This window comes from Pseudomonas fluorescens group sp. PF-1 (assembly GCF_054481335.1).
Window position 1 is genome coordinate 2,013,654 of sequence record NZ_JBTMNG010000001.1, and the last position, 57,671, is coordinate 2,071,324.

48 protein-coding genes and 5 pseudogenes (2 of these 53 cut by a window edge) are annotated in these 57,671 nt (G+C 56.1%); 27 read left to right on the forward strand and 26 right to left on the reverse strand.

Translation table 11 applies throughout. The features are described 5' to 3' along the window. The 3 genes from radC to ACX3YD_RS09650 all read right to left on the reverse strand — a co-directional run. Positions 1-356: the 5' portion of a RadC family protein gene (gene radC, locus ACX3YD_RS09640; RefSeq protein WP_458959781.1), read on the reverse strand. The gene continues 139 nt to the left of window position 1, outside the view; the window shows 356 of its 495 coding nt (coding positions 1-356); the start codon lies at positions 354-356; the stop codon falls past the left edge of the window. Positions 357-454: 98 nt separating this feature from the next. Further along, a complete protein-coding gene (locus ACX3YD_RS09645) occupies positions 455-712 on the reverse strand; it encodes a hypothetical protein (RefSeq protein ID WP_151141610.1) in 258 nt (85 codons plus the stop codon). Between the two features lie 71 nt (positions 713-783). After that, complete coding sequence (locus tag ACX3YD_RS09650) at positions 784-1,365, reverse strand: STY4534 family ICE replication protein (protein WP_458959782.1); 582 nt, start codon at positions 1,363-1,365, stop codon at positions 784-786. 119 nt (positions 1,366-1,484) lie between these two features. On the opposite strand from ACX3YD_RS09650, the gene ACX3YD_RS09655 reads away from it, so the two are divergent. Next, a complete protein-coding gene (locus ACX3YD_RS09655; RefSeq protein WP_458959783.1) occupies positions 1,485-1,616 on the forward strand; it encodes a hypothetical protein in 132 nt (43 codons plus the stop codon). Positions 1,617-2,306: 690 nt separating this feature from the next. On the opposite strand, the gene ACX3YD_RS09660 is transcribed toward ACX3YD_RS09655, so the two are convergent. The 14 genes from ACX3YD_RS09660 to ACX3YD_RS09725 form a co-directional block, all read right to left on the reverse strand. Then, on the reverse strand, positions 2,307-4,274 hold the full coding sequence (locus tag ACX3YD_RS09660) for a DNA topoisomerase III (protein ID WP_458959784.1): 1,968 nt from the start codon (positions 4,272-4,274) through the stop codon (positions 2,307-2,309). Positions 4,275-4,453: 179 nt separating this feature from the next. Further along, the gene (locus tag ACX3YD_RS09665; protein ID WP_458959785.1) at positions 4,454-4,921 is read right to left on the reverse strand and encodes a single-stranded DNA-binding protein; all 468 of its coding nucleotides are present in this window, start codon (positions 4,919-4,921) and stop codon (positions 4,454-4,456) included. Continuing rightward, a complete protein-coding gene (locus tag ACX3YD_RS09670) occupies positions 4,918-5,436 on the reverse strand; it encodes a DUF3158 family protein (RefSeq protein ID WP_458959786.1) in 519 nt (172 codons plus the stop codon). Before ACX3YD_RS09670 ends, ACX3YD_RS09665 begins: the two co-directional genes overlap by 4 nt. After that, on the reverse strand, positions 5,433-6,188 hold the full coding sequence (locus tag ACX3YD_RS09675) for a PFL_4669 family integrating conjugative element protein (protein WP_458959787.1): 756 nt from the start codon (positions 6,186-6,188) through the stop codon (positions 5,433-5,435). Before ACX3YD_RS09675 ends, ACX3YD_RS09670 begins: the two co-directional genes overlap by 4 nt. Positions 6,189-6,448: 260 nt before the next feature. Continuing rightward, complete coding sequence (locus ACX3YD_RS09680) at positions 6,449-7,663, reverse strand: STY4528 family pathogenicity island replication protein (RefSeq protein ID WP_458959788.1); 1,215 nt, start codon at positions 7,661-7,663, stop codon at positions 6,449-6,451. Next, positions 7,660-8,208, reverse strand: coding sequence for a DUF2857 domain-containing protein (locus tag ACX3YD_RS09685; RefSeq protein WP_458959789.1), 549 nt, complete (start codon positions 8,206-8,208; stop codon positions 7,660-7,662). Before ACX3YD_RS09685 ends, ACX3YD_RS09680 begins: the two co-directional genes overlap by 4 nt. After that, a complete protein-coding gene (locus ACX3YD_RS09690; protein WP_458959790.1) occupies positions 8,205-9,824 on the reverse strand; it encodes a ParB family protein in 1,620 nt (539 codons plus the stop codon). The genes ACX3YD_RS09685 and ACX3YD_RS09690 overlap by 4 nt, the downstream gene beginning before the upstream one ends. A 10-nt stretch (positions 9,825-9,834) precedes the next feature. After that, positions 9,835-10,050, reverse strand: a complete 216-nt coding sequence (locus tag ACX3YD_RS09695; RefSeq protein ID WP_151141652.1) for a hypothetical protein — start codon at positions 10,048-10,050, stop codon at positions 9,835-9,837. Beyond that, entirely contained in the window at positions 10,050-11,396 is a 1,347-nt protein-coding gene (dnaB, locus tag ACX3YD_RS09700) for a replicative DNA helicase (RefSeq protein ID WP_458960400.1), read from the reverse strand. Before dnaB ends, ACX3YD_RS09695 begins: the two co-directional genes overlap by 1 nt. Beyond that, the gene (locus tag ACX3YD_RS09705) at positions 11,396-12,238 is read right to left on the reverse strand and encodes a ParA family protein (protein WP_458959791.1); all 843 of its coding nucleotides are present in this window, start codon (positions 12,236-12,238) and stop codon (positions 11,396-11,398) included. The genes dnaB and ACX3YD_RS09705 overlap by 1 nt, the downstream gene beginning before the upstream one ends. Before the next feature lie 2 nt (positions 12,239-12,240). Then, positions 12,241-12,474, reverse strand: a complete 234-nt coding sequence (locus ACX3YD_RS09710; protein WP_458959792.1) for an AlpA family transcriptional regulator — start codon at positions 12,472-12,474, stop codon at positions 12,241-12,243. A gap of 117 nt (positions 12,475-12,591) precedes the next feature. After that, positions 12,592-13,299, reverse strand: coding sequence for a hypothetical protein (locus ACX3YD_RS09715; RefSeq protein ID WP_458959793.1), 708 nt, complete (start codon positions 13,297-13,299; stop codon positions 12,592-12,594). 324 nt (positions 13,300-13,623) lie between these two features. After that, positions 13,624-13,920, reverse strand: a complete 297-nt coding sequence (locus tag ACX3YD_RS09720) for a transposase (protein ID WP_458959794.1) — start codon at positions 13,918-13,920, stop codon at positions 13,624-13,626. 885 nt (positions 13,921-14,805) lie between these two features. Continuing rightward, entirely contained in the window at positions 14,806-15,741 is a 936-nt protein-coding gene (locus tag ACX3YD_RS09725; RefSeq protein WP_458959795.1) for a LysR substrate-binding domain-containing protein, read from the reverse strand. A 445-nt stretch (positions 15,742-16,186) separates the two neighbouring features. On the opposite strand from ACX3YD_RS09725, the gene ACX3YD_RS09730 reads away from it, so the two are divergent. The 11 genes and pseudogenes from ACX3YD_RS09730 (at position 16,187) to ACX3YD_RS09780 (ending at position 26,919) form a co-directional block, all read left to right on the forward strand. Continuing rightward, positions 16,187-16,957 carry an ABC transporter substrate-binding protein gene (locus ACX3YD_RS09730; RefSeq protein WP_458959796.1) on the forward strand — a complete coding sequence of 257 codons (771 nt, stop codon included), beginning with the start codon at positions 16,187-16,189 and terminating at the stop codon, positions 16,955-16,957. Between the two features lie 136 nt (positions 16,958-17,093). Then, on the forward strand, positions 17,094-17,783 hold the full coding sequence (locus tag ACX3YD_RS09735) for an ABC transporter permease (protein WP_458959797.1): 690 nt from the start codon (positions 17,094-17,096) through the stop codon (positions 17,781-17,783). Continuing rightward, the gene (locus tag ACX3YD_RS09740) at positions 17,780-18,493 is read left to right on the forward strand and encodes an ABC transporter permease (RefSeq protein ID WP_458959798.1); all 714 of its coding nucleotides are present in this window, start codon (positions 17,780-17,782) and stop codon (positions 18,491-18,493) included. Before ACX3YD_RS09735 ends, ACX3YD_RS09740 begins: the two co-directional genes overlap by 4 nt. Positions 18,494-18,519: 26 nt before the next feature. Beyond that, the gene (locus ACX3YD_RS09745) at positions 18,520-19,287 is read left to right on the forward strand and encodes an ABC transporter ATP-binding protein (RefSeq protein WP_151141673.1); all 768 of its coding nucleotides are present in this window, start codon (positions 18,520-18,522) and stop codon (positions 19,285-19,287) included. Positions 19,288-19,361: 74 nt separating this feature from the next. Then, positions 19,362-20,483 (forward strand): DUF2817 domain-containing protein, encoded by a 1,122-nt coding sequence (locus ACX3YD_RS09750; protein WP_458959799.1) that lies wholly within the window; start codon positions 19,362-19,364, stop codon positions 20,481-20,483. Between the two features lie 261 nt (positions 20,484-20,744). Continuing rightward, positions 20,745-21,815: an aromatic ring-hydroxylating dioxygenase subunit alpha gene (locus tag ACX3YD_RS09755; protein WP_321144357.1), complete on the forward strand. Its 1,071-nt coding sequence runs from the start codon at positions 20,745-20,747 to the stop codon at positions 21,813-21,815. A 1-nt stretch (position 21,816) separates the two neighbouring features. Next, a complete protein-coding gene (locus tag ACX3YD_RS09760) occupies positions 21,817-22,956 on the forward strand; it encodes an FAD-binding oxidoreductase (protein WP_458959800.1) in 1,140 nt (379 codons plus the stop codon). Positions 22,957-23,014: 58 nt separating this feature from the next. Beyond that, entirely contained in the window at positions 23,015-24,133 is a 1,119-nt protein-coding gene (locus tag ACX3YD_RS09765; RefSeq protein WP_458959801.1) for an S-(hydroxymethyl)glutathione dehydrogenase/class III alcohol dehydrogenase, read from the forward strand. A gap of 92 nt (positions 24,134-24,225) precedes the next feature. Further along, the gene (locus tag ACX3YD_RS09770; protein ID WP_045062361.1) at positions 24,226-24,609 is read left to right on the forward strand and encodes a VOC family protein; all 384 of its coding nucleotides are present in this window, start codon (positions 24,226-24,228) and stop codon (positions 24,607-24,609) included. Between the two features lie 420 nt (positions 24,610-25,029). Beyond that, positions 25,030-26,061, forward strand: a pseudogene (locus ACX3YD_RS09775) (HAMP domain-containing protein); the annotation flags it as partial. Positions 26,062-26,154: 93 nt separating this feature from the next. Then, on the forward strand, positions 26,155-26,919 hold the full coding sequence (locus ACX3YD_RS09780) for a methyl-accepting chemotaxis protein (protein WP_458960401.1): 765 nt from the start codon (positions 26,155-26,157) through the stop codon (positions 26,917-26,919). A gap of 344 nt (positions 26,920-27,263) precedes the next feature. Here ACX3YD_RS09780 and ACX3YD_RS09785 read toward each other — a convergent pair. Further along, positions 27,264-27,413: pseudogene (locus ACX3YD_RS09785) on the reverse strand (IS5/IS1182 family transposase); the annotation flags it as partial. A gap of 88 nt (positions 27,414-27,501) precedes the next feature. On the opposite strand from ACX3YD_RS09785, the pseudogene ACX3YD_RS09790 reads away from it, so the two are divergent. Both ACX3YD_RS09790 and ACX3YD_RS09795 read left to right on the forward strand, forming a co-directional pair. After that, positions 27,502-27,798: pseudogene (locus ACX3YD_RS09790) on the forward strand (IS110 family transposase); the annotation flags it as partial. A gap of 391 nt (positions 27,799-28,189) precedes the next feature. After that, a protein-coding gene (locus ACX3YD_RS09795) for an IS5 family transposase (protein WP_458959802.1) occupies positions 28,190-29,169 on the forward strand; the annotation gives its coding sequence in 2 pieces (ribosomal slippage) (positions 28,190-29,021 and positions 29,021-29,169; 981 coding nt in all). Between the two features lie 319 nt (positions 29,170-29,488). Here the strand turns inward: ACX3YD_RS09795 and hutG are convergent. The 5 genes from hutG to hutU all read right to left on the reverse strand — a co-directional run bounded on the left by hutG (position 29,489) and on the right by hutU (position 36,453). After that, complete coding sequence (gene hutG / locus ACX3YD_RS09800; RefSeq protein WP_458959803.1) at positions 29,489-30,292, reverse strand: N-formylglutamate deformylase; 804 nt, start codon at positions 30,290-30,292, stop codon at positions 29,489-29,491. 10 nt (positions 30,293-30,302) lie between these two features. Beyond that, positions 30,303-31,508, reverse strand: coding sequence for an imidazolonepropionase (gene hutI / locus ACX3YD_RS09805; RefSeq protein WP_458959804.1), 1,206 nt, complete (start codon positions 31,506-31,508; stop codon positions 30,303-30,305). After that, on the reverse strand, positions 31,505-32,935 hold the full coding sequence (locus ACX3YD_RS09810) for an amino acid permease (RefSeq protein ID WP_458959805.1): 1,431 nt from the start codon (positions 32,933-32,935) through the stop codon (positions 31,505-31,507). Before ACX3YD_RS09810 ends, hutI begins: the two co-directional genes overlap by 4 nt. Positions 32,936-33,056: 121 nt before the next feature. Then, entirely contained in the window at positions 33,057-34,595 is a 1,539-nt protein-coding gene (hutH, locus tag ACX3YD_RS09815) for a histidine ammonia-lyase (protein WP_458959806.1), read from the reverse strand. Between the two features lie 184 nt (positions 34,596-34,779). Next, positions 34,780-36,453 (reverse strand): urocanate hydratase, encoded by a 1,674-nt coding sequence (hutU, locus tag ACX3YD_RS09820; RefSeq protein ID WP_458959807.1) that lies wholly within the window; start codon positions 36,451-36,453, stop codon positions 34,780-34,782. Between the two features lie 225 nt (positions 36,454-36,678). Here hutU and ACX3YD_RS09825 point away from each other — a divergent pair. Together ACX3YD_RS09825 and ACX3YD_RS09830 are read left to right on the forward strand one after the other, a co-directional pair. Further along, positions 36,679-38,216: pseudogene (locus ACX3YD_RS09825) on the forward strand (IS3 family transposase). A 147-nt stretch (positions 38,217-38,363) separates the two neighbouring features. Next, positions 38,364-38,597 (forward strand): diguanylate cyclase domain-containing protein, encoded by a 234-nt coding sequence (locus tag ACX3YD_RS09830; protein WP_458959808.1) that lies wholly within the window; start codon positions 38,364-38,366, stop codon positions 38,595-38,597. Positions 38,598-38,758: 161 nt separating this feature from the next. On the opposite strand, the gene ACX3YD_RS09835 is transcribed toward ACX3YD_RS09830, so the two are convergent. Beyond that, the gene (locus ACX3YD_RS09835; protein ID WP_458959809.1) at positions 38,759-39,556 is read right to left on the reverse strand and encodes a substrate-binding periplasmic protein; all 798 of its coding nucleotides are present in this window, start codon (positions 39,554-39,556) and stop codon (positions 38,759-38,761) included. 514 nt (positions 39,557-40,070) lie between these two features. Further along, positions 40,071-40,823, reverse strand: a complete 753-nt coding sequence (hutC, locus tag ACX3YD_RS09840; RefSeq protein ID WP_458959810.1) for a histidine utilization repressor — start codon at positions 40,821-40,823, stop codon at positions 40,071-40,073. Positions 40,824-40,917: 94 nt separating this feature from the next. On the opposite strand from hutC, the gene ACX3YD_RS09845 reads away from it, so the two are divergent. The 3 genes and pseudogenes from ACX3YD_RS09845 (at position 40,918) to ACX3YD_RS09855 (ending at position 44,221) form a co-directional block, all read left to right on the forward strand. Beyond that, a complete protein-coding gene (locus ACX3YD_RS09845) occupies positions 40,918-42,282 on the forward strand; it encodes a formimidoylglutamate deiminase (RefSeq protein ID WP_458959811.1) in 1,365 nt (454 codons plus the stop codon). Between the two features lie 201 nt (positions 42,283-42,483). After that, positions 42,484-43,233 (forward strand): annotated as a pseudogene (locus ACX3YD_RS09850) (L-serine ammonia-lyase); the annotation flags it as partial. 25 nt (positions 43,234-43,258) lie between these two features. Then, positions 43,259-44,221, forward strand: coding sequence for a GlxA family transcriptional regulator (locus ACX3YD_RS09855; RefSeq protein WP_458959812.1), 963 nt, complete (start codon positions 43,259-43,261; stop codon positions 44,219-44,221). Between the two features lie 624 nt (positions 44,222-44,845). Here the strand turns inward: ACX3YD_RS09855 and ACX3YD_RS09860 are convergent. After that, positions 44,846-45,760, reverse strand: a complete 915-nt coding sequence (locus ACX3YD_RS09860) for a LysR substrate-binding domain-containing protein (protein WP_458959813.1) — start codon at positions 45,758-45,760, stop codon at positions 44,846-44,848. 104 nt (positions 45,761-45,864) lie between these two features. On the opposite strand from ACX3YD_RS09860, the gene ACX3YD_RS09865 reads away from it, so the two are divergent. The 8 genes from ACX3YD_RS09865 to ACX3YD_RS09900 all read left to right on the forward strand — a co-directional run. Next, positions 45,865-46,950: a tartrate dehydrogenase gene (locus ACX3YD_RS09865; protein WP_458959814.1), complete on the forward strand. Its 1,086-nt coding sequence runs from the start codon at positions 45,865-45,867 to the stop codon at positions 46,948-46,950. A 234-nt stretch (positions 46,951-47,184) separates the two neighbouring features. Continuing rightward, a complete protein-coding gene (locus tag ACX3YD_RS09870) occupies positions 47,185-48,795 on the forward strand; it encodes a BCCT family transporter (protein ID WP_458959815.1) in 1,611 nt (536 codons plus the stop codon). A gap of 142 nt (positions 48,796-48,937) precedes the next feature. Next, the gene (locus ACX3YD_RS09875; RefSeq protein ID WP_458959816.1) at positions 48,938-50,056 is read left to right on the forward strand and encodes an aromatic ring-hydroxylating oxygenase subunit alpha; all 1,119 of its coding nucleotides are present in this window, start codon (positions 48,938-48,940) and stop codon (positions 50,054-50,056) included. Positions 50,057-50,110: 54 nt separating this feature from the next. Next, positions 50,111-51,559 carry an NAD-dependent succinate-semialdehyde dehydrogenase gene (locus ACX3YD_RS09880; protein WP_458959817.1) on the forward strand — a complete coding sequence of 483 codons (1,449 nt, stop codon included), beginning with the start codon at positions 50,111-50,113 and terminating at the stop codon, positions 51,557-51,559. Between the two features lie 66 nt (positions 51,560-51,625). Next, on the forward strand, positions 51,626-52,597 hold the full coding sequence (locus ACX3YD_RS09885) for a PDR/VanB family oxidoreductase (RefSeq protein WP_458959818.1): 972 nt from the start codon (positions 51,626-51,628) through the stop codon (positions 52,595-52,597). A gap of 132 nt (positions 52,598-52,729) precedes the next feature. Next, the gene (locus ACX3YD_RS09890; protein ID WP_458959819.1) at positions 52,730-53,815 is read left to right on the forward strand and encodes a PAS domain S-box protein; all 1,086 of its coding nucleotides are present in this window, start codon (positions 52,730-52,732) and stop codon (positions 53,813-53,815) included. 1,517 nt (positions 53,816-55,332) lie between these two features. Next, positions 55,333-56,724: an MFS transporter gene (locus ACX3YD_RS09895; protein WP_458959820.1), complete on the forward strand. Its 1,392-nt coding sequence runs from the start codon at positions 55,333-55,335 to the stop codon at positions 56,722-56,724. Positions 56,725-57,349: 625 nt separating this feature from the next. Further along, positions 57,350-57,671, forward strand: partial view of a LysR substrate-binding domain-containing protein gene (locus ACX3YD_RS09900; RefSeq protein WP_458959821.1) — the start only. It continues 557 nt past the right edge of the window; only the first 322 of its 879 coding nucleotides appear in the window; the start codon lies at positions 57,350-57,352; its stop codon lies beyond the right edge, outside the window.

A 57,671-nucleotide genomic window follows, 5' to 3' on the forward strand; every position in this document is an offset into this window, starting at 1 on the left:
CAACCTGAGGGGTGGTTGTGAACCAAAATGGCAGCGCCCGCGTTATGCGCCAGAGAGCGCTTAACGACCTGTCGCGGATAAACGCTGGCGCCGTCGATGCTGCCGTAAAACAGAATTTCGAACGCCAGCACCCGGTGCTTAGCATCTAGAAAAATCACACCGAAAACTTCATGCTCTTGTTGCGCAAGCTGCAGTTTGAGATAGGCCGCCACGGCGTCAGGTGAGGCCAGGTCGGGGCCGCGGGAGAACAGCCGACGATCCAAAATAAGCAGGGCTTTGTCGATCACTCGGTTTTCCTGGGCGATACGATCGGCCTCGAAATCCATGTTTTCAATCAGCATGAGTTGGGTTCCCATGGTAGTGCCTCCGATGGAGTCATTAGGGGGATGCACCCCAGGGGAGTGGTCTCCCCAGTTGGGTATGAAATGGCGGGCGTTAGCCGATGTTGCGTCGTTTACAGCCGAGTGAATTGGTGGCGTTGACCCGATTGGGGCGAACCACAACCATCACAGGGCAACGAGGAAAAGGTTTTGATTCCCCAGCCGGCCTCGGCGTCGAAGTCAGCACTGATGGGCATCAAGTGCATCAGTCCAGATTGGATAGCAGCGAGACGTTTCTCGACTTCATCCGGTGTGTCGTAGAGCGATAATGCGCTGTAGTCCTCGTAAGCGGCAGCGAACAGGCAGTCGTCGCAAAGCCAGAAGGATTCCATGGTGGTTCTCCTGTGCTGAGTGAGGTACAGGCGCTCGACGGAGCGCCTGGGTGAGGAACATCGCGGACTGTTCAGATGGACTGAACCGTGTGGGTAGCGTCACGGCTAGCGGTGTATGGAGAGGGTTGAGTTTCAGGTTCGAGCTGAGCCTCTGTTGGGATTGCGCTCTCCTCAGACTTGGTCTCCGCCGACGCTGGAGAGGACTCATAATTTGGCGCGTGCTCCGCAGGGGCTGGTGCTTCCTGCCTGGCGGGCGCTTTGTACTCGAGCGAGCCGTTGACCTTGATCCAGTCGATGAAAAGCAAACGACCTTTCAGGCTTGCGCCTGGCTGGCCTTGTCTCTCACCTTTCTCGTAGAGAAACGGATCGATCCACAGATCACCGATACGAAACGACAGCAAAACCTTTTTCTCGGCTTTGACGGCGTCCATATAGAGACGAATCAAGCGTTCAGCTTCGCCGCCAGCGACTTTGCAATCGAAGCGGGTGTATTCCACCGCATCGGTGGAACCGTGTAGAGCGGCTATATCGCAAGCCATGAATGGTTGGCCGCGGCGGACTTGTACTTCACGAACACGGTTGAGGTAGCCAATACCGACGGTGTGCAGATTGAAGTAGGTGATGGCTTCTTGGGGTTGGTTGGCGTGGGCCATGATGGTTTCTCCTGTTACATGGGAAAACGGCGACACACACTCCCTGGACGGGGAAGTGCGCCCCCGTCAGGGTGGGTAACGTAAAAGTCAGCAACGAACGACCCGTCAGCGGCAAGCCGATGACGAGCAGGATGCTGCACCTGGGGAATAGCGGTACGGTCGAAGAGCGTCCGCGGGAAAAGTCCGAGGACCTGGGGGAGTGGGCATTCATCACCGCTGAAACGGTAACCGTGCGAGCCTCCGAACGCTGATCGCACTTGGGTCAACCACCACGAACGTGGCGTAGCCTTAAAGGTTCTGGCTACCTGGGCTGGGCCGTCAACGACAGCGAACCACACCCTTTCTATAAACCTGGCAACGTCGCGCGTCAAGGCGCTGCAAGCCGATTGTTGACACCTGGAATACAGTGGCAATTAGAGGACTGAATAAAGTGAAGAGGGGCCCGGCGCGGGCCAGGCGAGGAAGAGAAAAACCACCTTTGACGGTCTTGCGCAGTCGAACGGCTCCTCGCAAAGCTTGATTCACTGCGTCATGATTCGCCAACCGACCCTTATCGTGGCCTGGGTCGGAACCTACTGGCACGCATCCGCGCACAAAGGGTGCCCAGTATTTCCCCGATGGGCGCCGGGGCTGAATATGAGCGTCGAAGCGGATGACCGCTATTGCCTGGCAGAGGCAACAGGGGGCATCCGCCACCACGATCAGGTCGAGCATGTAGTGGGGAAATTGTTCCACTGAGAAGAAGGCCCCGAACTCTGAGAGTCCGACCGAGCTACCCGGAGCTTATCGGTCTTGGGTCGCCATTGGCGATGCACCGAAACTACTACAGCAGAGACGCCGCGCCAGCGTCAAGTCTGAGCTCAACGCCTAGGTACTGCCGAGCAGGGCGGTCAATTGTTCCACCCTTTTCCCAAGAGAAATCCAGGTGTTTAGGCGACGCATCACTGGCGATGCGTCTCTTTTTTGAGGGGCAAAGTCCCCTTGCATGCCGGGTACCGGGAACACGACCAGAACAGGCCCGACTTTCCTTTACGCTGAAGCATCGTGTTGTTGCAAACTGGACACGTCGGACCGGCTGCGACAGACACCGCCAAGCTGAGCGTCCCACAGTGTTCGATCAATTGCGCAATCCAGCTTGCCTGCTTGGCGACGAACGCCTCGAGGGTCAGACGTCCTGCTTCGATTTCGTCCAGAGCCTGTTCCCAGATCGCGGTCATCCCCGGATCGGCGACTGTGGCCGGTACCGCCTCGATCAGGGTATGGGCCGCTGCCGAAGCCTTTAGGGCGCGTTTGTTCTTCAGTAAATAACCACGGTCGATCAAACCCTTGATGATGCTGGCGCGGGTGGCTTCGGTGCCGATGCCGGTGGTATCCCGCAGTTTCTGTTTCAGGCGGGAATCGCTGACCAGTTTGGCCACGTTTTTCATGGCCTTGATCAGCTCGCCTTCGGTGAGGGGTTTGGGGGCGGTGGTGCGCCGGGCCTTGAGTTCGACGTCGCTCACGGTGCATTGCGTACCTTGTTGTACGGCGGGGAGTAGCTGGGACTTTTGGCTCGGTTCATCGTCTTCGGCGCTGTCGTCGAGCAAACCTTTCCAGCCCTGGGCCAGGATCTGTTTGCCCACCGCAGTTAACCGCTGTCCACCGCACTCCAGTTCGGCCTGGGTCCGATCAAACTCATGATGCGGCAGAAATTGCGCCAGGTAATGGCTTCGGATCAGTTCGTAGACTTGGCGCTCGGGTTCGGACATCCGTGCCAGGTTCGCAGGCTCGGTGGTGGGGATGATGCCGTGGTGCGCGGTGACCTTGGCATCGTTCCAGGCCCGTGAGCGCAACGAGCGATCAAGCCTGCCGAACGCGCTTTGCAAGGCAGGATCGGTGGTGAGCAGGGCCTTGAGCACTGCAGGTACCTCGTCGAACATATTCTCGGGCAAAAAGCGGCAATCGCTGCGCGGATAGGTGGTGGCTTTATGGGTTTCATACAGGGCCTGGGCGATATTCAGGACTTCCTGAACACCGAACCCCAGTTTGCGCGAGCAGACTTCCTGCAGCGTGCTCAGGTCGAAGGGCAGGGGTGGTGCTTCGCGGCAATGCTCAGTCTGCAACGAGAGCACTGTGGCGATCTTGCCGCCAGTGATCGCTCGGAGCGCCTGACGGGCAAGTGCCTGCTGCAGGCAACGACCGGCGTCATCTCGTCCCGAGCTGGGTGGTAACCACGACGCGATGAAACGCTGACCCATCGAGGACAGGTGCACCTCCACGTCCCAATAGGGCACCGGGACAAAACTGGCAATCGCACGATCCCGATCGACCACCAAGCGCAGGGTCGGGGTCTGCACCCGTCCCACCGACAGCACCCCGTCGTAACCCCCACGCCGACCGAGGAGGGTAAACAGCCGACTCAGGTTCATGCCGATTAGCCAGTCGGCGCGGCTGCGGGCGAGGGCTGCATGGTAGAGCGGAAAGGTCTCCTCGCCGGACTTCAGTGCGGCCAGGGCTTTGCGAATCGATGCCTCGTTGAGTGCGGACAACCAGAGGCGCTGAAGGGGCCCTCGATAGTGGCAGAGCTCCAATAATTCACGGGCAATCATCTCACCTTCGCGGTCGGCGTCGGTGGCGATGACGACGCTGGAGGCTTCGCTGAGCAAGCGCTTGATGACCTTGAACTGTGCGGTGGTCTTGGGTTTGATCTCGACTTTCCATTGTTTGGGAATGATGGGTAGCTGATCCAGCGACCAGTTCTTGTACTGCTCGCCATAGGCTTCGGGCGGAGCGGCCTCGAGCAGGTGGCCGATGCACCAGGTAACGGTGGAGTCGGTGCCAAGCAGGCAACCATCATCGCGCCGGGTGGCGCCCAGCACTTTGGCAATGTCTCGACCTTGAGAGGGTTTTTCGCAGAGGAATAGACGCATAACACTGCTCCGGATGGGGTCCAGAGCAGCGTCGAGGGAAACCGCAGGGGTGGGCTATGAGAAACCTGAATGCCAGGCTCTCCACATTTGTCATGCCGGGAAGCCTAGCACTGAAGGGCGAACGTCAGGCTCACCAGAGGCGCACCTTGTAGGCCGGTCGCCCTTCGCTTTTGGGTTGATTACGCCTTGCGCTTCCTGGATTTTGCGGCTGCTGAAGAGCCCTGGCTGTTCGCCCGGGTTGTACTGTGTTCCCCGCGTTTCTCAGGACCCGCCTGTTCACTGGAACGCTCCCGCATGACCACGCTTTGCACGCGGTGCGGCAGGATGCCAACGCGGCGGGCCTCGATCTTGAAGGTCACCCGCGCATTGTCCTCGCTGTCCTCCCACTCGTCCTTGACCGTGCGGCCCTCCACCAGAATGCGCATGCCTTTTTGGTACAGCGTGCTCCAGTGTTCGGCGTCGCGGTGCCAGAGCTCTACTGGCGCCCAGTACCCTCCACGGTCTTCATAGTTGCCCTCGCGCGGCACGGGGTTGTCGAAATACACATTCAGCCGTAGCAAACGGCGCGGCTCGTCATGGCCGGAAGTGAATTCCTGGAACTCTGGCGCACTGCCGATGTTGCCTTCGCCGACAAAAAACGTACTCATGGTGATACCTCCACTATGGTGGTGAACTGGCGCAAAACCTGCTCGGCACTGGCCATTTTGATCGCGCAGGTGCTGGCCTGGCGAAACAGCGAATGCATCACGCTCATCTGCAGGTTCAGAGCAATGCGCTCGCATTCGAATCGGTACAGCCCTTCGCGCATGGCCGGCGACAGGGCGGGATTGGCCACTTGCTGCTCCCAGACCGCCACGCCCATGCGGGCGAAGTCACGGGTACGCCAGCGCAGGAAGGCGCTGCCGGCACCGGTGTTTTGCAGCACCAGACGCGTATCCAGCAGCGAGTAAGGTGGTCGTCCGGCCTGCTGCATGACGGCCTCCATCAATCGGCATAACTGCGCCTCGATGTCCCTCGCCACCTGCGCCAGGTGTACAAACTCCCCCTTACCCTTAAAAGGTTTTAAAAGGCCTTTTAGGGAGGCTGCGTGTTCGAGCTGTCGATAGGCATCCGCTGTCAGCACGTCGCAGGGGATCGATTGCGTCGGGTTGATGGGGCTCATGCTTGATCCTCCGGCTCAGGTAGGATCGCTGGCGGATCTTCCTCGTTGCCTACCAGGGCTTCGGTGTGAGCCATGGGCGCAGCACCACCGCGGATGATCGGCGGTGCAAACTGCGAGCGCCGCAGGCCTTCGAGAACGTCTTGTGGTGGCAAACCGAACTTGTCGATGGCCTCATGGGCCCGGGCGTTGTTCGCCGCCATGTCATCCCGGGTGACGGCGGCATGTCGATAGTGCTGCGCCAGGCCAAAGAGGCTGCGCAGCAGATGGGCACCGTCGTCGATCCAGGCTTCCATGTCGACGCGCCCGATCAGCGCGGTGTGATGGGCGAGTAAGGTGCGGCGCACCAAGGTGTCGTAGTCGGTCAACAGGTAAACCGCCAGAAAGCCCAACTGACTGCCGATGTACAGCGGCACGGTCACCGGATGGATGTTGAGGTTGTCGCCCATGTCGATCTGGGTCGGGAGGTCCTGCTTGACCCGATCCAGTTGCTGGATGAGTTGCAGCATTCCGGCCTTGGCCTGCAGCAATTTTTCTTCGAGTTGCAACATGGCCCAGTCGGCGTAGGGATCGTCGTGGACCGAGGCCTGTTTGATCAGGTTGGTGACGCTGATATAGCCGGCCATGCCCATGATCGGGTGCACGCCTTCGCGGGCCGTCCGGCCTTGCCAGATGCGCGCGGCGTGGTGAGTATGCAGGGTCAGGGTGATGCTGCTGCGCAATGAGCCCAGGTTGAGTTGGTAGTGATCGGCCACGGTGTTGTCCTCGCAGGTGCTTGGGCGAGAACATTGCGGCGGAGGATCTGCAAGAGCAGCCCAAAAGCTGAACCCGGTCTGTTCGGTTTGCCGAGGTTGGAAGGATGTCGCTGATCGCTCCCTGGCGTGATGCCCGGGGCATCAAATCCACTGAGGTCCACGACCAGTCCGGAGACCTATGGACCCCTGAGGCGGTTGTTTTCCTCGAGTGAAAGAGAGGCTGGCAGTTATTAGACTTGATGCCACTGGCATCAAATCTACTAACTGCCAGGGCGTTTCGCGGGGAGCTGACGCAACTCATCCAGGCAGGCTTGCACCAAGGGTGATAGCGGCTCGCCCGGCTTTTTGGATCGTGGTGGTGGTGGTGGTGGTGGTGGTGGTGCAGTTGAGCCTGAGCTGACGACGGGTGACGCTGCGGCCTGCCCGGCCCAGGGATGGAATTCACCGCGTAGCGCACGCTGGATCAGGCCCATCAGGTACGCGGTGGGTTTGCGGATGCCACCGGCCGCGCAGCGGGCCCCCGCCTCGTTTAATACCGCCTGGCGATCACCGGGCTCCAGTTTGTTCAGCGCAATGAACGCGGCCTGTTGCTCCTCAGGGCGCAGATGCAATTCAGCAGGCCACTGCAAACTCGGCTTTTCCATACCGGAGTTCACGTGCAGTACAGTACTAATACGTTCTTTAAATACAGTACAGGCAGCGTTCGGATTCCGAACGCTGCCGTGAATGCGGGGTTCTAGACCGAGTTCGGACTCCGAACTAGGGGTTGCACGAATCCGAACGGCGGCCATTTCACCTAGTTCGGATTCGTGCAGGGGGGCATCGGCCGCGGGTGTCGCCAAGGCGTGCTCGGCTAAACGTTCACCCAAGACATCCAGCCGGGTGGGCAGCCGTCGCTGATCAATATCGGTATCTCGCTGTATCTCCTCCAGAACGTGTTGCGCAACGATGCGAACGTTCTTGGCGGCGTGATCGAGGCAATGCCCGATCAGTTCTAAATAGTCCGGATCCAGTTCCATGGCTTCGGCAGGAGTCAGCGGCTCGTCATGCAGCACATACAGCGACCCTTGCAGGCGCCCACTGGTTGGGTTGCGTCCGCGCGCTACCAGGCTTAGCCAGCGGGTGAGCCGGAGCACGGTGAGCACGCGGGCGATGGTCTCGCGAGAGGCCGCAGGGCCATAGGGAACGGTCGACAAATAAGGCTGCAAATCTTGATAGCAGGGTGTTGCCAAGCCCTGGCCGTCCAATAACAAGCGTAACACCTGCCAGGCGTTGCGCTCGAGAGGCGTCAAGCGACTGTCCAGCAGCAGGCGACGTGGCACAGTATCGAGGGATTGGCCGCTGTACAGAAAGCCGGCCTGCAGGCCGTAGGCGGAAGGTTTGGGGGACGCTGGACGGGCAGGCCACTGATCCTCTAACTGTCGGGCGCACTGGTGCAGCACCCCTTGCCAACGGGAGGTCGTCATAGCGTTCACGGCTGTGTGCTGTGTTGCGCGATTTGCTGCCAGACCACCACCAAACTGATCTGTTGTTCTTCGGCCAGCATCATCATCGCGTCGAGTTGATCCTCGCTGCCTTCCTGCTCACGCAACTGGCACCATCGCCGCCAGAGTGCATGCTCTTGCGATTCGCTGAGGTGATGAGGACGGCCCTTACGGGTTTCGATTTTGAGCAGACGGCGGCGCATCGCGGTTTCCGAATGGGCCAAGCCGAAGCACTGGTACATAATGGTGCTGCTGGCGCCGAGTTTGAGGGCCCGGTTGATCAACCGTTCGTTCTGTTCGTCGCGATCGGCTTGCTCAATCAAGCGCCGCAGCACCGGTGAATCGATGCGGATTTCCACCCAGGACACGCTGGCATGGGCCAGGCGCGACAAGGTGGTGGGCGGTAAGGATTGCAATAGATTGAGGTCGTCTTCGCCCAAGCCTAATGCCTTGCAACGCTGCCAGTTGCCCTGACGCAGTTCATGCAGCACTTGGGTCAGCATGGCCTGATTGAGCAGATTAAAGGACTGGCTCATGGCAGTTTCTCCGGAGGGGCGAGCGAAGGCTCAAGCGTTTGATCGATCAGGCGTCGGGCTAGGCGGATAAGACGAAAGAGCTGGATAAACTGTTCGTCAGGCAGACGCTCCAAGCCCACATTTATGGCGGGGCGATCGTTCAGCGGGACCTCGTAGGCGCCAATGAGCAGTTGTCCGAACAGAGCCGCGGGCAGGTGTTGGCGATCCTCCCAATGGACCTCGTCATGCGCCCGCAACAGGGCGGTCAGCAGCAGCTGAATGCCGGTGGCCCGGGGTGAGCTCTGATCGAGCGGTTCCACCCGCAGGGCATAGCCGAGCCCGTCCAGCTGCTCGACCACGCTGTCGGCCTCTACGGCGTAACTCGCCAGGTGTCGTGCCAGGTTGAAGATGGCGGAACGTAGCTGCTCGGGGGTGTCGTGTGCGGGCTCAATGTGCCAGAGGTCGCCCACTGTGTGAAACCCATTCGCCTGGGGCCGCGTGGGGCCGACGGCAGGTTCCTCAACGTTTGACAGTGACTCGTTCATGGTCTCGCGGGCGATCAGCTCGCGGATGTCCTGAACCCGTGAAGGGGGACTGTGTGGCGCTGCTAGCGGTTCATCTATCTGTACAGACAACTGCGCTGTTTTTTCTCTATCGGGAAGCCGAGCGTCAGGGGAGGAGGGGCAAGATTCAAGAGCGGGTGGGGCTGACACGAGCGGGCTCAAAGGTTGACCGATTTCGGGCAATGGGGTTACCACAATGCCTGGTTGCGGCTGCGGGCGTTGACTGGCGGTCAGCTCCAACGCCAGCATGCGATGGGACTGTCCGAGCACCTGGCTCATTCGCTCAAGGAGCTCATCCTGAACACGCTCGACGTCAAAGTCCTCTGGCTCTGCATCAAAGCGGGCCAATGTGTTGAGCCAGAACTCGTTGAAGGCATAGGCGTTCGACGGGTAGCGGTTCCAGGTCTGCTCGGCTTGGTTGCGCAGGCTAATCAAACGCTCGACTTGATGTTTTCCTAAGCCGGCATAGAGCACTTGCGGAATGGCCGGCAGCAGGTGCTCCAGGGCGCCGAGCATCCGGCTGAGGTGCGCCTGTGAAATCGGATAACCACCGGCTGCCAGGCGGGTGGCCAGTTCGCGTTGTGGCAGCGCGGCGCCCTCCTGTTCAAACATAGCCTTAAGTTTGGCGACCGCCAGCGCCCGCTCGATGAAGGTGAGCTGGCCGTGCAGGTCGCTTTCGGCCAAGTGGCCGAGCAGGGCGCTGACTTCATGGGTCCAGGGTTTGAACAGGCAGTGAATGCGAAAGAAACGTTCATCACGGGTTTCTTGCCACAGCTCGCCGAGGATCGCCAGACGGGTATTACCGCCGTTGCGGATGATGAAGGATGCCTCACCGGGACGTCGGGTAATCGGGGGCGGCTGATCCAAACCACGCTCGCGGATCGAGGCCTTGAGCTCGTCGTAGAGGGGGTTACGGAGAAAGCGCGGGTTGTGTTCATACGGTCGCAGCTGCTCTAGGGTCACCAACATGGGCGTATCGACGAGAGGGTCGGCTATTTGATCCACCTCAAGGCGGTGCCCGAAGTGGCCGGTCATCAGCTTGCCGCTGATGTCCTCCTGAGTCGGCTTTTTCATTCGGCAAGCCTCATGCGTGGGAGTGATCCAAGTCATTACCGACGTGGAAGCGGACGATTTCGACTGTCCCCGCGCTTTCAACGTACTGGGACAATTCGACCAGCAACTCACTCCTGCTCAGACGCCCGCCTCGCAGACGAAACACCACGGTGCAGTATTCTTCGTCTAGAACATCCAGCAGAGCATGCCGGGTCGGTACGCCGGTTGGCTCAAGGGCTTGACGCATCAGGAGGCTCCTTGCCAAGCGCTGTTGGCATATAGGGAGGTAAAGCGGGTTTGCTCGGCGATGAACAGGACCCGCAGGAAGCCGGTCGGACCATTACGGTGCTTACCGATGATCAGTTCGGCGGTGCCGCGATCGGCGCTCTCGGGGTGGTACACCTCATCGCGGTAGACGAATAGGATCAGGTCGGCATCCTGCTCGATGGCACCCGATTCGCGCAGGTCAGCCAGTACCGGGCGCTTGTTACTGCGTTGCTCCAGGGAACGGTTGAGTTGGGAGAGGGCAATGACCGGGCAATTCAGCTCCTTGGCCAGTGCCTTGAGCCCCGCGGAGATCTCGGCGATTTCCAGATTGCGGGTCTCGCGGCCCGGGGCTCGCATCAGTTGCAGGTAATCGACCATGACCAAGGCCGGTGCGCCAAAGCGGCGAGCCGCGCGCCGGGCACGGGAGCGCAATGCCATGCAGGTCAGGGCCGGGCTGTCATCGATGATCAAGCGTTCCCCGTAGCTCTGTAGTTTGGCCGCGGCGGCCGTCAGGTGTGGCCAATCGTTGTCGCTCAGCTGGCCTTTCATGAGATTGGCCAGCGAGAGATGACCCAGAATGGCCAGCAGCCGATACACCAGTGCTCGTGCCGGCATTTCCAGGCTGTAGATCTGCACCGAAGCGCAGGGGCGAGCGGCGAGGGCGGTATCCACAAAGTTCAGCACCAGACTGGTTTTACCCATCGACGGTCGTGCCGCGACCACCACCAGGTCGGCTGGCTGAAAGCCGGCGATCTTGAGGTCCAGCTCGACCAGGCCGCTGGGGACACCGGTGGTGATCTCGCCACTGTTAAAGTGCTGGTCGATCTCCTCGATCACACCCAGCAGGCAGTGATTTAGGTCGACGAACTCTTGCCGTTGTTGCGCCTGGCCCAGCGCGAACAGCCGTTGCTCAAACAGCTCCTGGACCAATTGGCTGCTGGCTTGGGGTTCAGCGGCTTCGCGGCTGCAAGCGAACCCGAGCTGGATCAGTCGACGCAGGTGGGCCCGTTCGCGAACAATCTCGGCGTAGGTCTTGATATTGGCCACTGAGGGCGTGTTTTTGGCCAGCTCGCCCAAGTAGGCCAGTCCACCCGATTCGGGCTGATCGGTGAGTTTTTCGGACAGGGTCACCACGTCGAAGGGCATATTCTGCTGCGCCAGGATCTCAATGGCCTTAAAAATTGCCCGATGCTCGGAGCGAAAAAAGTCCTCGGCGATCAGCCGATCGGCCAGTAAGTCCCAGGTGCTATTGTCCAGCATCAGCCCGCCGAGTACGCCTTGTTCCGCTTCGAGTGAGTAGGGCGGTGTCAGGTAGTCGATGTTCATCATGGCTTCTCCGCACTGGGGCCGACCCTCGAGATGGCGGCCTGCCATTCGGGGAACAGTTCAATGGCCAGGGCTTGCAGGGTTTGCAGAGCTGAGGGCGAGCGTCGACCGCTCGGACGGGACGTTTCGATTCGGTGAACCGGCAGACCCAGTGAGGCGGCATTCACATAGGCCACCCGATTGGGGATGACGGTGTTTAGCACTGCAATCGAGCTGGCGGCTGGGAAGCTGTCGCGCAATCCACGTACGATCATCCGCGCATCCAGCCTGACCAAGTCCACTTGGTTCAGCAGCAGACGCAACGGCGGTATAGCGATGCCGAGGTGGCGGAAGGGTTCCAGGTCACCGAGGAGTTTCAGTGTGCCGCGGCTCAGTTCACGTGCGGCGAGCATTTCCGGGTTGATCGGGGAGAGCACCAGGTCAGAGGCGAGGATCGCCATCTCCAACAGCACGCTCCGCGCGCCCTGCGTGTCAATCAGCAGCAGATCATACTGATCGCGAAAGCCATCCAGCAGGTGCCTTAGGCGCAGGCGGCCATCTGGGGCATGCAGTAATAGCGTATTGAGTTGCCCCCGATGGTCGTTGGAAAGAATCAGGTCGAGGTTATCCAGTCTGGTGTGGGAAACGATCTGTGGGGGATCGGTCAGGTTGAGTGCGATCAGCTCATAGGCGCCCGCCGGTGCGACATGCTCCAGCGGGTAATAACTGGACAGCGTGGGCTGGCTGTCCAGATCCAGCAACAGCACGCGTAGACTGGCGTCGGCCAGGAGACCACCGAGATTGGCGGTCACCGTGGTCTTGCCAACACCCCCCTTGGTGGAAATCACCGACACCACGCGCATGCTCATTGCTCCTGCGGCGTCAGCCGTTCGGTAATCCAGCGCTCGATCTCCACCGAGTCCCAGCCCACTGCGCGTAGACCAATGCGTTTGGCTTGAGGGAAGCGGCCCTCCTTCATCAGGTTGTAGATGTGCGCCCGTTTAAACCCAGTTTTGCGTTCCACTTCATCGCGACGCATGATGTGGCGTTCGGCCGGCGGTTGATGACTGTCAGCGTATGGGATGGATGAACTGGACATGCTGGTCACTCCTGGCGCCGCTTGGCGCGTGATGGGATGTGACCTGAATTGAATAGTAGAAAGGCGGGGGCGTCATTGCACTGCAATGGAGGGCATTGCAGTGCAATGCTGTTTCGCTCAAGTGGTTTTTTTGAGGGCGCGATTGGCTGCGGCGAATTTTGCGTCCAGCGTTCGTTTGCTAAGACCGGGAATGTCTTTAAAACGTGCTGTTATGGCATCGACGATCGCGGCTTGATTTTCGAGCACGGACATGGGTTTGCCGGCAGGTGACACGTCCAGGATGGTGTAGTTCAGAGCGCCAATGATCTGCAGGAGGGTGTGTTCGCCGCGCTCGCTAAGCGGCCTCTGCTCCAGCGCTACTGCTTGTCGTTCAGCCGCTTGGCGTTGCAACTTAGTGCATTCTTGCACGAGGGCATCACGCTCGGCGTGGAGGGAAAGGTAAGCTGCCGGGTTGATGTTTTCATGGGTGTCATTGTCTGACCCGAAGAGAAATTCAGGTCGTTGATCGGGGTAGTGACGTTGCATCCAGAGGCGTAAGTCAGCATGGCGCACCGTTAACGAAACAGACTCCAAGGGAGTTCCCATCGGCACTGAAACACCGAAGTGGCCATAGGGCAACTCCCCGTTACGCATCGCATCATAAAGTCTTTCAAGATTGGCCTGAAGGCAGGGCCATTGGGGGAATAAGCTCCCGAGCTTCTTCGGGCAGTACCAGTCGGCTTTTACTATTTCGGCCTCGTATTGCACGAGCTCGCACCATCGCAAGGCGGCATCGATTGGTCGATAGAAGGTTTTAGCTAGCGGATTGAAATTGTCGGCGTGCATGTACGGATGGACCTCCATTTCTATGGATGGGCCTCCCGTGGAACATCCTGCATCGCTCACCGCGAGGAACTGCTGGCAGTGGTTGCTTAATCGGATTTTAAATTCGGTGAGGCCATTCCATTTGTCTACGACCCTATGTGGCTAGCTTTGATCTTCGTCCAACGTTTTCCTGGGGGCTCACTGCAGGTCTCTGCGTTGCCCAATCGGGTCCGGAAAGGTAGATGTTTATCCTCTCGATGCCATGGCATCAACTGTGACGATAGCCGGTTTCAGGCTCAGTTCAATCTATCGGCCGCGGTCCATAGGGATCGACGCTTCAGAGCGTTATAGCGAAATGGTAAACGGCCACCGGGGGGGGGCGCTCATCTTGGCATCGATACTGAGCCGGGGCTGGTGTCGTTTAAATACGTTGGCCATTACCCAGTCACAGAAGTGCTTGAAGACCGTACTCCATTTCCCGAAGTGAGATGGCAGATCGCGCCAAGGGCTGCCGGTGCGGGCAATCCACAGCATCGCCTCGATAAAGCACCGATTATCGGTACCGCGGCGCCTAGGATCGCTTAGCTTGCCTACGCAGGGTGGTTCCATCTTCGCCCACTGGGCGTCTGAGCAAAGCCGCAATCACACTGCTTTAAAAGGCTGGAATTAGCGCCTTGGCCTGCGCTGCTTCGGGCGATCTGCTTGTGCGCCAGGCATGGCGCGTTGCGCGTTAGCTCAATCAGTTTGGCTGTGGTGGCCACGCTGGTGACTTGGAGGTGAAAGTCCTCTACACACCCGGCAAGGGGAGTGTTAGCCAGAGATAAGGGTGTCGCGGGCGACTGCGAATTTGAAGGAAGCCCGAGGCAATGTATGGTCAGCCCATCTCCTGCAGCCACGGACGATAAGCGGCAGAGGATGCTTGCCCTAATGTATCCGGGCTCATGTTTGGACGGTTGCGCTTCCCGGGCTTTGATGAAATCGCTTTCTGTCTGTCCTTAAAAATACTGCAGCCTCGAAAGCTATTTTGCCTCTCAGGTTCTCAGTCAGGATCTGAGCTGTTTATCGTCATCAACGCTGTCGTCGCCAAATGCTGGCTCGACGAACAGGAGGCGGATGAGGCGGCGCAGCGGCGTAAGACGGCCAAAATCGTCAAAGTCCAATACTTCCACGGAGCGCTACGACGTATATCCGACAGGCATAAGCAGGAAGGTGGCGCGAATTACCCTGAGAGATCTACATGTTTGCCAGCGTGCTACCGAGCGTCGAGAGGCGACGGGATGAACGAGCAAATGTCATGTATGGACGCCCGCGGTTTATCAAGCGGTCGGTTCGTTAGGTTTTGAAGGCAAAGACTTCGGCCATGTATCCGGCCTTTGTTTGGCCCACGGCCGCTGTCCCTGATGGAGTTTTCAGGTCGGCTCCTCTATCAGCAGAATGCATTTTGAATGCTCTGACTTCTAAGGGGCTTGCCAGCCACGGGTTGACCTGTTTTGCCATCACTTTTGAACGTCTGTGTTGGCAACGAGTCTATGATCGGGACAACAAATGCTCGTTAATTAGCATTTGATCTCGTCCACGCGACACTAGCCAGCGATGGAATTCGCGGCAATGGGCCTTGTCGAAAGCATCTTTAGCACCCACCAAGAAATACGGCGAGGGTAATGGAAGTCCCTGCGCAAAAGGCATGATCAAACGCCCGTCCGCCAGCGAATTGGCAATCATCGAGCATTGCGCCAATACCACTCCCTGTCCCGACACAGCAGCCTGAATGGCCATCGATGACAATGAGTAGACCCGATAACCATCGCGTAATTGCGAATGGTCTACGTGTTGCGCGTCGAACCAGTCACGCCATGAGGGGGGGGATGCGAACTTCGGTAACCAGTCAATCGACAGCAGCGGATAATTCAGCAAATCCGCCGGGCTGCGCAACGGTGCATCGCCGCGTAAAAGCTTTGGGCTGCAGACTGGCACCACGCAATCGCGAAACAACTCTACAGCGTTTTCAGTCAATGCATAGTGCCCGTAGGTCACCCGGAAATCGATTTCATAGCCATCGGAAGCCGGTTCCGTATGACTTCCGTCTAGAAATAGATTGAGGTCCGGGTGCTCACTCTGCCATGCATAAATCAGCGGTGCCAACCAGTCCGAAAACAAAGATGGCAAGGCACTGATGCGCAAGTTGCTAGCGTTTTTCGTACGCTCGACTTCGACCTGAGCGATACGGAGGCTTTCGAATGCCGCAGCGCAACTATCGTGGTAGCGCTGCCCCGCTGCGGTTAGGCGAATGCGCTTGCCGACCTTGAAGGTTAGGCTCAAACCTAGGCTGTCTTCCAGCAGTTTCATTTGCTGGCTTACCGCACCTGCCGAGATGCCTAAGCGCCTAGCGGCTTCGACAATTCCACCAAAACGTCCGACGGCGTCAAAAACCTGAAGAGCACGCAGAGAAGGCAAGTTATCCATCAGCATTTCCATAAAAGAATTTTCAGATTGATACTTTAGCTCAGTTGCATAAAGTAACTGTTTTTAACATTTTTATGAAAGTAATTACCATCTTCTGGTGTAGATGGACAAGGTTTGACCGAAAGACCTAAGTGAAAAAAGAAATACGAGAGCCGTAGCTAGGTTGTCGTTCACGTCCTTGCTCACGGACGTAAGCTGATGTCCAAATGAAATGTGGAAGGTGTCGATGGGAATAAATCTCCCGCCACCGCTACGATACGTAACAAAATCACGGTCTTGCTTACCATTCGCCCCGCCCCCTTTCAGTCAACATCGTCCAAAAATCGTAGCCCTGCGTGATCCTTTGTGAGATTGGCCTGTATATTGCCTGTCATGTATATACAGGTAGTTTCATTTAATGACTTGTCTGTATGCGGTTCATCCAATAAACAAAGGAAAAACAAGAATGAAAAAGTTTGTCCTAGCCATGGTAATTGCACTCGCTTCTACCTCCGCCCTTGCCAAGGACTTGAGTGTCATTCGATTTGGTGTAGACCCGACCTTCGCTCCCTTTGAATCAAAAAATCCGGATGGCCAGTTGGTGGGCTTCGACATCGACCTCGGTAATGCCATTTGCGCCCAGCTCAAGGTCAAGTGTGTTTGGTACGAAACCGCTTTTGACAGCATCATCCCAGCGCTCCGGGCGAAGAAATTCGATGCGGTCCTTTCAGCAATGACTGTCAACGAAAAGCGTAAGGAGAATGTCGCGTTCACGGACCGACTCTACAACTCGCCCAATCGCCTGATCGCGAAAGAGGACAGCGGCCTGCTGCCCACCGTCGAGTCGCTCAAGGGTAAGCGTGTCGGCATTGCCCAAGGCACCACCCAGGAAGCTTATGCCAAAGCCGTCTGGGCACCGCAAGGGGTCATTCTGGTGTCTTACACAAATCAGGATGTGTTGTACCCGGACCTGATCAGTGGCCGTATCGATGCCACTCTGACGGATGCAGCGGTGGCCGATATCGGCTTTTTGCAGACATCTAATGGCACCGGCTTCGCCTTCGCGGGCGATGCCGTCACAGATGAAAAGTTGCTCGGCGAGGGGATCGCGATCGGCCTGCGCAAGGACGACCCGGAGTTGATGCAGGCGATCAATGGCGCGCTGGCAGAAATGCACAAGAACGGCACCTACGACGCGATTCAGAAAAAGTATTTCACCTTCGATATCTATAACTGATACCCGATGCCTGACCAGCTCTGATCACCAGCGTATCGGTGATCACGAGCCTGGTCGTGCCCAAAGGTTATCCCCGAACATTCAGCCCCCTGAATGGACGGTCTTCAGACCTCCATTGCCAAAGGAGAGACAGAACATGCTTTTACAGGGCTATGGTTCGCTCATTCTCGAAGGTACGTTTGCGACCATCAAGCTGGCACTACTCTCGATGTTGCTGGCCGTTGTGCTTGGCCTGATCGGCGCGTCGGCCAAGCTTTCAACGCATCGGCTGTTGCGTCATCTGGCAGCCGGCTACACCACACTGATTCGCAGCGTCCCTGATCTATTAATCATGCTGCTGTTGTTTTTTAGCCTGCAGATCTGGCTCAACAACTTCACCGAATGGCTGAAACTCGAGCAAATAGATATCAATCCTCTGGCTGCCGGGGTGTTTACCCTTGGCTTCATCTATGGCGCTTATTTCACTGAGACTTTCCGCGGAGCTTTTCAGTCGGTCCCGGCCGGTCAACTCGAGGCGGCCATCGCCTATGGCATGAATCCCCGACAAGTGTTTATGCGGGTGCTGTTTCCACAAATGATGCGCTTTGCGCTGCCGGGTATTGGCAATAATTGGCAGGTGCTGATCAAGGCCACCGCACTGGTTTCAATTATCGGTTTGATCGACATCGTCAAAGTTACTCAGGATGCCGGCAAGCATTCGATGCAATTGTTCTTCTTCAGCATCATCGGCGCACTGATTTATCTGGCAATTACCACCCTATCCAATGGCGTCCTGATATGGCTGGAGCGCCGCTACGCCATCGGCGTCAGAGGAGCGCAGCTATGAACTCAATCGTGCAGGAATATTGGCAAGCCTACCTCTGGTTCGATGGTTACCAACTGTCCGGCGTTGCCATGACCTTGTGGCTGCTGGTCGCCTCCATCGCCATCGGCGGTTTGCTTTCGGTGCCGATGGCGGTCGCCCGGGTCTCCAGCAACCCATTAATCCGCGGTCCGGTATGGTTCTACACCTATGTATTCCGAGGTACTCCGCTGTACATCCAGCTTCTGATTCTTTACACCGGGATCTACAGCCTGGAAATGGTCCGCAGCCAGCCTGTGCTTGATGCATTCTTCCGCCAAGGGATCAACTGTACGCTATTGGCCTTCGCGCTTAACACCTGCGCCTACACCACTGAGGTCTTTGCCGGAGCGATTCGGGCGACGCCTTACGGCGAAATCGAAGCCGGGCGCGCCTATGGCATGTCCAAATTAACCTTGTATCTGCGGATCATTCTGCCCTCAGCGCTGCGGCGCTCACTGCCGTACTACAGCAATGAAGTGATCCTGATGTTGCACTCAACCACTCTCGCCTTCACCGCCACGGTACCTGATCTGCTCAAGGTCGCCCGTGATGTGAACTCGGCGACCTATTCCTCATTCGAGGCCTTTGGCATCGCCGCGGTGTTGTATGCCTTGATGGTGTTTGCCCTGATCTGGCTGTTTCGGCGCTGCGAAATGCGCTGGTTAGCCTACCTCAAGCCACAGACTCATTGACTGGCCGTATTTAGAGAGCATCGAATATGTACAAACTAAGCGTAGATGAACTGCACAAGAGCTACGGCGCCCATCAAGTCCTGAAGGGCGTGTCACTCAACGCTAAGGCCGGTGATGTCATCAGTATCATTGGTTCCAGCGGATCGGGCAAAAGTACCTTTCTTCGCTGCATCAACTTCCTCGAACAACCCTGTGCCGGGCGCATTACCGTGAACAACGAGGAAATCCGCACAAAAAAAGACATCAACGGCGCCTTGCAGGTGGCTGACCCATGCCAACTGCAAAAAATGCGCACCAAACTGTCGATGGTGTTCCAGCATTTTAACCTGTGGCAACACATGACGGTCTTGGAAAATATCATTGAAGCACCCGTTCACGTCCTTGGGATCAAACGCAAGGAAGCCGAGCAGCGAGCGCGCAAGTACCTGGCTAAGGTAGGTTTGGAGTCTAGTGTGGAAACCAAATACCCATCCCACCTCTCAGGTGGCCAGCAGCAGCGTGTGGCGATTGCCCGGGCACTGGCGATGGAGCCTGAAGTGATGCTGTTCGACGAGCCGACCTCAGCACTCGACCCGGAGCTGGTCGGCGAAGTGTTGAAGGTGATGCAGGCCCTAGCTGAGGAAGGCCGGACCATGGTCGTGGTCACCCACGAAATGGGCTTTGCGCGCAACGTCTCGAACCACGTCATGTTCCTGCATCAAGGCCGCGTTGAGGAACAAGGCCACCCCAGCGAGGTGTTGGTCAACCCGCAAAGCGAGCGTTTGACGCAGTTTCTCTCCGGCCGTTTGAAGTAATTCGGCGAGCGCCCCTAACTTTGTGCCGGACGACTCCTGAACGCTCGGTACCTGTTGATCAAAATGAGGCAATCATGAACCCAGGCTTTCCAGAGCACCCCAGTTTTGCCAGTCAACGTGAGCGGTTTTTAACGGCGGCCAGAGCCGCAGGCGCGAGCCTGAGCGAGTACCCTCACCCCTTACGCGGGCCTTTTGACGAGCATCTGAGCACCGACGTCGCCTGGCTCGGTGATCCAAAGGCCAAGCGAGTGCTGGTCTGCCTCAGTGGCACCCACGGGGTTGAAGGTTTCTATGGCTCGGACTGCCAGATCCAATGGCTGCAAACCTTCACCGAGAGAAACCTACCCGCCGACGTCGCGGTGCTGATGATTCACCTGATCAATCCCTGGGGCACGGCCTGGATCCGCCGCGTCAACGAAGACAACATCGACCTCAATCGCAACTATCTGGACTTCTCTCAAACTTTGCCGGACAACCAGGGCTATGAGGCCCAGCATGAGATCTATACCTGTCCACAGCTGAAGGGGACGAAGCGCGAACGCGCTGATGCCTTACTCAACGAGCGTGTACGTGCGGAGGGCTGGTCAGTCGTGATGTCAATTGTCGAGGCTGGCCAGTACTGTCATCCCAATGGTCTGTTCTACGGTGGCCAGGCACCAGCTTGGTCAAACAAGACTTTACGCAGCATCCTGAAAAAGCACCTGGCGTACACTCAGGTCGCCATGTGCTTTGACCTACACACCGGCGCCGGGGACTACGGCCACCCAATGCTGATGAGCATTGCCCAATCGGCTTACCCGGCGCTGAACACTGCTCAGGCGTTATACGGTCCGTGGCTCTACACGCTGCTCACTGGTGCCGATAGCCAGAGTTCTACCGGGGTGGCCGCGACAGCCACTGGCTATACCTCGCAGGCCCTGCTCGATGCTCTGCCACAGGTGCACCTGATGCCGTTCGTAATCGAATGCGGCACTTATCCCGGGGAGCAGATTCATACTGTTTTGCGCAACGATCAGTGGCTGCACCTATACGGCGACCTGACCGACCCGCTGGCCAGGCAAATTAAGTTGGAGTTGCTCGAACAGTTCTATCCGGCTGACAGTGACTGGCGGGAGCTGGTCTGGCTGCGCACTCGACAAATCTGGGAGCGGGCCCTGGCGGCATTGCCTCAGATTAAGCTTCCACCCCACCTCTAACCCCCCCCTGCTCATCGCAGTCGCAGGTTGCATAAACCTATCCCCCATATTCAAGGCTGCCCTGCGCGGTCTTGAGTGCTTTCCGCGGCGCCATTGGCGTGCAATGCCCAAGGTACACCTAAAACTATTGATTTAGAAAATCTAAATAAACCGACAGATAAGGACATCTATTCTTACCTAATAAGAACCTCGTATTCTGGGCTCGTCATTAGCCATCGTTCTTATGCAAAGGGCGAACAACAAAATATAAGGAGAGATCTCATGTTTTTGCGAAACGCGTGGTATGTCGCCGCCAGCGAAGCCGAACTGGGCGAAGATCTTTACCCCGTCACTCTGCTCAGTGAATCGGTGGTGCTGTACCGCAAGAGCGACGGCACCCCGGTAGCCCTAGAGGATGCCTGTCCGCACCGCAAGCTTCCCTTATCACTGGGTCGTCGCCAGGGCGATAACCTTGAGTGTGGTTACCATGGCCTGACCTTTGACTGCTCCGGCAGCTGTGTCCGCGCCCCCGGTAGCCAGCGCATTCCACAAGGTGCCAAGGTACGCAGTTATCCCCTTGCCGTGCGCTACGGGCTTATCTGGATCTGGATGGGTGATGTCGATCTGGCTGACGAAGCAAAAATCTGCCATGTGCCGGAATGGGGGGATCCCGCATGGGGACTCAATCGTGGCGATAGCATGGTTATCCCCTGTAACTATCTGTACATGACCGACAACCTGCTTGACCCCTCTCATGTGGCCTGGGTGCATCAATCCTCCTTTGGTAACGCGGCTTGCGCTGAAGAGCCGTTACAAACCACCGTCAGCGATGTCGGTGTGGTCGTATCTCGCTGGATGCGCGATGTCGAAGTGGCGCCCTTCTATGCAAAATTCGTCAAATTCAGCGGCAACTGCGATCGCAAGCAGCACTATGAGGTGCACTACCCTGCACAGGCCATTATCAAGGCGCTGTTCACCCCGGCAGGGACTGGCTCCGATGAGGGAGAGCTGCACGAGCAGGTATTCCTGATGAACTCCTATAACTTCATGACCCCCATCGACGAAGCAAGCACTCGCTACTACTGGTTCCAAGTACGAAATTTCGACCAGGACAATGAAGAGATCTCACGCCAGTTCGACGAGGACGTGCGTCATGCTTTTGCCGAAGATCGGGTCGTTCTCAGTGCCGTGCACCTAGGTATGGCCAACAAGCAGACGCCCAACATTGATCTAGCAACTGACTCAGGCCCGTTGCGCTTTCGTCGTCACCTGGCCAAGTTGATTGCCGAAGAACAGTCTGATCGTTTGATTCCACTGACCCAACAACACGCGGAAAAAAAGACGGAGGCATAAGATGGGGACCCAAGCGCAAAAACAGCTCACCCCGCAAGGTTTCAAAGCCTATCGGGTGATCGAGAAAAATCCCGAGAGCGCCGTGATCACCTCCTTCGTTCTGACGGCAGCCGATGGTGTTTCCAGCATGCCTTTTCGCCCGGGGCAGTTCCTGATTGTCCGTCTTTCCTTGGATGACGGTGTGACTGTGCTGCGCAACTACAGCTTTAGTGCAGATCCCCGCGATACATCGCGCCTGCGTATTTCGGTGAAGCGCGAGCCCGCACCGTTCGACAAGCCCGAGCTGCCGCCTGGACAAGGCTCCAATTACCTGCACGATCACGTGCAGGTTGGCGACCAGTTGGAGATCGCCGGACCGGCCGGTACCTTCACACTGGACGAAGACAGCTCAAGGCCAGTGGTGCTCTTTAGTGGTGGTGTGGGCCTGACCCCGATGCTGAGCATGCTGCATCAGCTGAGCCGTAACTCGACGCGTCCGGTGTACTTCATCCATGCCTGCGAAAGCGGCGCCGTGCATGCTTTCCGTGACGAGGTGCTGACTCTAGCCAGCTGTCGTCCTGGGATCAAGGCGCACTTTTGCTACCGCAATCCGGACGCGGAGGATCAGGCCAAACAGGTCTTTCATAGCCAGGGGCTGGTCAGTCGAGAAACCCTACAAGAGCTGCTGCCGATGGACGACTATGACGTCTATCTGTGCGGTCCGCGGCCTTTTATGCAGGCGAACTGGCGTCTGCTGCGCAACCTCGGGATCGCCGCCGAGCGTATTCATTACGAGTTCTTCGGTCCGGCGACCATCCTTGAAGAGGACGAAGTTAGACCGGCGCCCGCTACTGCGCCCACTATGCTTGTTCCATCAGCCGTGGCCAGCAGGAGCGAAAGCACATTAAGCGTGCAGTTTCTGCCATCTGGAACACAGGTCTCATGGGATCAGAACTGCCACTCACTGCTAGAACTCGCCGAACAGGCCGGGCTTACGCCGACTTTCAATTGCCGGACCGGTCTCTGCAACAGCTGCCAGGTCAGCTTGCGTGAAGGCTCTGTCGAGTATTTCGAAGAGCCGCTGGATACCCCCACAAACGGCAATATCCTGCTCTGCTGTACGCGCCCAACCAGCGCCGTGACATTGGACTTACGCCAGTGACAAGCCCTACTACGATTAACACCGACCACCGTCTTCGTTGCGTTCAGGAAAAACAATTATGATCAAATCGCGAGCTGCCGTAGCCTTTGCTGCCAACCAGCCCCTGCAAATTGTCGAAGTCGATGTGGCACCGCCGCAGGCTGGGGAGGTGATGGTACGCATCACGGCCACAGGCGTCTGCCATACCGATGCCTTCACCCTATCCGGCGCCGATCCGGAAGGTATCTTTCCGGTCATCCTCGGTCACGAGGGCGGCGGTATCGTCGAGGCCATTGGCGAGGGGGTAACGTCCGTGGCGGTGGGCGATCATGTGATCCCGCTCTATACCCCGGAATGTGGCGAGTGCAAATTCTGTAAGTCCGGCAAGACAAATCTCTGTCAGAAAATCCGTGCCACTCAGGGAAGAGGCCTGATGCCTGACGGCACCAGCCGCTTCTCCTATAAGGGGGAGCCGATCTTCCACTACATGGGCACCTCGACGTTCTCCGAGTACACGGTACTGCCGGAAATCTCGCTGGCGAAAATTGCGAAGGAGGCTCCGCTGGAGCAGGTTTGCCTGCTCGGTTGCGGTGTTACGACCGGCATAGGCGCGGTACTCAACACGGCCAAAGTGGAGGAGGGCGCCAGTGTAGCCATCTTCGGATTGGGTGGCATCGGCCTGGCTGCGATCATTGGCGCCACCATGGCCAAGGCTGGCCGAATCATCGCGATCGATATCAACCCGGCCAAGTTCGAGATTGCTAGGCAATTGGGCGCCACTGATTTCATCAATCCGAAGGATTACGACCAGCCGATCCAGGACGTGATCGTCGAACTGACCGAGGGGGGGGTGGATTACTCGTTTGAATGCATCGGCAACGTCAACCTGATGCGCGCAGCTCTGGAGTGTTGCCATAAGGGTTGGGGTGAGTCGGTGATTATCGGTGTCGCTGGCGCCGGGCAGGAAATCAGTACCCGTCCATTCCAATTAGTTACTGGCAGGGTCTGGCGCGGCTCGGCCTTTGGCGGAGTGAAAGGTCGCAGCGAGCTACCCAGCTATGTCGAGAAAGCGCAGAAAGGAGAAATTCCACTGGACACCTTCATTACTCACACCATGGGGTTGGAGGATATCAACAAGGCCTTTGACCTGATGCACGAAGGCAAGAGTATTCGTACCGTAATTCACTTCGATCGCTGAGTCAGAAGATCCAGCGATTAGTTGTCAGGGTGCAAACCATCCTGATGCAACAAGAGCAACACCTACTTCATAAACAATCAAGAGAACCCAAGATGAGCGTATTCACTCACGTCACAGTTGGTACTAACGACCTCCACAAAGCACGCGCTTTTTACGATAGCGTACTGGGTAAGCTGGGTCACAAGCGCATTGCCGATTTGGACGACAATGGTTCAATCTGGGGGGAGAACGCACCTTCTTTCTTCGTCCTGAAACCGGCCAACGGCGAACCCGCCACCGTCGGTAACGGCGTGACTGTAAGCTTCGAGGCTCCGAGCCGCGCCGCAATCGACGCGTTCCATGCCGCAGCCCTGGCTGCAGGTGGCGTCTGCGCCGGCGCCCCTGGCACACGCGGCTGGGCACCAAATGCTTATGCTGCCTACGCCCGTGACCTTGACGGGAATAAGCTGGCAGCTTACTGCTTCAAAGCGGCCTAAGTGTAACGCGAGGTCAGCCTCGGCTGGCTTCGCTGATTTTATTTAAAGTCATCATGTATATTCTAATCCTCCAATAATTCGAACTCGAATAATCGATAACTTATCAATGGTCAGAGTTTTGCTATTTTTAATGCATCCGTTCAACCTTTAACCGTCAAGCACCCTGCAGACCTCGATAACTGGCTGAACGGTGAAATAAATAAACGCGTAATTCACATGGAAGTAAAGAATTGTTGTGGTTCGTGGATTAGGCGCTAACCTAAAAAGGTTTTACGTCTGTCCGAAGCCGGGCTTACTCCGAGGCGAAAAGCCTACCGGGCAGTCGGTCGCATTAAAAAAATCGAACGCAAATAACATAAAAAATTCCTTGATTAGCATTTAACTAAATAAAAATAATATTTATATTTTGGATGATCATACATGAAGGCGCCCAAAAAATTCAGTCACAAAGTATTGTTTTTTACCTCGCTGGTGTTGATTTTAGCGTTTTCATTGTTTGCGTTATACAATGACTACTTACAGCGTAAAGCTATCCGCACTAACCTAGAAAGTCACCTTGAAGAGATCAGCAAAATTACCGCAAGCAACGTCCAGTCCTGGCTGTCAGGACGTATTCTTCTGGTTGATAACATTGCTCAAACAATCGCCAACAACGATGCTCCTGGAAGCGTGTTAAGTCTTCTGGAGCAGAGGGGGGTCTTATCAACTTTCACCTCTACCTATCTAGGTAGTTCCGATGGTAGTTTCGCCATGCGCCCAAAGGACGAGCTACCAACCGGCTACGATCCGCGGACACGTTCTTGGTACAAAGATGCGATGGCCGCCGACGGCACTACCTTGACAGAACCATATTTTGACGCGTCAACCCACCAATTGATGGTAACAATTGCCACCCCAGTTAAACGGGGCGATCAATCCCGCGGTGTAGTCGGCGGTGATCTGACCCTAGAAAACCTTGTGAAAATGGTCAGCTCACTGGAACTGGGCGGCACCGGTTATGCCTTTCTTGTCAGTGCCGATGGCACAATCCTGGCCCACCCGGACAAGGATTTGCTAATGAAGAGCTTAAGCGATATCTATCCGCAAAATACACCAAAAATCAGCACACAATTTAGCGAAACCGGACAGGCCGGATCGACCCGCATTTTGACGTTTGCGCCAGTATCAGGCCTCCCTTCAGTGAAATGGTACATCGGCCTGTCCATCAACAAGGAAAAAGCTTACATGGCGCTGAGTGAGTTTCGCTCCTCGGTTATTGTCGCCACCTTGATCACCGTGCTCATCACCCTTTTACTGCTGGGAATGCTGATCCGCGTGCTGATGCAGCCGCTTCGGGCAATGGGCAAAGCAATGCAAGACATCGCCCTCGGAGAGGGCGACCTGACCCGACGTTTAATTGTCCACTCACGGGACGAGTTTGGGGAGTTAGCGGACGACTTCAACTGTTTCGTCGAACGTATCCATAACACTATCCATGAGGTGTCTTCTGCGACCCATCAGGTCAATGAAGTGGCAAAAAGGGTGATGAGTTCTTCCAGCGCATCAATGGCCAATTCTGACGACCAGGCCAACCGTACCAACAGCGTCGCCGCGGCGATCAACCAACTGGGGGCTACGGCCCAGGACATCGCGCGCAATGCCGGTGATGCTTCCCAGCAGGCCTCCGACGCCCGCCATCAGGCAGAGAGCGGGAGGCTTGTCGTCGGCCAGACCATCACCGCGATGAGCGAACTTTCTGATAACATTCGCGCCTCTTGCGGTAACGTCGAAACACTGAACGGCAAGACAGTGAACGTCAGCCAGATTCTCGAGGTGATCAAGGCTATTTCCGAACAGACCAACCTACTGGCCTTGAATGCCGCCATTGAGGCAGCACGAGCAGGGGAAGCAGGTCGCGGTTTTGCCGTAGTGGCGGATGAAGTACGCAGTCTGGCGCACCGCACTCAGACGTCAGCCCGGGAAGTCCAGTCAATGATTGAGGAGCTGCAGATCGGCGCCCGCAAGGTAGTAGATAACATGACCGAGAGTCAACGCTACAGTGAGGAAAGCGTAACAATCGCCAACCAGGCTGGCGATCGTCTTAGCAGCATAACCCAGCGCATCAGTGAAATTGACGGCTTGAACCAATCGGTTGCTACAGCTACTGAGGAGCAGACCTCCGTGATCGACTCGCTGAACATGGATATCACGGAACTCAATATTCTCAATCAACTGGGCGTGAAAAATCTCCACACAACATTACGTGCTTGTGATGATTTAAAGCATCAGGCTGATAGCTTAAAAAAATTGGTTGATAGTTTTCGAACATGAATGGTTCACTTTGCAGTTGAGAATATGCGTGTCCTAGTGCGCCGTCTCACAAATAAAGCTCCTTATTTCTGGGAGTCCATTTTCTCAATGGGTCGCTGTATTATTTTCAAAATTTCCGGATATTTCTTAGGGGAACTCTTATTTGGACGCCTCCCGTTTTTGCAATACTGATTAGCGGGCGAAGTGGTTTGCTTGCTTAAGGAAGGTCTGAAGTAGTCAGCGATTTTTGATGCCCTCGTTGGTAGAGATTCAAAAAACGCTGGCTGGTCAGAAATCAGACCTTTCCTGTTCTTAACTCATCGTTTCACCCTTGAGCGACGCCTTTTCAAGGCGCTTTTCCCGCATTACAGGCGCACCTCTCCCGCGACCAGCAGTCGTTTTCGCATCATCCACAGGTTCGACAGGGCAAATAGCGTGGCCTGTTGCGCGTTGTTTTTCATCAGGCCGCGAAAGCGCACTTTCGTATAGCCAAACTGACGCTTGATTACTCGGAACAATGGGATGGACTCCCCCTTACCTCGGCATCTTGAAGTGCCAGACTGAAGATGCAAATCACAGTCACCAGTGAGAAGGAGTCCACACATGAAGCTTATGCGCATTGGGGTCGATTTGGCCAAGAACGTGTTTCAAATCCACGGTGTGGATTGTCATGAACAGCCCGTCTGGCGGCAGCGTTTACCCCGTGATCGCTGGCTTCAAACGGTGCTTGAGAAGATCGAGCCTGACTGTGAGATCGGCATGGAAAGTTGTGGAGGTGCGCACCATTGGGCGCGGCAGCTACAGGCACGCGGATTTCGGGTGATGTTGATCGCGCCGCAGTTCGTCAAACCGTACGTCAAGAGCAACAAGAACGACGCCAACGATGCCGAGTGTTGGTGCTGATGCGGGATTGATCCAGCTGCCGAGAAATCGTTGACCCAGTCAGACCTTCTAGGTTATGGCCGTACTTGCTGGATAGCTACCTATTCATAATGGGGCAGTCATGTCTCGGCAGGTGGTGCAATCCCGCATCAGCGCCAACAGGCAGATGGCTGTAGCACTGCAGGTATCATTTTTACGGTGAACAATGAAGTTTGGTAATAACCGCCAACGAGGCGCCGAGCAAAAAATTGTGAACTGCATTCATTGAAGGATTGTAAGTCTATCTTTAAACCTTATTGGTAAGCTGGCTTAGATTAGTGTCAAAGTTGCACTTCAAGCCATTAGGGAATCTCCGAACAAGTTTGCAGATGTGCTGAAATATGCTTTCACCACCTGACCCGGGCCCCGCATGAGCCAGATGAGCTTTTCCGACTTTGAGTACGCCGGCAAGCGCAAGCAAACACGCCGTGAACGATTCCTCGCCGAGATGGATCAGGTGGTGCCCTGGAGCGGCTTGCTGGCGTTAATCGAGCCGTATTACCCGAAGGCTGGTGGTGGTCGAAAACCCTATCCGCTGGAAACCATGTTGCGCATTCACCTGCTGCAAAACTGGTTCTCCCTGAGCGACCCGGCCATGGAAGAAGCGCTCTATGAAATCACGCCGATACGCCAGTTCGCCCGCCTGACCCTTAGCGCGCCGATCCCCGAAGACACCACGATCATGAATTTCCGGCACTTGCTGGAAAAGCATAAATTAGCGCCCGCAATCCTCGCGGTTATCAACGGTTACTTGCAGGAAAAAGGTCTCTCCCTGCGCCAGGGCACCATCGTCGATGCCACGATTATCCACGCGCCCAGCTCGACCAAGAACCAAGACGGCAAGCGCGATCCAGAGATGCATCAGACAAAAAAAGGCAACCAATTCTACTTTGGAATGAAGGCGCATATCGGCGCGGATGTGGAGTCGGGGCTGGTTCATCACGTCCACGGTACGGCGGCGAATGTGGCCGACGTCACTCAGGTTGCCGAGTTGCTGCATGGAGACGAAAACGCGGTGTATGCAGACGCAGGGTACACCGGTGTTGAGAAGCGTGAAGAGCACGAAAACCGTGAAGTGATCTGGCAGATCGCCGCGCGGCGCAGCACCTATTCCAGGCTTAATAAACGCAGCCTGCTCTACAAGGCCAAGCGCAAGATCGAGTATTGCAAAGCGCAGACACGGGCCAAGGTCGAACATCCTTCCGGGTGATTAAGCGTCAGTTTGGCTATGTGAAAGTACGGTTTCGTGGGCTGATGAAAAACACGGCTCAGTTGACCATGCTGTTTGCCCTCTCAAACCTTTGGATGGCCCGAAAGCAGCTGATGGGTATGGGCAAGTTACGCGTATAACACAGCGAAATGGGTTGAGAAGCCCGACAACGCGGTGCGCACGTGACGTTTCGCGATAAATAGCGCTGTACGGCATGGAATATTCAACTTGTCGCGCGGTTGCGGCAAGTTGATCGGAGCTTCCTTAGGCATAATGGAAATCCACCTAACTGGCCGGTAGCAATTTTTCTAGGAATAGCTCATCGCTAGTTGAGCATGTAGGTCTAATAAATAACAGGTAAGCTGAACAGCCAATCCTTTTGGGTGTGGCTGGTTTTTCACGCGCATACATAGGTAATATATGCACTCGATCGTAGGCTTTGTAGTGCTTCAAGACAGCTTACTTTGGATATTGCTCAATTCCCCAAGAAAGCATACGTTCTAACAGTAGTGTTAAAACTGCCTGGGTCGCAGTCGCCAGGTCTTCGCGGTAGCAGAACGGCTCAAACTCTTCCATATACGTGCACTGGCCCAACTCCAGTTGCACGGCATGGATGTTTTCGGCCGGGTTGCCGTAATGCCGGGTGATGTGGCCGCCCTTGAAGCGTCCGTTCAGCACATGGCTGTAGTCCGGGTGTGCGGCGCAGATCGCTTCCAATTGAGTCGCAAGCTGTGGATCGCAACTGGCGCCATTGAAGGTGCCGAGGTTGAAGTCCGGCAGTTTGCCGTCGAACAGGTGCGGGATGATCGAGCGAATCGAGTGGGCATCGAACAACAGCGCATAGCCGAATTCGGCTTTGAGGCGCGCCAGCTCCTGCTGCAAGGTGCTGTGGTATGGCGTCCAGATCTGCTCCAGATAAGTCGCACGCTCTTCTTTCGAAGGCTCCAGCCCTTCGCGGAACAGTGGCACACCGTCAAACAGCGTCGCCGGGTACAGGCCGGTGGTCGCGCCCACATACAACGGCTTGTCGTCGGACGGCCGGTTCAGGTCGATGACGAAACGCGAATACTCGGCGGCCAGGGTGCTGGCGCCCAGTTCGGCGGCGAAATCGTAGAGCTGCGGGATGTGCCAGTCAGTGTCCGGCAGGCTTTTCGCGGCCGGGATCAACCCGGCCTCGACCACCGGAGTCAGACGCACGCCGGCGTGGGGCATGCTGATCAGCAGCGGCACGCGGCCTTGTTTGAAGTTCAGAACCTTATCCACAACTGCTCTCCTACAGACTTGTTTCGACGCCGTGACGCACGACGCGTTTTTCCAGATCACCGCCCAGCCAGTACGACAGGTCAGCCGGACGATCGATTTGCCAGGCAACGAAATCCGCGACCTTGCCCACCTCCAGCGAACCATGGGTATCGGCCATGCCTATGGCCGTGGCGGCGTGAATCGTGGCGCCGGCCAGGGCTTCTTCCGGGGTCATGCGGAAACAGGTGCACGCCATGTTCAGCATCAGGCGCAACGACAGGCCCGGTGAAGTGCCGGGGTTGAGATCACTGGCGATGGCGATTTTCACCCCGTGCTTGCGCAGGGCGTCCATCGGCGGCAATTGGGTTTCGCGCAGGAAGTAAAAAGCGCCGGGCAGCAGCACTGCGACCGTGCCGGACTTGGCCATGGCGATGGCATCGTCTTCGGTCATGAATTCCAGATGATCGGCGGACAGTGCGTGGTAACGCGCCGCCAGGGTCGAACCGTGCAGGGACGACAATTGCTCGGCATGCAGTTTCACCGGCAGCCCCAGTTCCTGGGCGGTGATGAACACCCGCTCGACCTGCGCCGGGGAAAACGCCAGGTACTCGCAGAACGCATCCACCGCATCCACCAGCCCTTCGGCGGCCAGGGCCGGGAGCATCTCGGCGCAGATGTGATCGATGTAGTCGTCGGCGCGATCCACATACTCAGGCGGTAATGCATGGGCCGCCAGGCAAGTGCTGCGCACGCTGACCGGCAGCTCGGCGCCAAGGCGGCGGGCCACCCGCAGCATCTTGCGTTCGTTGGCCAGGTCGAGGCCGTAACCGGATTTGATTTCGATGCTGGTGACGCCATCGCGCATCAGGCTTTTCAGACGCTTGGCGGCGCTGGCGAACAGCTCATCTTCGCTGGCCGCGCGGGTGGCGCGCACGGTGCTGGCGATGCCACCACCGCTGGCGGCGATTTCCGCGTAGCTGACGCCTTGCAGACGCTTCTCGAACTCACCGCTGCGGTTCCCGCCGAACACCGTGTGGGTGTGGCAGTCAATCAAGCCCGGCGTCACCCAGGCCCCGTTCAAATCATTGACCGTCGGGTACTCGCCCGCCGGCAGTTCAGCGCGCGGGCCAACCCACTCAATGTGCGCACCGGACGTCACGATGGCCGCATCCTCGATGATCGAGTAGACGCCTTGCGCCATGGTTGCGACGTGGCAGTGTTGCCAGAGCGTTTTCATCCGTGGTCTCCGTTAGGGTATTGACGGGAGATAGAAAGATCACGGGACCCCTGGAGCTTGCGTCCTGACGCCGGTTTCACCCACACTAAATAGGCGACTGCGAGTAAGGCAATCCAAATTACTCCGACGATTAATGCTGGTTGTGTATCCGAGAAATATCCCAGTACACCAATGATAAACAACATGAAGGTAATCGCTGCTAGAGGGGCAAAAGGCCAGAACGGCACCGGGAATTGCAACTGGGCGACTTGTTCGCTGCTCATGGAGCGACGCATGGCCACCTGGGTGACTAGAATCATCAACCAAACCAAGACCGTGGCAAATGTGGCAATCGAGGCGATCACCAGGAAAACCTTTTCCGGGATCAAGTAGTTCAATGCCACGCCACCGAGCAAGGCTGCGCCCATGACTAACACAGTCATCCAGGGCACGCCATGTCGAGATAGTTTGCCAAAGACTTTTGGTGCATGACCTTGCTGCGCTAGGCCATACATCATCCGACCGGCCCCGAATATCTCGCTATTGATCGCTGAGACTGCTGCGGAAATCACAACGATATTGAGGATGGTTGCCGCCGAACTGATCCCCAGATTGTCGAAAATCTGCACGAAAGGACTGCCCTGACTGCCGATCTGCGGCCAAGGGAAAATTGCCATCAATACAAACAAGGTCAGGACATAAAATAGCAGTATTCGTATTGGTACCGCGTTGATCGCCTTCGGCAACACCCGTTGCGGGTCTTTGGCTTCACCGGCAGTCACACCGATGATTTCGATACCGCCGAAGGCAAACATCACCACCGCAAACGAGGCGATCAGGCCACTGAAACCGTTGGGCATGAAACCGCCGTGTATCCAGAGATTGTTTATACCAATGTCCGTCGAAGGGCTCGCACTGTACATACCAAACAGAATGATGCCGAATCCACCAAGTATCATCGCGATAATGGCCCCGACTTTGAGCAACGACAACCAGAATTCCATTTCACCGAAAACTTTCACCGTGCACAGGTTCAGCCCACCAATCAGGCACACAATGCCAAGTACCCAGATCCAGCGTGCAACCTCCGGAAACCAAAAGCCCATATAAATACCGAAGGCGGTGACGTCGGCCAAACCCACGATTATCGTTCCAAAAGCGTAAGTCCAGCCGAGGATAAAGCCGGCCATTGGCCCCAGATAAGTACTGGCATACTGCCCGAACGAGCCAGCCACCGGGTCGCGTACTGACATTTCACCCAGTGCGCGCATCACTATAAAAACCGCCGCACCACCAATCAGGTACGCTAGCAGTACCGCTGGGCCTGCCATCTGGATGGCCGAGGCAGAACCGTAAAACAGTCCGGTGCCGATAGCCGACCCCAGCGCCATGAATCGAATATGTCGAGCCGAGAGCCCGCGTTTCAAGCCTGTTGCTTGCTGTTGCATTGCGCATCTCTATTTATTTTTATGAGCGTAAATTGACTCAAGTGAAAACCCGCTCCTTCATGGGAGCGGGTAGGACTTCTATCAGCTTGTTTGCGCAAAGGAGCCAAAGGCCCCTCCCTGATTACAGGCTGGGCAGCAGCTTGACCGGTACCAGCTCATTCAGGCAGCGCGAAGCCAACAGTTCACTAGCTGCATGGATATCTGGCGCGAAGAAGCGGTCTTTATCGTAGTACGGCACTTTGCTGCGTAGGGTACTGCGAGTTTGTTCCAGTTTTGGCGAGCTCTTTAGACCGTCGCGCAAATCCAGACCTTGAACCGCTGCCAGCCATTCAACGGCGAGAATGCCACGGGTGTTTTCGGCCATTTCCCATAGACGCTTGCCAGCAGCCGGGGCCATGGAAACGTGGTCTTCCTGGTTGGCGGAAGTCGGCAGGCTGTCCACCGAATGCGGATGCGCCAGTGCCTTGTTCTCGCTGGCCAGTGCCGCTGCGGTCACCTGGGCGATCATGAAGCCAGAGTTCACGCCGCCGTTGGCCACCAGGAACGGTGGCAGTTGCGACATATGTTTGTCCATCATCAGCGAGATACGACGCTCGCTCAGGGAACCGATTTCAGCAATGGCCAATGCCATGTTGTCCGCGGCCATGGCCACCGGTTCCGCGTGGAAGTTACCACCGGAGATCACGTCGCCTTCAGCGGCGAAGACCAACGGGTTGTCGGACACCGCGTTGGCTTCGACAGCCAGCACTTCGGCAGCCTGGCGGAACTGGGTCAGGCAGGCGCCCATGACTTGCGGCTGGCAGCGCAGGGAGTACGGATCCTGAACCTTTTCGCAGTTCTTGTGCGAATCGGAGACTTGACTGCGTTCGCCCAGCAGGTCGCGATAGGCGGCTGCGGCGTCGATCTGGCCTTTCTGGCCACGGGCAGCGTGGATACGTGCGTCGAACGGAGAGCGTGAGCCCAATACCGCTTCGACCGTCAGGGCACCAACAGCCACAGCGCCAGCGAACAGATCTTCGCCTTCGAACAGACCACGCAGCGCGTAAGCAGTGGAAACCTGAGTGCCATTGAGCAGCGCCAGACCTTCTTTCGCAGCCAGGGTCAGCGGCGTCAGACCGGCAACTTTCAGTGCTTCGGTCGCTTCCATCCACTCGCCTTTGTAACGCGCCTTGCCTTCACCCAGTAGCACCAGCGACATGTGCGCCAAAGGCGCCAGGTCGCCAGACGCGCCGACTGAACCTTTCAGCGGAATGTGCGGGTAAACCTCAGCGTTGATCAGGGCAATCAGCGCATCGATCACCACACGGCGAATACCGGAGAAACCACGGCTGAGGCTGTTGACCTTGAGCACCATGATTAAGCGCACCAGGTCGTCGCTGATCGGTTGGCCGACACCGGCGGCGTGGGACAGCACCAGCGAGCGCTGGAGGTTTTCCAGGTCTTCGCTGGCGATGCGGGTCGAGGCCAGCAGGCCGAAACCAGTGTTGATGCCGTAAGCGGTGCGGTTCTCGGTGAGGATTTGTTCCACGCAAGCGACACTGGCTTCGATCTGGGCCGAAGCGCTGTGGTCGAGCGTCAGTTTCACCGGCTGCTGATAGACATCACGCAGTTGGGCCAAGCTCAGTTGACCGGGAATCAAGTTAAGCGCAGTCACATTCATGCTCCTTTCGAGGGTTCTTTAAATCACTAACCAGACGTTCCGGATGATTCCGTTATCAATCGCTGCCCGCATTTGCAGTGTGGCGCCTTGGCACGCTGGTTTATTTTGAAATCAGATAGTGGTTAGCTACGTATTTACAGCGATGCGTGGCCGTGGACCGCTATTACATTGCAGTCCGCTTTTATCAGCCGGTAATCATAGGCAGGTTCAGGCCCTGTTCCTTGGCGCAGTCGATGGCGATCTGGTAGCCGGCATCGGCGTGACGCATGACACCGGTGGCCGGGTCGTTGTGCAGCACGCGAGCGATACGCTCGGCCGCTTCGTCAGTACCGTCGCAGACAATCACCATGCCCGAGTGCTGGGAGAAGCCCATGCCGACGCCGCCGCCGTGGTGCAGCGACACCCAGGTCGCGCCGCTCGCGGTATTGAGCAGGGCGTTGAGCAGTGGCCAGTCGGATACGGCATCGGAACCATCCTGCATCGATTCGGTTTCGCGGTTCGGGCTGGACACCGAACCGGAGTCCAGGTGGTCGCGACCGATGACGATCGGCGCCGACAATTCACCGCTGCGCACCATTTCGTTGAACGCCAGGCCCAACTTGGCGCGCAGGCCCAGGCCGACCCAGCAGATACGTGCCGGCAGACCCTGGAAGCTGATGCGCTCGCGGGCCATGTCCAGCCAGTTGTGCAGGTGCGCGTCGTCCGGGATCAGTTCCTTGACCTTGGCGTCGGTCTTGTAGATGTCTTGCGGGTCGCCCGACAGGGCCGCCCAACGGAACGGGCCGATGCCACGGCAGAACAGCGGACGGATGTAGGCCGGTACGAAGCCTGGGAAATCGAACGCGTTTTCCACACCTTCTTCCTGGGCCATCTGACGGATGTTGTTGCCGTAGTCGAAGGTCGGGATGCCTTGCTTCTGGAAGTCGAGCATGGCTTTGACGTGCACGGCCATCGACTGCTTGGCAGCTTTGATCACGGCGGCCGGCTCGGTCTTGGCGCGGGCGCGGTATTGCTCCCAGGTCCAGCCGGCTGGCAGGTAGCCGTTGAGCGGGTCGTGGGCGCTGGTCTGGTCGGTGACCATATCCGGGCGCACACCGCGACGGACCAGTTCCGGCAGGATTTCCGCGGCGTTGCCCAGCAGCGCGATGGAGATGGCCTTGCCTTCGGCGGTGTATTTTTCGATGCGAGCCAGCGCGTCGTCGAGGTCTTTGGCTTGCTCGTCGACGTAACGGCTTTTCAGGCGGAAATCGATGCTCACTTGCTGGCATTCGATGTTCAGCGAGCAGGCACCGGCCAGGGTGGCGGCCAGAGGCTGGGCGCCGCCCATGCCACCGAGGCCGGCGGTCAGGACCCACTTGCCCTTCAGGTCATCGTTGTAGTGCTGGCGACCCGCTTCGACGAAGGTTTCGTAGGTGCCCTGGACGATGCCCTGGCTGCCGATGTAGATCCAGCTGCCGGCGGTCATCTGGCCGTACATGGCCAGGCCTTTGGCGTCCAGTTCGTTGAAGTGTTCCCAGTTCGCCCAGTGCGGCACCAGGTTGGAGTTGGCGATCAATACGCGCGGGGCGTTGGTGTGGGTCTTGAACACGCCGACCGGCTTGCCGGATTGCACCAGCAGGGTCTCGTCATCATTCAGGTTGGTCAGGCTTTCGACAATCTTGTCGTAGCATTCCCAGTTACGCGCAGCGCGACCGATACCACCGTAAACCACTAGTTCTTTAGGGTTCTCGGCGACTTCCGGATCGAGGTTGTTCATCAGCATGCGCAGCGGTGCTTCAGTCAGCCAGCTTTTGGCGGTCAGCTTGTTACCACGCGCAGCGCGGATTTCGACATTACGGAAATTGGATGGCTTGCTCACCAGGAATCCTCTTGAAATGGCCGAATAGCCCTATTTTTTTGGTTTGTCACCAGATTGCCTATACATGTAATCATGTATATACAAGCATAATCAAGAGAAATTTATGTTGCTTGTTTTTGTTTCTGGGGGGGGCAGCAGATTCAAAAACCGACCTAAGCCAGTTGCCGCTGACCGAAAACTGATCCAGGGGGACGGTAGAAATGTTGGACTACCTGGAGGTAGTTCATGTATTCATACGAAGATAGCATCCGAGCAGTCAAGCTCTACATCAAACTGGGGAAGCACACCGGGGCAACTATTCGTCAGTTGGGCTACCCGACGAAAAACTCTCTGAAGAGCTGGTATGAAGAGTAGGAGCGATGCCTCGACCTGTCGCGTGGCTACGTGCTCTCGAAGCCGAAGTACTCATCGGTCCAAAGGGAAAAGGCTGTCGGGTACTATCTCGACCACGGGCGCTGTATCGCCTCCACCATCAAGGCTTTGGGCTACCCGGCACGGGATTCGTTGCGTGCCTGGATTCACAAATTGCACCCCGAACTGCACGCGCGCGTCGTCGGTCAATCTGACGAGCTAGCGCGCCCGCCAGCGATGAAGCAGGCCGCGGTTATCGCGCTGTGCACGCGACAAGAAAGTGCGAACGCCGTGGCTCAAAAGCTGGGCGTGTGCAGGCCGCGTTGTACAACTGGAAAAATCAGCTATTCGGCCCAGAGGCATCCGCATTCATGAAGTGGCGACAAGAAACTCCATCGTCACCGGAGCGAGAAGAGTTGGAGCGGCAACTTGAATCTCTTCGGCTCGACGTGCGCCGTCTGCAGCTTGAGCACGACCTGTTGATGAAAGCGAATGAGCTCATAAAAAAAGATACGGGCATCGACCTGCAAGTCCTGACCAATCGGGAGAAGACATTGCTGGCTGATGCCCTGAGGCAGAGGTACTCCTTGCTAGAGCTGCTTGACGCGTTGAGCTTGGCCCGAAGCTCCTATTTCTATCATCGAGCCCGAATGCAGGTCGCGAAAAAGTACAGCGAAGCGCGTCGCGCCATGGCGGACATATTCGAGCGCAATCATCGTTGCTATGGCTGCCGTCGGATGCAAGCTTCGTTGAGCAGGCAGCGTGTGCGCCTTTCAGAGAAGGTGGTGCAGCGCTTGATGAAGCAGGAGTGCCTAGTCGTCGCCAAGCCGAAACGGCGTCGATACGGTTCCTACCTCGGGGAGATCAGTCCGGCGCCGGAAAACCTCCTCAACCGCGACTTCACGGCCCTAGCTCCGAATGAGAAATGGCTGACCGACATCTCGGAGTTCCAGATCCCGGCCGGCAAGGTGTACCTGTCCCCCATGATCGACTGCTTCGATGGGAAGGTCATCAGTTGGTCGATCGGCACGCGTCCCGACGCCGAGCTTGTGAACACGATGCTGGATGCCGCTGTCGAAACGGTGGCCAACAACGATAAACGGCCTGTTGTTCACTCCGATCGTGGCGCTCACTACCGCTGGCCCGGCTGGTTATCGCGCATCGCTGATGCGAAGCTGATTCGTTCGGTGTCGCGGAAGGGATGCTTACCTGACAACGAGGATTGTGAAGGCTTATTCGGCCGGCTGAAAACTGAACTGTTCTATCCTCGCAACTGGCAGTCAACGAGCATCGAGCAGTTCATTCAGGCCCTGGATTCATACATTCGCTGGTACAACGAGAAACGAATCAAGATTTCTCTCGGCGCTCTCAGTCCTGTTGAGCATCGTGAGAGCATGGGCCTCGCGGCATAATCAGTCCAAGTTTTTTGCCGCACCCCTGGTGGGTCAATCAGCGCTAACAGTTTAGGGGATATTCTGACTGCGGAAGCATTGATAATCCTTGCATTTCTCGCAGGTGCATTCGTACTAATGCCGGTGGTATTGGTTTGACATTTCAACGTGATCGAAAGAGCAGAGGTCGATCACGAACGCTCGGCCTATCTCGCAACCCGTGATATTCTAACGAAATTGCCGAAACACTACCTCTTCGCCGATCGTTTTGATCAGGCCCTTTCAAACTGGACAGTGAGTGGTACTGCGTTTGCCGTACTGTTGTTCGATCTGGATCATTTCAAGGAAATTAACGACAAGTATGGCCATGAGGTCGGTGGGCTGTGCCTTAATCATGGCTAAAGTCTGGGCTCGTTGCTGAAAGCGGCGGATCAGGCAATGTAGGGCGTTAAACAACTGGGATGCAAAGGAGTTGCGATGACTGAGTTCCCAGTAGCTTGAGATGCTTACAAACACTACGTTTTTCCCGAACACCGCAGTCGCATAGTCAAGTCCACATGAGGCTAAGGAAACCAGCGCATGTGAATATCCTTGAGGGAGCCGTTGGCCTCGATGCGGCGATAGCCCTCGTCATACATCTCCAGCGCTCGCAATCCGTCTGGATGGGTCAGGCTAAAGCCTATCGTCAAGGTTGCCACTCCGCAATTGAAGGCAAAGCGCACTACATCCTCTGTGCCTGACTGTATGGCTTTTTGATTCCTGACCTCCAGGTCATTGCTCATTATCAATGCTGCCTGAAAACGCCGAGCTGCAAGTTTTTGCAGGCTTATCAAGTCCGAGAGGGAATTCTCGAATACCACCCCTGAGGTTTGGAGTGCCATTGCTTGGGTTGAGTATTCGTAATCTCTGGTGATGCCAACGACAGTGCTAGGCGGCAAAATACATTGCCCATCTGGCGGCTTCGGCAATGGAGCATTGATATGTTCAAAGATGTCGTTCCTCACTTTGAAGATTGGTCGCGCAGCCAGCTTGATCCTGGCTTCGAATTCTGGTTGCCAGCTCATGTTGAAGCAGGCGGTGACTTGGCCACTGAGCACCAAGTATTTGCAGCGTGAGTAAGGCACTACTCTTAGTTGAATCTCTACACCCATCTCTTTGAAGGCGGCAACAACCACGTCATTAGCGTAACCGGTGCCATCGCTCCTTGACCATGGTGCGGCAGCATCTTCCACCATGATTGTCAGCGTCTCGCGCACCTCCTGTGCGATGCAGGCGCTCACTGCCAGCAGCTGGAGTGTGCACCCCATAAGGGTCGGGGCAACATGTGGCCACATTCGGTAGTGAGTCTTTTTGTTATACATGCGGGCTTCATTTAATCGTTGATTCCACCTTAGGTGGATAGAGTATTTAACTACAGTCTAAAATAGAGCGGCTATTTGCACGGTAAAATAAAAACAGTACTGCGAGTGCTAGTGGTTATATTCGAAAGCGATTGATCAAGGGGTAACTGGCATCGATCCGCAGCTTGGGCAGTGACGAAATCCGGCGGCAAAGCAGCGGAGACATAAGCAGTTCCAACACAAATGCTATGCGCCAAGCGACATCACCGGCCAGCGAGCGTAGCAAAACGCCGACAATGTCAGTAATTCCGGCGATGCGGACATTAAACAGTATCAACAGCGCTGCGCCAGTGCCGATCTGTAAACTACCAGTCGGTTCATGTTGGTGACTTGGCTATACGCATCTTCAATTCCATCGCCTTTCAGGATGGCTTTGATGCGTTCATTGAGTGTAGAGATAGCATCCCGGGCAATGTCGAGAGTACTGCTCGAGTCGGAACATGCGCAGATATCCGGCGGCACGATTCGGAACTGATCATGAACTGAAGCGCCCCTCAAGGCGATGTCGTGAGCCCGGATGTATCAGTCGCGCAGAGGTGACGGCCTGATTGCCGGACCAAGTACGCCGACGAATCAACAGGCAGGGCTCATTGTGATCAATCTGCAATAGCCTGCACTCTTCCGCCTCAGCGAGAATCGCTTCGACCACATGCTCACCCTCGGTCAGGGGTGCGACCCTTGACAGGTAGGCATAGGGAGTCTGCACGACGAAATCCTGCTGGAGATAATCCGGAGCCAGTACAGCATTCACGTAGCGATCTTCAAGTTGCACCGCCACGTCGTCCTCATAGTGTACGAGCAAAGAATGAAACACCCTCTGCCCTTCGCGCATGTTCAATGCGAAGGCCCGCTCAGGGCTAGCCGACTCCTCGGTTAGGAGAATCACCTTGCAATGATGGTGATGGTCGCGTGACTTTATTTCATCGGCAATGTTGTTGACCTCAAATAGAGCCGAATGACCCTTGCGTTCCGCGACGAAAGTACCCACCCCTTGCATGCGCATCAACAATCCATCAGCTGTGAGTTCACGAAGGGCGCGATTGATCGTCATACGACTAAATCCTAGTGCGTCCACCAGTTCGCTTTCCGAGGGTATCCGTTGATGTGCCAGCCAAGTGCCACTCTGTATCTGTTGAGTGATCATCCGTTTGACTTGCGCATAGAGCGGCGCTGGCACATCGCTGATTTGATCTGCCAACGAGGATGAGTTTTGTGGCTGCTTCGACATGTGGTTCTCCTTGTCATGCTGAGTAGTAGTTTACTCTTATCGCAAACATCTGTATATGTATATACAATCTAATTCCAACTCATAGGTTGTCTTTATGCCTGCATTCATAGCTCCCTGCGCATTGTTACCCGAAGGCTGGGCGCACGACGTACATTTTGAGGTTTCCACCTCCGGCCACTTGGAAAAAATCACCATTGGCGGCTCATCTGAAGGGGCTGAACGCTTACGGGGACCTGTGCTACCAGGTATGCCAAACGTTCATTCGCACGCATTCCAACGCGCGATGGCGGGGCTTGCCGAAGTTGCCGGTAACCCAAACGACAGCTTCTGGACTTGGCGTGACCTGATGTACCGAATGGTGGGGCGCCTTTCTCCCGAGCAAATGCAGATTATTGCGCGTCAGCTTTACATAGAAATGCTCAAGGCCGGCTACACGAGCGTGGCTGAATTTCACTATGTGCATCATGATGTCAACGGCATACCCTATGCCGATCCAGCCGAGTTAGCTTGGCGTATCAGTGAAGCCGCTAGTGAGGCGGGTATAGGCCTAACTTTGCTCCCTGTACTATACAGTTACTCTGGTTTTGGCTCTCAGGAACCGAATCATAGTCAACGACGCTTCGTAAACACCACCGATAGCTATCTTGACTTGCTGGAGCGTTTAAAACCACATCTGGCTATAAAAAGGGCACAGCGTCTCGGTATCTGTTTTCATTCCCTCCGAGCGGTCTCACCCGAGCAAATCAACGTCGTGCTAAACGCGGTGCATCTTGATCAGCCGATCCATATCCATATTGCCGAACAGTTGAAAGAAGTAAGCGATTGCCTGGCCTGGGCTGGTCGCCGTCCGCTGCAATGGCTTTATGAAAATGTTTCGATCGATAAACATTGGTGTTTAGTACATGCAACACATGCTAACAGCAATGAGATTGCTGCCATGGCATACAGCGGAGCTGTGGCAGGACTATGCTTAACTACAGAAGCTAATTTGGGAGACGGTATATTTCCGGCCGTTGACTATTTCAGGCAGGGAGGGCGCTTCGGAATCGGGTCAGACAGTCACGTATCGCTGAGTGTGGTTGAGGAATTACGTTGGCTGGAGTATGGACAGCGCTTGCGCGACCAACGACGTAATCGACTTTACTGTGACGACCAACCAATGATCGGTCGCAATCTCTATGACGCAGCTTTGAGTGGTGGCGCTCAGGCGCTTGGGCAGTGCGTCGGGACGCTCGAGGTAGGCAAGCGGGCCGATTTATTGGTTCTGAACGGTGATAACCCGTATATAGCAACTGCCAAGGGCAATGAAATTCTCAACCGTTGGTTGTTCGCTGGCAGCGACACTCAAATATGTGATGTCATGGTCAATGGTCAGTGGGTGATCAAGAATGGTCACCATGCTGAGGAAGAGCGTAGCGCTCGAGATTTCACCAACGTGCTGAAAAGTCTTTTGGCTTAAATAGGTGTGGTTCGCTAAAAAAACGCGGAACTAATAAGTTGGAAGGCATGATAGTGGTAAGCGTCTGCCGAACACACCTTCAGAATCCCCAGATTAAGGGCGATGGTGTCCACCTAAATACGCGGACACCATCGCCCTTAAACCTGGAGTTCGGAAGGTGTGTTCGCCAGCCCCTTACGGTGACTTGGCCGGACGGTTACGGGGCTGGCGCAAATATGGCAGGCAATGCGGAGCTGTGTGGATAGCGGCCTTAAGCAAGAAGGGGTATTGCCTGGCGGACTGAATGTTCAGCGCCGCGCGGCACGCCTGCACCGCAGTCTGTTGGAGATTGGAAAGCCTAATGTCATCGGGTCGACATTGAGCGCCATGGAATGGGTGAACCTATTCGCTCTGGCAGTCAACGAAGAAAATGCCGCTGGCGGGCGAATGGTCACAGCACCCACCAATGGCGCGGCAGGGATTATTCCAGCCGTTTTGCAGTACTACATGAAATTTTGTCCGGAGGCCAAGGATAGCGATGTGGTGGACTATTTCCTTGCCGCCGCTGCCGTCGGCATTCTTTGCAAACGTAATGCCTCTATCTCCGGTGCGGAAGTCGGCTGTCAGGGCGAGGTCGGTTCTGCTTGCGCAATGGCCGCTGCCGGCCTTGCGGAAATTCTCGGCGCCAGTCCCGAGCAAGTGGAGAATGCTGCAGAAATAGGCTTGGAACACAATCTTGGTTTGACCTGTGATCCCGTTGGCGGACTGGTACAGGTGCCGTGCATTGAGCGAAATGCCATCGCTGCGGTGAAGGCGATCAATGCTGCACAAATGGCATTGCGCGGTGACGGCACGCACTTTATCTCGCTAGATCGGGTAATCCGCACAATGCGCGATACTGGTGCAGACATGCATGACAAATACAAAGAGACCTCACGTGGCGGGCTGGCCGTTAGCTCCATCGAGTGTTGAACCACTTGGTCCATAGGAGAGAAGCATGCGACTCAACAATTCTCGCCATCCACAACCACAGACTCTACGCATTGGCTTTTGGTTGGTGGAAGGATTTGATTTTTTTACATTGGCCAATGCACTGGAGCCATTGCGCCTAGCAAACCAAGTTGCTGGTCCAGGCGTTTGTCATTGGCAAATTCTTAGCTCAGACGGCCTGCCCCTTTATGCCAGCAATGGCATTGTTACTGCCACTTCGCGACTGGACCAGGCCCAGTCACTGGATGTGTTAATCCTTTGTGGTGGCGAGAACCTACACAATCGAATAGACGTTCCTGAGCTACGAAGCCAGTTGCGCTACTGGGCCATGCAGCCTATCAGGCTCGGTTCACTCGGCAAGGCCGGTTGGGTCTTGGCGCAAATAGGTGCGCTGGACGGTTATCGGTGCAGTTTGCCTGAACCCGATCCATCGCTGACGCTAGGTGCATTCAAAGATCTGATTCCAGTCGCAGCGCCGTTCTGTGTCGACCGCCAGCGTTTGACTTGCGTTGGCCCCCAAGCAGTACAAGGTTTGATGCATGAGCTGCTTGCCCATACTCACGGTCGTGGTTTGATTCTGCATATGGACAAGCACGCTGCCCGTCAAGCTAAACCCTTGCAATCGACGCAAAATGCTCCGGCCAAATTGCAGACAACGCTGGCATTAATGGGCGAACACCTGAATCGCATGTTAAGCATCGACGAGCTTGCCGAAAACATTGGTGTTTCCCGCCGACATCTGGAGAGGCTGTTCAAGCAATATTTGGGTTGTTCGCCGTCGCGGCGCTACCTGGATTTGCGCCTGCAACACGCGCGTGACCTATTGCAGGCCGGTCGAGGGGGTATGCCTAATGTCGCTAGCGAATGCGGGTTTGTATCGTTACAACATTTTATTCGCTGTTATCGCCAGTACTTCGGCGCACACCCGCGCGACCATGTGGGGGTGAGCATGCTTGCGATAGCAGGCTGACGCTAGCATCAATTTAGCTCTCACCGCAGTAAGCCCACGTTTAGTCTTGAAGTTAAAGTGAGGTAGGCTTAAGACTCGAAACGCCGATGCAGAGCTGACCCATGTGCCAACGCAAGATTTCCACCTTGAAGGCGGCAAAAATCCAGCGCAGGCAACGGTTCGTGAGGAGCCAGGCCGGGTCAGTGAAAGCTCAGCACCGCGTCAATTCGGCATCGGCATCGGCATCGACAGGACAGTTTTTTTGAGGTGAAATTTTGTTCAGTACATCGTGCTTTGGTATGGTCTGACACTCCTATGGTTGTCATGAGTACAGTCCGCTTTTGGCCGATGCTGTTGTAAAAATCGGCCATGGTTTCCACGTTAAAAAAGTAAGCGCTTGAGACTAAAATCTTTGCATTGAGCAGAGGATTCCGGGATCAGATTTCGCGTATCGGCGCGCAAAAAAAGCGTTTTCAGCGCTCAGTGTCTGGGCAGTCTGTGAAGAACCGAATTTTTCAGCAGAATCGGCCGATTTCTGCCTGCCGCGACCGGTTGAAAAGATCCAAAGCTGACGTTGAACCAGTCAAGACGCGTGGGGCCGTGCTGATTGATTTGGGTTGCCTTTGGACAGTCTGCGCCGCTGATTTAAGTTTCCGGGAGGCTGTAGCGCTCGACGAAGTACTGCTTCAGGCATTCAACAGTCACGCGCACCTTGGCCGAAGTGGCGAGGGGAGCCGTGTACACCGCCCAAATGTCAGCCGGCTGCATGTACTCGGGCAAAACCTGCACGAGGCGCCCGTCTTCCAGGTTGTCGTACACGTCCCACCATGAGCGCAGCAAGATGCCTCGGCCATCGATGCACCACTGGTGCACCACTTCACCGTGATTGGACGACAGCGGGCCAGTCACTTTCACTTGTTCTTCGCCCTCCGGCCCTTGCAATTGCCAGATCCCGAATGGGTGATCGCGTTCCTTGATCACCAGGCAATCGTGTGTGGCCAGATCCGCCAGTGTACGCGGTGTGCCGTACCGTTCCAGATACGCCGGCGCGGCGCAGAGTACCCGGCGATTGCGCGCCAGCGGCTTGGCGATGAGGTGCGGATCAATTTCGTTGCCGACCCGCACGTCGAGGTCGAAGCCTTCGTCGATCAGGTCGATCAGGCGGTCCTGCACATCGAGGCGGATGTCCAGTTGGGGGTAGCGTTCGGCCAGTTCCGAAAGGGCAGGGGCAACGAAGCGCCGGCCCAGTCCGAGGCTACTGGCGATACGCAGTTGCCCGCTGGGCTCGCGGTGCAGGGCACTGACGTCATCGCCCATGCGCTGCACTGAGTCGAGGATGCGCAAGGCCCACTGGTAGATACGCTCGCCATCGTCGCTCACTGACACTCGGCGGGTGGTGCGATGCAGCAGGCGCACGCCGAGGTTTTGCTCGAGCAGGCGAATGCGTTTGCTGATAAAGGCGGCGGACATGCCCAGTTCAGAGGCGGCGCTTGAGAAGCTGGAGCGACGGGCAACATGGACGAAGACGTTGAGGTCTTCCAGATTCGGTAGATTGTTCACAGTTCGGATAATAAGTATCAACAGTTGAGCTGATTATACTTGCATCGTCAACTTATAGCATGCCTGGCATCACATCCAACCTCTGATCTAACAAGGGTGCCAGCATGAACAAGACATTCAGAATCGCCGCGATTGCCGGAGACGGTATTGGCCTGGAAGTTCTCCCGGAAGGACTGCGAGTGGTCCAGGCGGCGGCGCGAAAATTTGGCCTGGCGCTGGAGTTCGAACACTTTGAGTGGGCCAGCTGCGACTACTACCTCGAGCACGGCAAGATGATGCCGGATGACTGGTTCGACCAGCTCAAGGGCTTCGATGCCCTGTACTTCGGCGCTGTCGGCTGGCCAGACAAGGTGCCCGACCACATTTCGCTGTGGGGCTCGCTGCTGAAGTTCCGACGCGACTTTGACCAGTACGTGAATATTCGCCCGGTGCGCCTGTTCCCCGGCGTGCCGTGCCCACTGGCTGGCAAGCAGCCAGGCGACATCGACTTCGTGGTGATCCGCGAGAACACCGAAGGCGAGTACTCCTCTTTGGGCGGGCGTATGTTCGAGGGAACCGAGAATGAGTTCGTGCTGCAGGAATCGGTATTCACCCGTCGTGGTGTTGACCGCATCCTCAAGTACGCCTTCGACCTGGCGCAGACGCGTGAGCGCAAGCAGCTGACCTCAGCCACCAAATCCAATGGCATGGCCGTGAGCATGCCTTATTGGGACGAGCGCACGGCCGCCATGGCAACCAATTATCCGGACATCACCTGGGACAAGCAGCACATCGATATCCTATGCGCGCGCTTCGTGTTGCAGCCGGAGCGCTTTGATGTGGTGGTAGCGTCCAACCTGTTCGGTGACATCCTCTCCGACCTCGGCCCGGCTTGCGCCGGCACCATCGGCATCGCACCGTCGGCTAACCTCAACCCGGAGCGCAAGTTCCCGTCACTGTTCGAGCCGGTGCATGGCTCGGCGCCGGATATCTTCGGCCAGAACATTGCCAACCCGATTGCCATGATTTGGTCGGGCGCTCTCATGCTCGAATTTCTCGGCCGAGGTGACGAGCGCTATCGCGCCGCCCACGACGAGATCCTCCAAGCGATTGAGCAGGTAATCGCCAACGGAACCGTGACTCGCGACATGGGCGGCTCGTTGTCCACCCAGGCAGTGGGTCAGGCCATCGCCGAAATTGTCGCGGGATAATTGCGGTAGAGCTTCAGGCCGATGGTTTGCGTTCTGTCGAGGCAAGCCATCGAGTCGACGTGCAGCTCTTGCGCTGTGCGTTGAATAGTTGCAAACTGTTAACCATTGGGAACATGTTAACTGGTGGTTTACAGGAAGCGCGAACGTCAACTGCCACAACGCTACCCTTTCTTCCTGTGCGCGTGCCTGCGCCGGATGCGATGTTCAATAAAAAAACGTCCCAGGAGACGCCTGATGTCCCACAATAATAAAAAGGTCGATGTGTTTCTGATCACCATGAGCTTGATAGCGGTACTGCTCACGGTAGTCGGACTCGCGGCATTCCCCTCCGAGGCGGAAAAAGCTGCAAACCAGTTGTTCGAATTTTCTACCCGTACCTTTGGCACCGCCGTGCAAATGCTGATCTTTGGTAGTTCGCTGGCCGTGCTCTACATCGCTTTCAGCAAGTACGGCAACATTCGCCTCGGTTCTGGCAAGCCTGAGTACCCCACCGCTACGTGGGTGTTCATGTTCATCTGCGCCGGCATGGGTTCTTCCACCCTCTACTGGGGTGTGATGGAGTGGGCCTACTACTATCAGACGCCGGGCCTGAATATCGCCCCGCAATCGCGTGAAGCGCTGGAGTACAGTGTCAGCTACTCGTTCTTCCACTGGGGTATCAGCGCGTGGTCAATCTACGCCTTGGCGTCCCTGGCGATGGCTTATCACTTTCATGTGCGCAAAAAGAGCGGCCTCAACCTGGCCTCCATCATTGAGGCTATCACCGGCTTCAAGGCCACAGGCCCGGTAGGACGCATCGTCGATCTGGTTTTCCTGCTGACCATGATGGGCGCACTGACTGTTTCCCTGGCGCTGACGGCTTCGACCTTGACCCGTGGCCTGTCCGGTCTGGTCGGAATACCGGATACCTTTACGCTGCAAGTGACAGTGATCGGTCTGATTGCAGTGCTGTTTTCCCTCAGCTCCTACATCGGCATTGACGGTGGCCTGCAGAAGCTGAGCAAGATCGTCTGCTATGGTGCGCTGCTGTTCGCAGCCGTGGTGCTGCTGGTCGGTCCAACCCAGTTCGCCATCAACAACACCGCCAATGGCATCGGCTTGATGATCCAAAACTACGTGCACATGAGCCTGTTCACTGACCCGGCCGGTGATGGTGAATTCACCCGTAACTGGACGGTTTTCTATTGGCTCTGGTGGGTGTCCTACGCGCCAGGCGTGGCCATGTTCGTGACCCGGGTTTCCCGCGGTCGGCAGATTAAGGAAGTGGTCTTCGCCCTGTTGATGGGCGGCAGCGTCGGTTGCTGGTTCTTCTTTGGCGCGCTGGAAAGCTTCAGCATGCACCAGTTCATCACCGGCGCCATCGACGTGCCGAAAATCCTCACCGAACAAGGCGGTGAAAGCGCGGTGCAAGCGCTGATCATGTCGCTGCCGGTGGGCAAGGTATTCCTCGCCGTGTACCTGTTCATCATGGCGGTGTTCTGCGCCTCGCACATGGACGCTGCTGCCTATGCCGTGGCGGCGACCAGTACCCGCAACCTGAAGGAAGGCGATGACCCTTCGCCGACCCATCGCCTGTTCTGGTGCATCACGTTGACCCTGGTGCCGCTGGCCATGCTGTTCGCCAAGGCGTCGCTGTCGACCATGAAGACCGCTGTGGTGCTGACCGCCATCCCGTTCACCGTGATTCTGCTGGTCAAGGTCTACGGCTTCTTCAAGTGGATGTTGCAGGACTACGGCCACGTGCCGGCCCACCGCATCGAAGAGGAAGCCGCCGCCATGGCCGCGCAGCCGCGGGTTGCCGAGCAAACGGTAAAGCACGTCGCCGACCCTGTTGCAGTGGCCTGATGATCCTGAGGTCGCGCCGCCTACCCGAGGGCGGCGCGACGGCAGGCTTTTTTTTGCCTGTCTTGTTAACTATCGGTTTTCAGTTAACTAATAACTAAAAGACCTGCGCGGAGCGCGGGTCCTCGATTGCCTGGAGACACCCATGACTGATTTCGAACGTTTGCCCGCTGATTTCTGCAGCGATGCTGCGCACGCTTTCACCATTCCTGCCAACTTCTATACCAGTGCGGCTGTATTCGAGCACGAGAAGGAAAAGATCTTCGCCAAGAGCTGGATCTGCCTAGGGCACCGCAGCGAAGTGGCGGAAAACAATGCCTACATCACCCGTGAAGTGATCGGTGAAAGCATCATCGTAATTCGTGGCCGCGACAGTGTTCTGCGCGCCTTCTACAACGTGTGTCCGCATCGTGGCCACCAATTGCTCGAAGGCAGCGGTAAGGCCAAGAACGTGATTGCCTGCCCGTATCACGCCTGGACCTTCAAGCTGGACGGCGAACTGACCCACGTGCGCAACTGCGATCAGGTTGAAGCCTTCGATAAAGGTGACTTCAGCCTGGTGCAATTGCGCGTCGAGGAATATGCCGGCTTCATCTTCGTCAACATGGACCTTGACGCCGGTAGCGTCGAAGACCAACTGCCGGGTCTTGAAGCCCGTATGCGCTCTGCCTGTGGCGTGATCGACAACCTGCAACTGGCGGCGCGCTTCGTCAGTGATACGCCAGCAAACTGGAAGTCCATCGTCGACAACTACATGGAGTGCTACCACTGCGGTCCAGCGCACCCGAGTTTTGCCGACTCGGTGGACGTCGGTCAGTACGTCCACACCATGCACGGCAACTGGTCGCTGCAGTACGGCATCGCCAAGTCGTCCGAGCAATCGTTCAAGGTCGACGAGTCGGTCAGCGATCCTTCCTTCGCCGGTTTCTGGGCCTGGCCGTGCACCATGTTCAACGTGCCGCCGGGCGCCAACTTCATGACCGTGATCTACGAGTTTCCGGTCGATGCCGAGACCACTCTGCAGCATTACGACATCTATTTCCTCAACAAAGACATCACCGAGGAACAGCAGAAGTTGATCGACTGGTACCGCGAAGTGTTCCGTCCGGAAGACCTGCGCCTGGTGGAAAGCGTGCAGAAAGGCCTGAAGTCCCGCGGCTATAGAGGCCAGGGACGGATCATGGTGGACAAGGAGCGCAGTGGTATCAGCGAGCACGGTATCGCGCACTTCCACAACCTGATCGCCGTATCCCACCTCGACTGATAATGCACGCGCCGCTGGCCCCTAGGGTCGGTGGCCGTTTGCGGAGTACCTTGCGTGAAACTCAATGATTGCAACCTGTTCCGCCAGCAGGCCTATATAAACGGGCGCTGGTGTGACGCCGACAACGGCCGCAGCGTGGACGTCCACGACCCGGCCAATGGCGAACATCTGGGCCGCGTGCCGTTGATGGGCGGCCCCGAAGCCGTGCGTGCCATCGAAGCCGCTAATGCCGCGCTGGAAGGCTGGCGGGCAAAAACCGCCAAGGAGCGCGCACAGATCCTGCGTCGCTGGTTCGAGTTGCTGCTGGAACACGAACAGGATCTGGCGCAATTGATGACGTTCGAACAGGGCAAGCCGCTACACGAAGCCCTCGGGGAGATCCGTTACGCCGCGTCGTTCATCGAGTGGTTCGCCGAGGAAGGCAAGCGCATCTACGGTGACGTGATTCCCAGCCCAGCGGCGGACAAACGCCTGCTGGTGATCAAGCAGGGCATTGGCGTTTGCGCGGCCATTACACCTTGGAATTTCCCGGCCGCGATGATCACCCGCAAAGCCGCGCCTGCACTGGCCGCCGGTTGCACACTGGTGATCAAACCCGCAAACGAGACCCCATTCTCGGCGTTGGCCCTGGTTGAACTGGCCGAACGTGCCGGCGTGCCTGCAGGAGTCATCAACGTGGTCACCGGCGATGCTCCGGCAATTGGCGCACAACTCACTGGCCACCCGCTGGTACGCAAGCTCAGCTTCACCGGGTCTACGCCGGTAGGCCGTTTGCTGATGGGCCAATGTGCCGAGACCATCAAGAAGGTTTCCCTGGAATTGGGTGGCAACGCGCCGTTCATTGTCTTCGAAGACGCCGACATCGACGCGGCGGTCGAAGGCGCACTGGTCGCCAAGTACCGCAATGCCGGACAAACCTGCGTCTGCGTCAACCGCTTCTACGTGCATGACGCCGTTTACGAGCGTTTTACCGCTCGCTTTGTCGAGCGTGTTCGCGAACTCGGCGTCGGTCATGGCTCGGCAGAAGGCACGCAAATCGGCCCGCTGATTACCGACAAGGCTGTGGCCAAGGTGCAGAGCCTGATCGATGACGCCACCGACAAAGGCGCCGAACTGCTGCTGGGCGGCAAGCCTCATGCGCTGGGTGGCAACTTCTTCGAGCCGACCGTGCTCGGTGGTATCCGCCTGGGTATGGATTTGTTGCAGGACGAAATCTTCGGCCCGGTCGCTGCGCTGGTGCGGTTCTCCTCGGACGACGAAGTGATCGCGCTGGCTAATGACACGCTCTACGGATTGGCGGCGTATTTCTACAGTCGAGACATTGCCCGCGTGTTCAAGGTCGCCGAGCGTCTGGAGTACGGGATGGTGGGCGTCAATACCGGGCTCATCTCCAACGAGGTCGCGCCGTTTGGTGGCATCAAGCAGTCCGGCCTGGGACGCGAAGGCTCCAAATACGGCATCGAGGACTATCTGGAAATCAAGTATCTCTGCCTGGCGGTCTGAGCCGGGTGAGCTTTTACCGGGGGCGCGTGCGGCCGCTGCCGCCCCCTGTTGCAGTTGAGGTGAATCATGGCCAACACATATGAAATGTTCAGCGTGCAGGTGACCGCCGTGGAACAAGTAACTTCGCAGATCAAGCGTTTCACCCTAGCGCGCGAGGATGGCCAGCTGATGCCGGCTTTCACTGGCGGCAGCCATTTGATCGTACGGATGCAAGGCGCCGACGGGCAACTTTTCAGCAACGCTTACTCGCTGATGAGCGATCCCCGTGACTTGTCCCACTATCAGATCGGCGTGCGTCTTGAAGAGCAGTCCAAGGGTGGTTCTGCATACATGCACCAACAGGTGGAGGTCGGCTCTGTGCTGACCATTTCCACCCCGAACAATCTGTTTGCGCTCGATCCACAGGCCGGTCGCCACGTATTGATCGCCGGTGGCATCGGTATCACACCGTTTCTGTCCCAGCTGCATGAGTTGCAAGGTGGTGCCGTGCCTTACGAGTTGCACTACGCGTTCCGCAGCCCGGAGCATGGTGCCTTTCAAGGTGAACTGGCCGAGGGCGCGCACGGGCAAAACGTCAGTTTTTACATTGACAGCCTTGAGCGTCGCCTGGATCTTGCCGCTCTGTTTGCCGGGCTGACCGATGACGCCCACGTCTATGTGTGCGGCCCGAAGCCGCTGATCGATGCGGTCATCGAAGGCGCGAAAAAAGCCGATATTACCGACACGCGTGTGCACTTCGAACAGTTCGCCGCTGCGCCTGCTAGCGGAGGAGCCTTCACCCTGGTATTGGGCCGGTCCGGTCGCGAACTGCGGGTGGAAGAGGGCATGACCATCATTCAGGCCATCGAAAACGTCAAGGCTGCCCAGGTTGACTGCCTGTGCCGCGAAGGTGTCTGCGGTACGTGCGAGACCGCCATCCTCGAAGGCGAAGTGGATCATTTCGACCAGTACCTGTCCGACGATGAAAAGGCCTCCCAGCAGACCATGATGCTATGCGTCTCGCGGGCACGCGGCGAGCGTCTGGTGATTGATCTCTGATCAGTCTACTGTCGGTTGCGATTGCCCTCTGCTCTGCGTCAAGTAGAGGGCCAAAAGCAGCCCACAGCCCGCCGTCAAATGAGTTGACACCTGTGTATACTGCTGTCCCCGGCACCCCGCACAGGACCGCACATGACGGAAAACAGCTTCGCCTTCCGCCTGAAGGAATTGCTCGAACTCAATAAGCTGACGCTGCAAGTCGTGGGCACAGCACTGGGCATCTCGCGCACTTCGGTACACAAGTGGACCCGTGGGGGCGAGATCGATTACGACAACCTTCGCAAGCTAGCGGATTTCCTCAAGGTCAACTGGATCTGGCTGCGTTACGGCGAAGAAGCCCTGCGCGATGTACAAGCTGCCGAGACCGTGGAATTGCCGATGACCGACCTGCGCCGCCGCTACACTTCGCAGATCATGGAAAGCGAAGAGCGTATGAAGCTGGCTCAGGAAGGCGCACGCATTGTCACTTGGGAGTGGAACCTGATCAGCGATGAACTGACTTATTCACCCAATGTCGAAGCGGTGTATGGCTGGCCAGTCAATTCCAACGAGGAATTCTGGCGCCATCTGCCGGCGGAAGATGTCGCCGCGATGCAAGCCATGTACGAGCGTGCCATCAACGAAGGCAGCGGCTGTGAATTTGACTTTCGAATTTTCCAGCCCGATGGCGAACTGCGCTGGATTTCCTCGCGGGCGACAGCGGTCAAAGATGCAGTCGGGCGAACGGTTAAGATTGTCGGTATTAGCATGGACAACACCCTGCGCATGATGATCGAGGAGGAACTACGCAATAGTGAAGAGCGCTTCCGGGCAATCTTCGAGCTGGCCTGGGGCGCCCTGGCTTACATCGGCCTAGATGGTGGTTGGCAGCGAGTCAATGGTAGCCTCTGCGAATTGCTGGGATACAGTGCTGATGAGTTGTACGGCATGACGTTCCAGGATATTACCCATCCCGACGATCTGCCGAAGAACCTCGAATTGCTGCGACAGCTTCTGTCCGGCCACATTGAGCGCTACGTGGTTGAAAAGCGAGTGCGCCGCCGTGATGGCAGTCACCTCTGGGTCCGTGCGCGTACCTCGCTGCAGCGCCGCCGCCAAGACGGCTTGCCCGACCACCTGATTAGCGTCTTCGAAGATATCAGCGCCGAATACGTCGAACGTGAGCGCCTGCAGACACGCATTTTGGAATTGGAAGCACGTTTGCCACAGCGCCCTTGAAACATTGCCGGCACTCATTGATATCGAGAGCTTTTTTATAACACTCTGAGTGCTGCGCGCGGTTAACCGCTCCTGGAAACGTCGTGGCCTTGATCAGTCTGCGAATCATGAGCAAGGTCTCCTAGCGTCGATATAGAAACCCAATCTGATGTGTTTACACACTCTGGGCCGATTGCTGCCTGTCGAAAATAAGTCCAATCGATCCAGTTGGACTATGCGTTATTTGCTTCCACTGTCTCGAAAGGCGAAGCGCTCAAGTCTTGGCAGGCGCCAGTCGGATGAACAACTCGTTGATCTGTGTAATCAGGTGCCGAAGCGATTTTTAAAAATTATCACTTTGTAATCTTGAAAAATGCGTACATCACCCCGTACATCGAAAGCGTTGATCAAAGAAAAATATTAATGCTTTCAAAGAGAAAGAGCGCGGATTTCTGTCTCGTTTCCCGTCCAAAATTATGATCTGCAGACGTCCAATGAGGTTTGTAAGTCATTGAAATCAGCACTTTCGGGTCATTTTTCCGTTCCATCGGGTTCTACTGAAAGCCACCCCCCAGCCACATATTATTCGTACGTTGAAACGTACATCGAAATGCGGTCTTGAGGTGTTCCAGTTCTCCAAGATGATGCATCACTAGAACCCGTAAATCTCTCCTCAATCGATCGAGACGAGGAGATGTCCGCATGCATTTGCCAGATACGGGCGTTCGCAATGCAAAAAAAATCGAAAAAAATTACGTCCTCAGGGACATGAATGGCTTGCACCTGCTTGTCTGCGCGAAGAGTGCAGAGAGTCCGCATCTTCTTTGCAGTGTTCTTTCTCGCCTGGCGCCATGGAGATTTCGCGGTGCGCTTTAGCGAGTGGTTGCGTTGAATAGTTGAAACAGCGAAGGGGCTGTTGCCGGTGGGTGGCCAAATGGATGACTCGGATAGTGCTCCGCACTGCTGCATTCGCATGGATCACCTGCGCCCAGCTCAAGTATCTGCAAAAGTATGGAATGCCCCGACAATTGACTGATCTCACGGCCCAAGCAATGGGGTGTTATCATTGAATATTTCTCATAATGGCTGAAATTTTAATCTATTGTGACTCTTAGTCCGTTCACATAATCTCAATTTCAAGATTTTAATAATAATTGGTAGGAGGTCCTTGTGGAAGTTGATGACTCTGAACGTCAAACCGTAGCAAGTACAGGTGGTGGCAGGCAGATGTGTGGTTAACCAACCTATGCAGAGTGTTGATGTGGCAAAGGCTTCTAGGTTATTGAGTTTCTCAACTAATAGCTACTGGCCGAGTTTTATTAAGGCTTCATGAAAAATAATATTTTAAATGTTCCATAATATGCCGCTCAGGGAGTGGGTTGTCATTTTCTTAATCTTTCTGTGAGCTAAAATGCATAGAGTTTATAGAGCAGTCGGAGGGTTTCAGGTTTCCCTTAAATTGTACCAGGTGTAAGACCGTACTTTTTTGCAATCTTAGTGCTGCTGACAATAAAAACAACTTTCAGGGGTATTCAATTATGCTAACGACAAATATAACGGCGCTGGAGGGGAAGCTTGATAATCAAGCAGAGCCCTTAACTCAGGGTGTTTCGATCATCGATAGTAGTCCTATGTTGCCATTCCACTGGCGTTTGGTGCTGCAGTCAGCTGGTGGTCCATTCTTGGATGGTTGGTTGCTGAGTATTATTGGCGTAGCGTTGATCGGTATGACACCGGCGCTAGGTCTCAGCGGGACGGATTTGAGCTTCGCCGGCGCAGCTGCATTGATCGGGATCTTCTTCGGCGGCTTGGTGTTTGGGCGTTTAACTGATGTCGTTGGTCGGCAGTTGATGTACACCATTGACCTGATAGCATTAGTGATCGGTTCGGTGCTTTGTGCTTTTGTAGAAAGCGCCTGGCAAATCATACTTTTGCGCTTCGTCATTGGCGTTGCGATTGGAGCTGATTATCCGATTGCCACTTCGCTGCTGGCTGAATGGCTTCCGACAAAGCGCCGTGCTGCCATGCTGGGTTCGTTGGTGGTTGCATGGTTCCTGGGGGCAACCGTAGCCACATTCATCGGTTTTGCCATGGTCGAGTTTCTCGGTGAAGGTTCCTGGCGCTGGATGCTGGCTACCTCTGCTGTACCGGGTCTGATCATATTGCTGATGCGTATTGGTACGCCGGAATCTCCGAGATGGCTCATTTCTAAAGGTCGTCTGAAAGAAGCTGATGCCGTAGTGAAACGAATATTTGGTCCGAAAGCTGATTTGTCGACCATCCTGGAAGTAGAATCCGATCGCCCTAAACGCGTGGGCTACTCTGCCTTGTTGCGCGGTGTATATCTCAAACGCACGTTCTTCTGCGGCATGTTTTACCTGTGCGCCGTTACTCCGGTATTTGCAATCTATACCTTCGGGCCAACAATTTTGAAATCCTTTGGGTTAAATGACGGAAACTTGAGCAATATTGGATATGCCCTGATAAGTCTATTGTTTCTGCTGGGCTGTTTGCCGGCGTTGCGCATGAGCGAAACCGTTGGCCGCCGTCCGTTGTTATTGTGGTCGTTTGCTTTGATGGTAGTGCCTTTCCTGGCGCTGGGTATCGCGCCTCAAGCTCCGGTGGGCGTCATAATTTTCTGGTTCTGTTTATATGCAGTAGCGTCAGGAGGGCCGAATATCCTCGAATGGTCTTACCCAAACGAGCTGTTCCCAACTGATATACGCGCAACTGCTATGGGTGTGGTCACTGCGGTGAGTCGTATAGGAGCAGCGTTAGGTACATTTTTGCTACCCTTGTCCTTGGAACATTACGGCGATGGTCCAACTATGTTGATTATCGCAGGTATGACAGCAATAGGATTTATTGTATCCTTTTGGTTGGCGCCGGAAACCAAAGGTCGCTCATTAAGTGAAACCAGCGGAAGTTAAAAAGTATCGCACAACAAAGGACTTAGAGCTTAGTTAATACGCAATTATGTTATATAAATAATGCCTTGACGAGTTCGAGGCATTATTGTTTGCGGAAAGGTTAAGCCCATTGGGGCATTTTCTGCCCACCCCCGACGTGTCAAGCTAACGTCCTATTGCACAGTTTGAGAACGCGGGAAAAAGTTGATCGTGTCTAGTGAGATAATGGTCAAGCGGGTAATTTTTAGCCTGGAACAACTTTAGACTGCTAACTGGATCACTCGGGAGCGGCCGCTATCACGCGGACTGAGCCAGTCCGGGCATACTCACCTGGAGTCGCGGGTGGACTCGAGAAAAACACCTCGAGAAGAAGTACAGTAGAGTCTACGTTCAGCAATTCTCTGCCTCCCTCAATGAACCCGCCCCTGGATACACCCCGCCGTTGTTGATGAAGATTTGAGCCATTCCCAGGCCAATCCAGCCTCAATCTGGTAACGTTGAGCCCAGATTGAGCCGGCTATACTATAATAAATTGTCTACGATTGAATACCTGAACTTCAGAACCTGAATTGTGCTGGTGGCCAATCTTCTGCTTACCGGCTAAGGCGTTGTACTTATTTTATGGCTTCAATAGGGGTAATAATTGATGTTCCATCTTCCTTTGTTAAACGCATTGAAAACATTTGTTGTGGCAGGTCATTACCTTAATTTTACTAGAGCGGCGGATGATTTATTGGTATCGCCATCGGCGGTAAGTCATCAAATTCGAATCCTGGAAGATTATCTCTGTATTAAATTGTTTGTGCGTCAGAACCGTACATTGACACTGACCGATGAGGGGGCTCATCTGCACGCGGCGCTTGAAGGTCCATTTGATCACATTGCCCGGGCCATTCAAAATGCATTACAAAACCGCGGGACAGAGTCGCTACGTATTGCGCTTAGACCGTTTTTTTCCAGTGCGTGGT

Bases quoted from the DNA above. Each gene is read 5' to 3' on its own strand.
- ACX3YD_RS09645 (WP_151141610.1), bottom strand. From the start codon at position 712: ATGGAATCCTTCTGGCTTTGCGACGACTGCCTGTTCGCTGCCGCTTAC.
- ACX3YD_RS09650 (WP_458959782.1), bottom strand. From the start codon at position 1,365: ATGGCCCACGCCAACCAACCCCAAGAAGCCATCACCTACTTCAATCTG.
- ACX3YD_RS09655 (WP_458959783.1), top strand. From the start codon at position 1,485: ATGACGAGCAGGATGCTGCACCTGGGGAATAGCGGTACGGTCGAAGAG.
- ACX3YD_RS09660 (WP_458959784.1), bottom strand. From the start codon at position 4,274: ATGCGTCTATTCCTCTGCGAAAAACCCTCTCAAGGTCGAGACATTGCC.
- ACX3YD_RS09665 (WP_458959785.1), bottom strand. From the start codon at position 4,921: ATGAGTACGTTTTTTGTCGGCGAAGGCAACATCGGCAGTGCGCCAGAG.
- ACX3YD_RS09670 (WP_458959786.1), bottom strand. From the start codon at position 5,436: ATGAGCCCCATCAACCCGACGCAATCGATCCCCTGCGACGTGCTGACA.
- ACX3YD_RS09685 (WP_458959789.1), bottom strand. From the start codon at position 8,208: ATGAGCCAGTCCTTTAATCTGCTCAATCAGGCCATGCTGACCCAAGTG.
- ACX3YD_RS09690 (WP_458959790.1), bottom strand. From the start codon at position 9,824: ATGAAAAAGCCGACTCAGGAGGACATCAGCGGCAAGCTGATGACCGGC.
- ACX3YD_RS09695 (WP_151141652.1), bottom strand. From the start codon at position 10,050: ATGCGTCAAGCCCTTGAGCCAACCGGCGTACCGACCCGGCATGCTCTG.
- dnaB (WP_458960400.1), bottom strand. From the start codon at position 11,396: ATGAACATCGACTACCTGACACCGCCCTACTCACTCGAAGCGGAACAA.
- ACX3YD_RS09705 (WP_458959791.1), bottom strand. From the start codon at position 12,238: ATGCGCGTGGTGTCGGTGATTTCCACCAAGGGGGGTGTTGGCAAGACC.
- ACX3YD_RS09710 (WP_458959792.1), bottom strand. From the start codon at position 12,474: ATGTCCAGTTCATCCATCCCATACGCTGACAGTCATCAACCGCCGGCC.
- ACX3YD_RS09715 (WP_458959793.1), bottom strand. From the start codon at position 13,299: ATGCACGCCGACAATTTCAATCCGCTAGCTAAAACCTTCTATCGACCA.
- ACX3YD_RS09725 (WP_458959795.1), bottom strand. From the start codon at position 15,741: ATGGATAACTTGCCTTCTCTGCGTGCTCTTCAGGTTTTTGACGCCGTC.
- ACX3YD_RS09730 (WP_458959796.1), top strand. From the start codon at position 16,187: ATGAAAAAGTTTGTCCTAGCCATGGTAATTGCACTCGCTTCTACCTCC.
- ACX3YD_RS09735 (WP_458959797.1), top strand. From the start codon at position 17,094: ATGCTTTTACAGGGCTATGGTTCGCTCATTCTCGAAGGTACGTTTGCG.
- ACX3YD_RS09740 (WP_458959798.1), top strand. From the start codon at position 17,780: ATGAACTCAATCGTGCAGGAATATTGGCAAGCCTACCTCTGGTTCGAT.
- ACX3YD_RS09745 (WP_151141673.1), top strand. From the start codon at position 18,520: ATGTACAAACTAAGCGTAGATGAACTGCACAAGAGCTACGGCGCCCAT.
- ACX3YD_RS09750 (WP_458959799.1), top strand. From the start codon at position 19,362: ATGAACCCAGGCTTTCCAGAGCACCCCAGTTTTGCCAGTCAACGTGAG.
- ACX3YD_RS09755 (WP_321144357.1), top strand. From the start codon at position 20,745: ATGTTTTTGCGAAACGCGTGGTATGTCGCCGCCAGCGAAGCCGAACTG.
- ACX3YD_RS09760 (WP_458959800.1), top strand. From the start codon at position 21,817: ATGGGGACCCAAGCGCAAAAACAGCTCACCCCGCAAGGTTTCAAAGCC.
- ACX3YD_RS09765 (WP_458959801.1), top strand. From the start codon at position 23,015: ATGATCAAATCGCGAGCTGCCGTAGCCTTTGCTGCCAACCAGCCCCTG.
- ACX3YD_RS09770 (WP_045062361.1), top strand. From the start codon at position 24,226: ATGAGCGTATTCACTCACGTCACAGTTGGTACTAACGACCTCCACAAA.
- ACX3YD_RS09780 (WP_458960401.1), top strand. From the start codon at position 26,155: ATGGCCAATTCTGACGACCAGGCCAACCGTACCAACAGCGTCGCCGCG.
- hutI (WP_458959804.1), bottom strand. From the start codon at position 31,508: ATGAAAACGCTCTGGCAACACTGCCACGTCGCAACCATGGCGCAAGGC.
- ACX3YD_RS09810 (WP_458959805.1), bottom strand. From the start codon at position 32,935: ATGCAACAGCAAGCAACAGGCTTGAAACGCGGGCTCTCGGCTCGACAT.
- hutH (WP_458959806.1), bottom strand. From the start codon at position 34,595: ATGAATGTGACTGCGCTTAACTTGATTCCCGGTCAACTGAGCTTGGCC.
- ACX3YD_RS09835 (WP_458959809.1), bottom strand. From the start codon at position 39,556: ATGTATAACAAAAAGACTCACTACCGAATGTGGCCACATGTTGCCCCG.
- hutC (WP_458959810.1), bottom strand. From the start codon at position 40,823: ATGTCGAAGCAGCCACAAAACTCATCCTCGTTGGCAGATCAAATCAGC.
- ACX3YD_RS09845 (WP_458959811.1), top strand. From the start codon at position 40,918: ATGCCTGCATTCATAGCTCCCTGCGCATTGTTACCCGAAGGCTGGGCG.
- ACX3YD_RS09855 (WP_458959812.1), top strand. From the start codon at position 43,259: ATGCGACTCAACAATTCTCGCCATCCACAACCACAGACTCTACGCATT.
- ACX3YD_RS09865 (WP_458959814.1), top strand. From the start codon at position 45,865: ATGAACAAGACATTCAGAATCGCCGCGATTGCCGGAGACGGTATTGGC.
- ACX3YD_RS09870 (WP_458959815.1), top strand. From the start codon at position 47,185: ATGTCCCACAATAATAAAAAGGTCGATGTGTTTCTGATCACCATGAGC.
- ACX3YD_RS09875 (WP_458959816.1), top strand. From the start codon at position 48,938: ATGACTGATTTCGAACGTTTGCCCGCTGATTTCTGCAGCGATGCTGCG.
- ACX3YD_RS09885 (WP_458959818.1), top strand. From the start codon at position 51,626: ATGGCCAACACATATGAAATGTTCAGCGTGCAGGTGACCGCCGTGGAA.
- ACX3YD_RS09890 (WP_458959819.1), top strand. From the start codon at position 52,730: ATGACGGAAAACAGCTTCGCCTTCCGCCTGAAGGAATTGCTCGAACTC.
- ACX3YD_RS09895 (WP_458959820.1), top strand. From the start codon at position 55,333: ATGCTAACGACAAATATAACGGCGCTGGAGGGGAAGCTTGATAATCAA.